The 57671-nt window shown below is 38.1% G+C and carries 63 protein-coding genes (1 of these 63 running past the window's edge); 4 read left to right on the top strand and 59 right to left on the bottom strand.

Annotated features, from left to right (window positions below; all coding sequences use genetic code 11):
- Nucleotides 1–166: 166 nt before the first annotated feature.
- The 4 genes from V7068_RS01980 to V7068_RS01995 form a co-directional block, all read right to left on the bottom strand.
- Nucleotides 167–712 carry a YppG family protein gene (locus V7068_RS01980; RefSeq protein ID WP_499710748.1) on the bottom strand — a complete coding sequence of 182 codons (546 nt, stop codon included), beginning with the start codon at nt 710–712 and terminating at the stop codon, nt 167–169.
- A 71-nt stretch (nt 713–783) separates the two neighbouring features.
- A complete protein-coding gene (locus V7068_RS01985; RefSeq protein ID WP_499710750.1) occupies nt 784–1182 on the bottom strand; it encodes a YppE family protein in 399 nt (132 codons plus the stop codon).
- A gap of 141 nt (nt 1183–1323) precedes the next feature.
- A complete protein-coding gene (locus V7068_RS01990; protein WP_252290409.1) occupies nt 1324–1587 on the bottom strand; it encodes a hypothetical protein in 264 nt (87 codons plus the stop codon).
- Nucleotides 1588–1708: 121 nt separating this feature from the next.
- Entirely contained in the window at nt 1709–2635 is a 927-nt protein-coding gene (locus V7068_RS01995) for a DUF2515 family protein (protein ID WP_499710751.1), read from the bottom strand.
- Nucleotides 2636–2862: 227 nt separating this feature from the next.
- Between V7068_RS01995 and recU the strand changes: the two genes are divergently transcribed.
- Nucleotides 2863–3474: a Holliday junction resolvase RecU gene (gene recU, locus V7068_RS02000; protein WP_119115313.1), complete on the top strand. Its 612-nt coding sequence runs from the start codon at nt 2863–2865 to the stop codon at nt 3472–3474.
- A gap of 30 nt (nt 3475–3504) precedes the next feature.
- A complete protein-coding gene (locus V7068_RS02005; protein WP_499710752.1) occupies nt 3505–6243 on the top strand; it encodes a transglycosylase domain-containing protein in 2739 nt (912 codons plus the stop codon).
- A gap of 22 nt (nt 6244–6265) precedes the next feature.
- Here V7068_RS02005 and V7068_RS02010 read toward each other — a convergent pair whose 3' ends face one another.
- The 17 genes from V7068_RS02010 to V7068_RS02090 form a co-directional block, all read right to left on the bottom strand.
- Complete coding sequence (locus V7068_RS02010) at nt 6266–6796, bottom strand: YpoC family protein (protein ID WP_499710753.1); 531 nt, start codon at nt 6794–6796, stop codon at nt 6266–6268.
- A complete protein-coding gene (gene nth, locus V7068_RS02015) occupies nt 6793–7449 on the bottom strand; it encodes an endonuclease III (RefSeq protein ID WP_252290417.1) in 657 nt (218 codons plus the stop codon). The genes V7068_RS02010 and nth overlap by 4 nt, the downstream gene beginning before the upstream one ends.
- 14 nt (nt 7450–7463) lie before the next feature.
- Entirely contained in the window at nt 7464–8159 is a 696-nt protein-coding gene (locus tag V7068_RS02020; protein WP_499710755.1) for a DnaD domain protein, read from the bottom strand.
- 229 nt (nt 8160–8388) lie between these two features.
- Entirely contained in the window at nt 8389–9573 is a 1185-nt protein-coding gene (locus tag V7068_RS02025; protein ID WP_499710756.1) for a pyridoxal phosphate-dependent aminotransferase, read from the bottom strand.
- Between the two features lie 20 nt (nt 9574–9593).
- On the bottom strand, nt 9594–10070 hold the full coding sequence (locus V7068_RS02030) for a cell wall elongation regulator TseB-like domain-containing protein (RefSeq protein WP_499710757.1): 477 nt from the start codon (nt 10068–10070) through the stop codon (nt 9594–9596).
- Between the two features lie 14 nt (nt 10071–10084).
- Complete coding sequence (locus tag V7068_RS02035; protein ID WP_499710758.1) at nt 10085–10255, bottom strand: YpmA family protein; 171 nt, start codon at nt 10253–10255, stop codon at nt 10085–10087.
- A gap of 370 nt (nt 10256–10625) precedes the next feature.
- Entirely contained in the window at nt 10626–13409 is a 2784-nt protein-coding gene (dinG, locus tag V7068_RS02040) for an ATP-dependent DNA helicase DinG (RefSeq protein ID WP_499710759.1), read from the bottom strand.
- Nucleotides 13410–13577: 168 nt separating this feature from the next.
- The gene (gene panD, locus V7068_RS02045) at nt 13578–13961 is read right to left on the bottom strand and encodes an aspartate 1-decarboxylase (RefSeq protein WP_127761153.1); all 384 of its coding nucleotides are present in this window, start codon (nt 13959–13961) and stop codon (nt 13578–13580) included.
- A 26-nt stretch (nt 13962–13987) separates the two neighbouring features.
- Nucleotides 13988–14833 (bottom strand): pantoate--beta-alanine ligase, encoded by an 846-nt coding sequence (panC, locus tag V7068_RS02050; protein WP_499710760.1) that lies wholly within the window; start codon nt 14831–14833, stop codon nt 13988–13990.
- Nucleotides 14830–15666, bottom strand: coding sequence for a 3-methyl-2-oxobutanoate hydroxymethyltransferase (gene panB, locus V7068_RS02055; RefSeq protein WP_499710762.1), 837 nt, complete (start codon nt 15664–15666; stop codon nt 14830–14832). Before panB ends, panC begins: the two co-directional genes overlap by 4 nt.
- A 419-nt stretch (nt 15667–16085) precedes the next feature.
- On the bottom strand, nt 16086–17063 hold the full coding sequence (locus V7068_RS02060) for a biotin--[acetyl-CoA-carboxylase] ligase (RefSeq protein ID WP_499710763.1): 978 nt from the start codon (nt 17061–17063) through the stop codon (nt 16086–16088).
- Nucleotides 17048–18241 (bottom strand): CCA tRNA nucleotidyltransferase, encoded by a 1194-nt coding sequence (locus tag V7068_RS02065; protein ID WP_499710874.1) that lies wholly within the window; start codon nt 18239–18241, stop codon nt 17048–17050. The genes V7068_RS02060 and V7068_RS02065 overlap by 16 nt, the downstream gene beginning before the upstream one ends.
- Before the next feature lie 15 nt (nt 18242–18256).
- Nucleotides 18257–19384, bottom strand: coding sequence for an N-acetyl-alpha-D-glucosaminyl L-malate synthase BshA (gene bshA, locus V7068_RS02070; RefSeq protein ID WP_499710764.1), 1128 nt, complete (start codon nt 19382–19384; stop codon nt 18257–18259).
- Between the two features lies 1 nt (nt 19385).
- Nucleotides 19386–20090 carry a bacillithiol biosynthesis deacetylase BshB1 gene (gene bshB1 / locus V7068_RS02075; RefSeq protein ID WP_499710765.1) on the bottom strand — a complete coding sequence of 235 codons (705 nt, stop codon included), beginning with the start codon at nt 20088–20090 and terminating at the stop codon, nt 19386–19388.
- 14 nt (nt 20091–20104) lie between these two features.
- Nucleotides 20105–20500 carry a methylglyoxal synthase gene (locus V7068_RS02080; RefSeq protein WP_499710766.1) on the bottom strand — a complete coding sequence of 132 codons (396 nt, stop codon included), beginning with the start codon at nt 20498–20500 and terminating at the stop codon, nt 20105–20107.
- Between the two features lie 21 nt (nt 20501–20521).
- Nucleotides 20522–21322, bottom strand: a complete 801-nt coding sequence (dapB, locus tag V7068_RS02085; RefSeq protein ID WP_499710767.1) for a 4-hydroxy-tetrahydrodipicolinate reductase — start codon at nt 21320–21322, stop codon at nt 20522–20524.
- 16 nt (nt 21323–21338) lie between these two features.
- Entirely contained in the window at nt 21339–21671 is a 333-nt protein-coding gene (locus V7068_RS02090; RefSeq protein WP_119115330.1) for a nucleotide pyrophosphohydrolase, read from the bottom strand.
- A gap of 221 nt (nt 21672–21892) precedes the next feature.
- Here V7068_RS02090 and V7068_RS02095 point away from each other — a divergent pair, with 221 nt between their 5' ends.
- The gene (locus V7068_RS02095) at nt 21893–22765 is read left to right on the top strand and encodes a YitT family protein (protein WP_499710769.1); all 873 of its coding nucleotides are present in this window, start codon (nt 21893–21895) and stop codon (nt 22763–22765) included.
- 164 nt (nt 22766–22929) lie between these two features.
- Here the strand turns inward: V7068_RS02095 and V7068_RS02100 are convergent, their stop codons facing one another.
- The 29 genes from V7068_RS02100 to V7068_RS02240 all read right to left on the bottom strand — a co-directional run bounded on the left by V7068_RS02100 (nt 22930) and on the right by V7068_RS02240 (nt 50432).
- On the bottom strand, nt 22930–23604 hold the full coding sequence (locus V7068_RS02100; protein WP_499710770.1) for a zinc metallopeptidase: 675 nt from the start codon (nt 23602–23604) through the stop codon (nt 22930–22932).
- Nucleotides 23605–23681: 77 nt separating this feature from the next.
- Nucleotides 23682–24479: a sporulation protein YpjB gene (ypjB, locus tag V7068_RS02105; RefSeq protein ID WP_402920789.1), complete on the bottom strand. Its 798-nt coding sequence runs from the start codon at nt 24477–24479 to the stop codon at nt 23682–23684.
- 119 nt (nt 24480–24598) lie between these two features.
- Complete coding sequence (gene lhaT / locus V7068_RS02110) at nt 24599–25189, bottom strand: lipoprotein heptaprenylglyceryl N-acetyltransferase LhaT (protein WP_499710772.1); 591 nt, start codon at nt 25187–25189, stop codon at nt 24599–24601.
- Between the two features lie 134 nt (nt 25190–25323).
- The gene (locus V7068_RS02115) at nt 25324–26094 is read right to left on the bottom strand and encodes a menaquinol-cytochrome c reductase cytochrome b/c subunit (RefSeq protein WP_252286586.1); all 771 of its coding nucleotides are present in this window, start codon (nt 26092–26094) and stop codon (nt 25324–25326) included.
- A gap of 76 nt (nt 26095–26170) precedes the next feature.
- Nucleotides 26171–26845 carry a menaquinol-cytochrome c reductase cytochrome b subunit gene (qcrB, locus tag V7068_RS02120; RefSeq protein WP_119115336.1) on the bottom strand — a complete coding sequence of 225 codons (675 nt, stop codon included), beginning with the start codon at nt 26843–26845 and terminating at the stop codon, nt 26171–26173.
- 3 nt (nt 26846–26848) lie between these two features.
- Complete coding sequence (locus tag V7068_RS02125; protein WP_499710775.1) at nt 26849–27355, bottom strand: Rieske (2Fe-2S) protein; 507 nt, start codon at nt 27353–27355, stop codon at nt 26849–26851.
- A gap of 159 nt (nt 27356–27514) precedes the next feature.
- Nucleotides 27515–27973, bottom strand: coding sequence for a YpiF family protein (locus V7068_RS02130; protein WP_499710776.1), 459 nt, complete (start codon nt 27971–27973; stop codon nt 27515–27517).
- Between the two features lie 205 nt (nt 27974–28178).
- Entirely contained in the window at nt 28179–28730 is a 552-nt protein-coding gene (locus V7068_RS02135; protein WP_119115626.1) for a ReoY family proteolytic degradation factor, read from the bottom strand.
- 56 nt (nt 28731–28786) lie between these two features.
- A complete protein-coding gene (locus V7068_RS02140; RefSeq protein ID WP_499710777.1) occupies nt 28787–30046 on the bottom strand; it encodes a tetratricopeptide repeat protein in 1260 nt (419 codons plus the stop codon).
- Between the two features lie 622 nt (nt 30047–30668).
- Entirely contained in the window at nt 30669–31940 is a 1272-nt protein-coding gene (gene aroA / locus V7068_RS02145; RefSeq protein WP_499710875.1) for a 3-phosphoshikimate 1-carboxyvinyltransferase, read from the bottom strand.
- A gap of 37 nt (nt 31941–31977) precedes the next feature.
- Complete coding sequence (locus V7068_RS02150) at nt 31978–33081, bottom strand: prephenate dehydrogenase (RefSeq protein ID WP_499710779.1); 1104 nt, start codon at nt 33079–33081, stop codon at nt 31978–31980.
- Nucleotides 33082–33303: 222 nt separating this feature from the next.
- Entirely contained in the window at nt 33304–34401 is a 1098-nt protein-coding gene (gene hisC, locus V7068_RS02155; RefSeq protein ID WP_499710781.1) for a histidinol-phosphate transaminase, read from the bottom strand.
- A 22-nt stretch (nt 34402–34423) separates the two neighbouring features.
- On the bottom strand, nt 34424–34786 hold the full coding sequence (aroH, locus tag V7068_RS02160; protein ID WP_127761173.1) for a chorismate mutase: 363 nt from the start codon (nt 34784–34786) through the stop codon (nt 34424–34426).
- A 20-nt stretch (nt 34787–34806) separates the two neighbouring features.
- Nucleotides 34807–35892 (bottom strand): 3-dehydroquinate synthase, encoded by a 1086-nt coding sequence (gene aroB / locus V7068_RS02165; RefSeq protein ID WP_499710783.1) that lies wholly within the window; start codon nt 35890–35892, stop codon nt 34807–34809.
- 3 nt (nt 35893–35895) lie between these two features.
- The gene (aroC, locus tag V7068_RS02170; RefSeq protein WP_499710785.1) at nt 35896–37068 is read right to left on the bottom strand and encodes a chorismate synthase; all 1173 of its coding nucleotides are present in this window, start codon (nt 37066–37068) and stop codon (nt 35896–35898) included.
- A gap of 451 nt (nt 37069–37519) precedes the next feature.
- Nucleotides 37520–38296, bottom strand: a complete 777-nt coding sequence (locus V7068_RS02175) for a CheR family methyltransferase (protein WP_499710787.1) — start codon at nt 38294–38296, stop codon at nt 37520–37522.
- A 161-nt stretch (nt 38297–38457) separates the two neighbouring features.
- Nucleotides 38458–38904, bottom strand: coding sequence for a nucleoside-diphosphate kinase (ndk, locus tag V7068_RS02180; protein WP_119115347.1), 447 nt, complete (start codon nt 38902–38904; stop codon nt 38458–38460).
- A 106-nt stretch (nt 38905–39010) separates the two neighbouring features.
- Complete coding sequence (hepT, locus tag V7068_RS02185; protein ID WP_499710789.1) at nt 39011–39973, bottom strand: heptaprenyl diphosphate synthase component II; 963 nt, start codon at nt 39971–39973, stop codon at nt 39011–39013.
- A gap of 34 nt (nt 39974–40007) precedes the next feature.
- Nucleotides 40008–40715, bottom strand: coding sequence for a demethylmenaquinone methyltransferase (locus V7068_RS02190; RefSeq protein ID WP_252286596.1), 708 nt, complete (start codon nt 40713–40715; stop codon nt 40008–40010).
- A 3-nt stretch (nt 40716–40718) separates the two neighbouring features.
- A complete protein-coding gene (locus tag V7068_RS02195; RefSeq protein WP_499710790.1) occupies nt 40719–41543 on the bottom strand; it encodes a heptaprenyl diphosphate synthase component 1 in 825 nt (274 codons plus the stop codon).
- A gap of 296 nt (nt 41544–41839) precedes the next feature.
- Entirely contained in the window at nt 41840–42073 is a 234-nt protein-coding gene (gene mtrB, locus V7068_RS02200) for a trp RNA-binding attenuation protein MtrB (RefSeq protein ID WP_119115351.1), read from the bottom strand.
- Between the two features lie 21 nt (nt 42074–42094).
- Nucleotides 42095–42661: a GTP cyclohydrolase I FolE gene (folE, locus tag V7068_RS02205; protein ID WP_499710792.1), complete on the bottom strand. Its 567-nt coding sequence runs from the start codon at nt 42659–42661 to the stop codon at nt 42095–42097.
- A 338-nt stretch (nt 42662–42999) separates the two neighbouring features.
- Complete coding sequence (hbs, locus tag V7068_RS02210) at nt 43000–43272, bottom strand: non-specific DNA-binding protein Hbs (protein ID WP_127761182.1); 273 nt, start codon at nt 43270–43272, stop codon at nt 43000–43002.
- Between the two features lie 533 nt (nt 43273–43805).
- Nucleotides 43806–45284, bottom strand: a complete 1479-nt coding sequence (spoIVA, locus tag V7068_RS02215; protein ID WP_252286597.1) for a stage IV sporulation protein A — start codon at nt 45282–45284, stop codon at nt 43806–43808.
- A 493-nt stretch (nt 45285–45777) separates the two neighbouring features.
- On the bottom strand, nt 45778–46500 hold the full coding sequence (locus V7068_RS02220) for a YphF family lipoprotein (protein WP_499710876.1): 723 nt from the start codon (nt 46498–46500) through the stop codon (nt 45778–45780).
- 21 nt (nt 46501–46521) lie between these two features.
- Nucleotides 46522–46719, bottom strand: a complete 198-nt coding sequence (locus V7068_RS02225; RefSeq protein WP_402920842.1) for a DUF2768 domain-containing protein — start codon at nt 46717–46719, stop codon at nt 46522–46524.
- Nucleotides 46720–47010: 291 nt separating this feature from the next.
- Entirely contained in the window at nt 47011–48060 is a 1050-nt protein-coding gene (locus V7068_RS02230; protein WP_499710794.1) for an NAD(P)H-dependent glycerol-3-phosphate dehydrogenase, read from the bottom strand.
- Between the two features lie 17 nt (nt 48061–48077).
- A complete protein-coding gene (der, locus tag V7068_RS02235) occupies nt 48078–49388 on the bottom strand; it encodes a ribosome biogenesis GTPase Der (protein WP_127761186.1) in 1311 nt (436 codons plus the stop codon).
- Between the two features lie 435 nt (nt 49389–49823).
- Entirely contained in the window at nt 49824–50432 is a 609-nt protein-coding gene (locus V7068_RS02240; RefSeq protein WP_127761187.1) for a YphA family membrane protein, read from the bottom strand.
- A 136-nt stretch (nt 50433–50568) separates the two neighbouring features.
- Between V7068_RS02240 and V7068_RS02245 the strand changes: the two genes are divergently transcribed.
- A complete protein-coding gene (locus tag V7068_RS02245; protein WP_375348837.1) occupies nt 50569–50703 on the top strand; it encodes a YpzI family protein in 135 nt (44 codons plus the stop codon).
- A gap of 20 nt (nt 50704–50723) precedes the next feature.
- Here V7068_RS02245 and V7068_RS02250 read toward each other — a convergent pair whose 3' ends face one another.
- From V7068_RS02250 to prsW, 9 genes are all read right to left on the bottom strand, one after another.
- Nucleotides 50724–50864, bottom strand: coding sequence for a hypothetical protein (locus V7068_RS02250; RefSeq protein WP_499710796.1), 141 nt, complete (start codon nt 50862–50864; stop codon nt 50724–50726).
- Nucleotides 50854–51900, bottom strand: coding sequence for a type 2 isopentenyl-diphosphate Delta-isomerase (gene fni, locus V7068_RS02255; RefSeq protein ID WP_499710797.1), 1047 nt, complete (start codon nt 51898–51900; stop codon nt 50854–50856). Before fni ends, V7068_RS02250 begins: the two co-directional genes overlap by 11 nt.
- A gap of 16 nt (nt 51901–51916) precedes the next feature.
- Nucleotides 51917–53044 (bottom strand): 30S ribosomal protein S1, encoded by a 1128-nt coding sequence (gene rpsA, locus V7068_RS02260; RefSeq protein WP_499710799.1) that lies wholly within the window; start codon nt 53042–53044, stop codon nt 51917–51919.
- A 184-nt stretch (nt 53045–53228) separates the two neighbouring features.
- The gene (locus tag V7068_RS02265) at nt 53229–53810 is read right to left on the bottom strand and encodes a lysophospholipid acyltransferase family protein (protein ID WP_499710878.1); all 582 of its coding nucleotides are present in this window, start codon (nt 53808–53810) and stop codon (nt 53229–53231) included.
- A 2-nt stretch (nt 53811–53812) separates the two neighbouring features.
- Nucleotides 53813–54487 carry a (d)CMP kinase gene (gene cmk, locus V7068_RS02270; RefSeq protein ID WP_499710801.1) on the bottom strand — a complete coding sequence of 225 codons (675 nt, stop codon included), beginning with the start codon at nt 54485–54487 and terminating at the stop codon, nt 53813–53815.
- A 367-nt stretch (nt 54488–54854) separates the two neighbouring features.
- Nucleotides 54855–55040, bottom strand: a complete 186-nt coding sequence (locus tag V7068_RS02275) for a YpfB family protein (RefSeq protein ID WP_127761192.1) — start codon at nt 55038–55040, stop codon at nt 54855–54857.
- Between the two features lie 113 nt (nt 55041–55153).
- On the bottom strand, nt 55154–56506 hold the full coding sequence (gene ypeB / locus V7068_RS02280; RefSeq protein WP_499710803.1) for a germination protein YpeB: 1353 nt from the start codon (nt 56504–56506) through the stop codon (nt 55154–55156).
- 14 nt (nt 56507–56520) lie between these two features.
- Complete coding sequence (gene sleB / locus V7068_RS02285; protein ID WP_499710880.1) at nt 56521–57336, bottom strand: spore cortex-lytic enzyme; 816 nt, start codon at nt 57334–57336, stop codon at nt 56521–56523.
- 224 nt (nt 57337–57560) lie between these two features.
- Nucleotides 57561–57671 carry the final stretch of a glutamic-type intramembrane protease PrsW gene (prsW, locus tag V7068_RS02290; protein ID WP_499710805.1) on the bottom strand. Its footprint extends 564 nt past the window's final position, so the window shows 111 of its 675 coding nt (coding positions 565–675); the start codon falls outside the window, past its right edge; its stop codon occupies nt 57561–57563.

Raw genomic sequence — 57671 nt, forward strand, 5'->3', positions numbered from 1 at the left:
CATAAACCTCTGCCTTTTTCAAAGATAAGAAAATATAAAATTTGCGATACGTCTTAATATTTAGCTTCAGGTGCCATCGGCTCAAGAACCGCACCAATACAAAGAACATATCTGCCAGCCGCTTATCTTATGCTTGCCGCCGCTAAACGAGTGCCTTACACTTTTCTTATGTTATTTTAAATAAACTTCCTACCCCTTTAAATACCGATGACATTTGCGTAAATGTATTAACCATTTGCCCCGCTGTATTCATCATTTTAGTAATATCCACGGAACCATCCTGTGTTTTAAATTGATTAAGCACAGACTGAAAACCCGAAGGCTGGGCCTTTTGCATAAATTGCTGTTTAGGATAAGGATTGGAGAACGCTTGGTACGGCGGACGCTTTATTTGTGGCTGCAATGGATTATCAAACGGATTAAATGATTGCGATTTCGGAGAATAAGACGACATTGTTGCTCCCTGCGGAGTCTGAGCCCCTCCAATATTCATCGGCTGCTGTGGATATGGTTGAAAAGAATACGGTTCTTGTTGGATGCCACTCTGTTGATACGGCTGCATCACACTATCACCCGCTACATGAAATGGATACGATAGCATCGGTTGAGCATGGTACTGCATCCCTTCAGAATACCCTCCCCAATAATTCGGCATCGATTGCGAATAATAACCGGGATTTGGATGTCCTTGATGATAATTCGCTCTCATCATCTTGAAAGAAACCTCCTCCATTTCCTGACATTCTCTTCTATACTATATGTGAAGAAACAACAGATAGTGAGTTAAAGTGAGGAGTCTCCTTTACCTTTTTGTGTCAATATACGCACGCTTTCCATCTTAACATTTTGTAGAATAAATAACACTGACTGCACATGACTCTTAAATCGTTTATAACTTGTTTTCGGAAAAAAAGCTTGAACAGATACATCTGTAAGGTTCTGAGCAGTCTGTTCGATTTGTTGCGGAAATAAGTGCTTAAACTCCGCTTCTTTCATCCATTGTTTTACTCTTTGCTCCCATTGTTCACAGGCAAGCTGTACTCGATCTGCAAACGGCTTAACTTCATGATAGAAATCCTTCTCTTCCCCATCCTTTCGAACCTCTTCGTAGATTGCATCTGCTTCTTTTGCCAATACAATTAATTGCTCTGTTAAATCTATAACTTTTTGGTACTCATCCATACGTTCCCCTACTTTACTTTTTTCTAATTAGCACTGTTAAATATCTTATAAATTCAATAACATCAATAAACACAGCCTTCTAAATTATAATAGAGAACGGCTCAAAAAGAAATGCAGCTGAATTCCAGCTGCATCTTGTTATTAATAGCCTAAACTAGGCGTTACTTGTATGTTCTTAGGTACTTTCTCTAACTTTATCGAATACGCAGGACTCTGTTTTAAGGATGACTCAACTGCGTCTAATGCTTCTTGTGCTTGATTGACCATTTTATATTGCTCAGCCCATAGCTTACAGCGCTCCGTATTAACAGCAAGGCCATAGGATTTTTCTAAACCATCTAGGCTTGAATGGATATCTGCAATCATCGCCAACATCTCATCGATTGCAACGTTTTTATTTCTCATTTGTTCATCCCTCCCTGTCTTTACTAGTTAATACTATTCTCGTTTTGTTAGCTAAGACCTTCTTGCCTGACAAAACTAGAAGGAAATCGGCAAAAAAAGTGCTAAATTCTCCATTTATCAGTTACTTCGACATTATATTAACTATTGTCTCTATATGCTGCTGTTTCTTATAATACCAATCTGTTAAGCAAACGTTTTTCATCGTTTTGGGTGCACGAAACCACTTCGATTTAATCCTATTTCTTACATCCCATTGATCCGTTCCATCTATTGAATGATAAATAATGGGATATGTCTTTCGCAGCGTCGGTGTCATTGCTGTAGGAATATGATTCCCATATTGTTCATAATCATAGCGCGCCCCCGTCGGCTCTGTTGTAAGAACAAATTGATAGAAGAAAGGAAATAGGTCCGGTGCAAATAGAAGCTCATATAGTTTCTTTCCAAGATGGATGCGGGCATCTACATCGCAAAAATTCGCAACGGAAAAACCATACAGTTGCCCGAAGCAAGTTGGAAACAAAACCGTACTGTAATGAAGCCAATCTTGCAGTAAAAATAAAACAGAATGAAAAACAAACGAGCTTTTTCGAATAACTGGCCGCTCAATAACATGCTGCTCATTAATAATTAAGGCATATACGAGCCGCTTTTCATCTCGAAGCTGCCAAAACCGCTGCCACTCTTTCTCCATAAAAGTCGTCATAAAAAAATGTTTCCCTAAATGGAACAAAGGACGATTGTATTTCTTCGAATAATGGTAGAGCAATAATTGCGGGTAAGCATCTTGAAAAATTCTCCAATTAGCTTCTTCATACGTTAAAAATAATTGGCGTCGATAGCGTTCTGTCAAAATATGCGGCAACCAGTTCCCTGCAAGATCACACATATTCCACCCTGCATTTCTAGACACTACGCCAGCCAATAAGGACCATCTAATTTCCGGATGTTTGCTAAAAAAATGCTCATAGGCCTTTGTTCTTGAGATATTATCTCTATTCCCTTTTTCCGTTAAACCTTTTATTGTGTTAAGAAGTTGCTGATTCATCTACATACCACCTATTTATGTTTTGATAGACTATGTGAGATACTATGATTAATGAAAAGAATCAAACAACGACATTACCGTCATTACATAACCATTTACGGTAAATTGTGACAATTTTATAGTTTTTTCGTAACTATTCTCTATCGTTTTGAGAAATGATTCGTTTTATTCACCTTTTTTTCACTTTTTTTGCTATCATACGATTAGGTGAAAAAGGAGGAAGAACGTTGGCCTTTCATTATCCCAATGGGCGTAAATTTATGCCGCAACCAGCTAAAATAAAACCCTCACACTCAAAAGAAATGAGCTATAGTAATCGAGGAAAAACATTGGAGGACGATTTAAACGAAACCAATCAATACTACTTAACAAATGGAATTGCTGTTATTCACAAAAAACCAACGCCGATTCAAATCGTTGATGTCCATTACCCTAAAAGAAGTGCCGCAATTATTAAAGAGGCCTACTTTAAACAGGCATCAACAACTGATTATAATGGTGTATATAAAGGAAAATATATTGATTTTGAAGCGAAGGAAACAAAGAGCACGGCTTCCTTTCCATTAAAAAACTTTCACGACCATCAGATTAAGCATATGCAGGCTGTTACGGCACAAGGAGGAATTGCCTTTGTCATTATGCGCTTTTCAATAACAGATACGATTTACCTTATGCCTGCAAAGGAGTTGTTTGTTTATTGGGAAAGAATGCATGCCGGAGGGCGTAAATCCATTACAATCCAAGAGGTGGAGACAACCTCAACAAAGATTCCTCTTGGCTTTCAACCAAGAATTGACTATATTAAAGTAATAGATTTACTTATTAAAGAAAATTTTTAGTATGTTTGTTTAGAAAGGCAGGTTAGCATCATGGATGAAAAATATACAACGCGAGGCGAACGACGTCGTAAACAAGCGGAAAAACAGAAAAAGGAATCCAAAGGCCCTAAACAGCCTAAAACGTTGCTCAAACGAATTTTTCTGACTCTCGTAACAATTGGAATTGTCGTTCTACTCGCTGGATTAGGAACTTTAGCTTATTTTATTAGCGATGCTCCAAAATTAGATGAAAGCTTGTTAAAAGATCCCGTTTCTTCAAAAATTAGAGATGTAGACGGCGAATTATTAGCCGAAGTCGGTAAAGAAAAGCGCGATTACGTCAATTATGAAGACATTCCAGATCTCGTTGAAAACGCCTTTTTAGCAACGGAGGATAGTCGATTTTATAAACATAACGGGGTCGATTTTCTTCGTTTCACTAGCGCTGTTATGGCTAATATCACTAGCGGATTCGGTTCACAAGGCGGTAGTACGATTACCCAGCAAGTCGTCAAACGTTCTTATCTAACACCAGATAAAACGATTAAACGAAAAGTACAAGAAATGTGGTTATCTATTCAACTTGAACGTAAATATACAAAAGAAGAAATACTAGAAATGTATGTCAATAAAATCTGGTTCGCTAATAGTGCAAATGGGATTTTAACGGCTGCTAAAACGTATTATGGGAAAGATTTAGATGAATTAGAACTACATGAAGCGGCAATGCTTGTGGGTCTTCCTCAAAGCCCAAGTCGCTATGAACCATACGGACATCCAGATCGAGCAAAAGAACGCCGCAATGTAGTATTACATTTAATGAATAAACATGGATACATTTCAGACGAAGAAATGAAAAACGCTCAAAGCAAGAGCATTGAAGAAGGACTAAAACCAAAAGATACAAGTCAAGTGGACACAACGCCTTATGATGCCTTTGTCGATTTAGTAATTGAGGAAGTACAAGAAATGGGCGACTACAACATCTTTACAGATGGACTTGAAATCTATACAACGATTGATAAAGATGCTCAAGAATATGTCTTTAATCTATTAAATAGCAATGATATCATCAGCTATCCCAACGAAACTCTTCAAGCTGGTATTACGCTGCTCGACACACAAACAGGCGAAATACGAGCTATAGGCGGCGGACGCAATACAACCGTAAAACGCGGTTGGAACTATGCAACAGATACGAAACGTTCTCCAGGTTCAACAATTAAGCCGGTTATTGATTACGGTCCAGCGGTTGAATATTTAAACTGGTCTACGTATCATCAAATTACTGATGAACCCTACGCGTATAGCGATGGCACACCGCTTAAAAACGCATCTGGCCGTCATTACGGTACGATGACCGTTCGTGAAGCACTAGGTCGTTCATTGAATATTCCTGCTGTAAAAACATTACAAGAAGTAGGGTTAGACAATGCTAAACAATTTACTACAAATCTAGGCATCTCCTTCCCCAAAGAAGGAATTGTTGAATCATCTGCACTCGGTGGCGGAATGGAAGTTTCTACATTGGAATTAGCCGGTGCTTACAGCGCCTTCGGAAATAACGGTATCTATAATAAGCCGCATACGATTAAAAAAATCGTTTTACGTGATAAAACAGAAATTAAAAATAAAACCATATCAGAGCCGGTTATGAAAGACTCAACAGCCTTTATCGTTTCAAATATGCTGCAGAGTGTTCTTTCAGAAAGCTATGGTACTGGTCAACTTGCGAATGTTCCAGGTCTTCCAATAGCCGGTAAAACAGGGTCAACCAACTTTACTCCAGCTGAACGAGCGGAACATAATATTCCATCTTCCGCTGTAAAAGACAGTTGGATGGCCGGGTATACAACAAATTATACGCTCACGGTTTGGGCTGGATATAATAATAGTTCGAAGGAGGATTTTGATTATCTCGGAGAATCCTCTCAAAGAATACCAAAGTATATTTTCAAAAACATCATGCAATACATGTCGAATGGAAAACAAACCGAAGACTTTAAACAGCCAAGCAGTGTCGTAAAAGTAGGCATTATTAAAGGGTCAAATCCCGCTGTAAAGGCTAACCAATACACACCTAGCGATCAAATAACTTATGAGTACTATGTACAAGGACACGAACCAAAACAAGTCACAACAGAGTATACTAAAGAAACAGAAGAAGAAAAGGAAAAAGAAAAAGAAAAAGAATCCAATGCACCAACAGGTGTATCCGCAACCTATAATGCTGAAAGTAACGCTATTAATGTATCATGGGGCTATCCAAAGCCAGAAGACGCACCTCAATTTGAGGTAAAAGTATCTGTCGATGGTGGAGCTGCAACCGTTCTTTCGTCAACAAAGGACATGGGCTTAACGATGAATGCTCCTACACCTGGTAGTACGTATACATTCTCAGTTGTTGCTACTGTGAATGGTCAATCTAGTAAACCTGTTTCAGCTTCCGTTTCAATACCTGATGGTACGGAAGAAGAAGAGCTAATTGACGAAGACCCTGAACTGGAGGATGGTTCAGAAGAAAATCCTGAAGAAACGAACCCTGAACAAGAACAGCCAAATGATGGCACACCACCAGGCCAAGAGAATAACAATCCAGAAACTAACCCAGACAATCCAGAGCAAAATAATGGGAATGGGAATGGTAACGATAATGGAAATGATAATGGCAATAGTAACGGGAATGGCAATGGTTCCAATAATAATCCAGGAAATCGAGAAGATGAAGAAGAAGATGGTGCAGTAGAAGAAGAAACAACAGATCCCGGTGAAACGGACCAAAGCCAATAATCAAATAAAAAATCGCCTAGGCTCACTGCCTTAGGCGATTTTTTATTTGATTCTTTACATAGTGCTTTTCTAATTCACGAAACAATTCGCTCAGTTGAATAAAAGCATGATAACGTGCTGGACCTTGCATAATAAAGGTTAAACGTTCTACTGCATTCACTGGTTTAATATCAAGTGTATCGACGTGTAATGGCCAATCCTGCAGATACACAGGCTTACCATGCACCCAAAACAACATCATAAATAAAAGAGAGATTCCCTCTTTCATCGGTTCCATAGCCCGTTTAGCTTGCCGTTCCGTAAAGTAGGTACGACAAGACTCCTCTATTTCTTTCCACTTCCCCAAAAGATCAGGGATATGTTTATGAACATGTTCCCACGGTTTATATGCCTCTATTCCAGTAAAAAAAGCAATGTCATAAGGAAATATTATACACCTATCAATTTTTTCCCACTTTTGTATATCCTGAACAGGCACAATAATTTCTGTTTCAGAAAAAAACAAAGAACATTGCAATTCTATTGGAACACGTAACCGATTCGTTCCACTCATGGAGCTATAACCTTCTTCATTCGTTTCTTTCCTTCTCGACATAAGTCAAGCAACGGGCATGTCTCACATTGTGGTGATTGTGCTTTGCAATGATAACGGCCAAAAAAAATAAGTCGATGATGCGTAATCGACCATTCTTCACGTGGAATTTTTTTCATTAACGTTTTTTCTACTTCCAATACGCTATCCTTCCAGCGACAAATACCAAGACGCTTGGACACTCTTTCAACATGAGTATCCACAGCCATAGCTGGAATACCAAATGCAACAGAAACAACGACATTGGCTGTTTTACGGCCTACACCAGGTAAGTTCGTTAATTCATCGCGATCCTGCGGCACCTCTCTTCCATAATCCTCAATTAACATTTTAGAGAGCTTTTGAATATTTTTTGCTTTATTCCGATATAGTCCAATAGAGCGAATATCATTTTCCAGCTCTTCAAGTGGCACACTCAAATAATCTTCCGGTGTTTTATATTTTTGAAATAAATTCTTCGTTACTTTATTGACGAGCGCATCTGTACATTGCGCTGATAAAGCAACCGCAATGACCAATTCAAACGGATTTGAATGATTGAGCTCACAATGGGCATCTGGATACATATCGGCCATAACATCCAAACAATGACGAATTTGAGCTTTCGTTAACATAGGTACTCTCCTTTTTATTGTTCAAGCCAATTATAAAACGGTATATCTTTTACAGAAGATGTTTGCTCTTGTGTGCGATCTCGTTTTTGGTAGGCTCTAAATTTCTGTGTTTGTTTACGTACTTGTTCTAGTGTTTTGATTCCATTCTTCTTCCATTCAAATAAAATTCGATCAATATAGCGGAAGTTTATTTTCCCTGAAATGACCGCTTCTCTTAAAGCGGCTTTAATAATATCCGGCTCATGACCATCATCTATCCACATAGCCAATGTTTCACATTCAAATGGAGATAGAGGCCGGCCAAATTCTTGTTCTACAATCGTATACAGGCTCTCGCTTGATTGTTGCGCTTCAAGCGCTTCCTCTTTTTTTAATGTTAATAAAAAGCTGGTCAGCATTTTTTCATATAACGGCTCTAAAGTATATTTCTCATTTCCAAATTCCTGACTCTTCTCTACTTCTATTCCAATACAGCCTTTTTGTATTAAGCTTTGAATTAAAAACAGACATTCCGATTCCTGAAATGTCATAACTTCTGATAATTGAGAAGGAGTTGGAAAGGAATTCCCTTTTTCTGTGAAGTTTTGAAGTTGAAGTAAAAGGACGAGTTCCTGTTCATTTAACCCCATGATTTTATAATGAGTTAATAAGTAAGTTGGAATGGTAAGCGTTCCTTGCTTAAACCACGCTTGCAGTTGATCTTTTATCATATATTTGAACACCTCCATTTCAGTATAACATGAATCACAGCATTCGAATAAGCGGATAATTTTAACGAGAAAAGCCGAGCGCAGTTCATTTTTTATAAGACCTTGCTAAATAACATTGACTCATATGATTTTTAGCTTCTGCGTGTGAAATTACTGCTTCACACTCCTTTAATAAAGCAAAAAAAGCTTGCAGGTTTGTTACAGCCTGCAAGCTTTTCAATAGGTATTATTATGCTAATTTATTTGTAACAAATGTATGAATTCTTTCAACGGCTTTTTCCAACTGCTCAAGAGATGTTGCATAAGATAAACGAATGTTATCAGGCGCACCGAAACCTGAACCAGGAATAACAGCAACAAGCGCTTCTTCTAGTAACGCTTTTACGAAATCATCAACATTGCTATATCCAGTTAATGTAGCTGCTTCTTTTACGTTCGGGAATAAGTAGAACGCACCTTGAGGCTTAATACATGTTATGCCTGGAATTTCTACTAATTTAGCATGAATTGTATTTAGACGACTTTCAAATGCTTGACGCATTTCTTCAACTGGTGCTTGTGTGCCTTCATAAGCGGCAATTGCTCCGTATTGAGCTGTTGTTGTAGGATTAGATGTGCTATGGCTCGCTAAATTTGTCATCGCTTTAATGATTGCTTCATTCCCTACAGCGTATCCAATTCTCCAGCCCGTCATTGAATGAGATTTAGATACCCCATTAATGATGATTGTTTGTTCTTTTAATTGTGGTGAAAGCTGTGCAATTGATACATGTTGTGCACCACCGTAAACCAATTTCTCATAAATTTCATCAGATACGATTAGAATATCGTGTGCTAAACATACTTCTCCTAGCGCTTGTAACTCTTCTTTCGTATAAAGCATACCAGTTGGGTTACTTGGTGAATTAATGATAATCGCTTTTGTACGGTCTGTGATAGCTGCTTCTAACTGCTCTTTTGTAATTTTGTATTGATTTTCCTCTTTTCCTTCTACATATACAGGTGTTCCTTCTGCTAATTTAATTTGTTCAGGATAGCTTACCCAATATGGAGTCGGAACGATCACTTCATCGCCTTCATCCAGAATCGCTTGGAATAATGTATATAGAGCATGCTTCGCACCAGTACCAACGATTATTTCAGATGGTGTATAGTCTAAGCCTTGATCTTTCTTTAATTTAGCAATAATTACTTCTTTTAACTTTGGTAAACCAGCAGATGGCGTATACTTTGTTTGTCCCTCATTCATTGATTGAACCGCTGCTTCAATAATATGAGCTGGTGTATTATAATCTGGTTCCCCTGCTCCTAGTCCAATAATATCTAATCCCTGAGCTTTTAGTTCTTTTGCTTTTGCTGTAATAGCCAATGTAGTAGATGGTGTTAACGCTTGAACTCGTTTTGCTAATTTCATAATTAAAAAAATCCTCCATTCTATATACTGCGATAATATTTAAGCCATTCACCTGTTTTAAAATCGTAATAATCGTAGTTATAGCTATTGGACTCGTCTAAATACGTCACTTCCCAAAGTGGCACATTTTTTTCCATTCCAAGCTTAACAGATACAATCTCAGCAGGATTACGGTTTTTCTTAACCTTTGAAAGTATGTCTTCTTTAGACTTACCATTGCGGGCATGTTCAACGACAACTTTTTGTTCATCGTTTTCGGGAATCCACACGATTTGCTTATCTCCACCGCTTGTTGTACCAACGACCACTGAATAAGACTCGTGTCCATTATACAGGTAAAATTCATCCATCTTTTCTATTCCCGCTTTTTCTTCTGCTGTTGCAAGCGCAATGTCTGCCGCCTCATTTTTCGGTTGTAATGCTCTAATATAGGCACCTGCCACGAAGACGAGAAAACAAACAACAAGAACAGAAGAAATGATTAACCATTTTTTCAATCTCTTCCCTCTTTCTATGTACGATAAATGGTAAAGATAGCTTGTTTTTGATCTTCTGAATCCAATGCCAACCCAAACATTAAATCTTGTTTTTTCAAATTTCGATTCAATGCATCGACAATTTTATATAAATCAGGTGAAGTTTGCACCTTGACCGTTGAAATCACTTCAATTTTGCTCTTCATGAAAGTCCATCCTCCAATCACCTGAAAATTGTCAATAATTACTGTCAGATTAAGGGGTTTGACATCACTTCATTTCACATTATATCAGTTTCATCGTTCATTTTCTTTATTATTTTATAAAAATTTTAACTATTTTCACAAAGGCTTTTTTTACATAATATTGTGGATAACACACCTTTCGGCTCAGCTAAAAAGCCTGTGAGACCATGGTCAAAAATCAACAATGTCATATAATAGAGCCTTCACAAACACTGATATCCATACATGTCGAACCTTTATCTTGCGTCTTTGTTGAAGGCTCTACTCCAAAAAAACCGTTAATCCACCCTATTATGAAACGTATTCTTTTCAAGAACATGGAACAATTGTCTTATACCCATTCTTCAATCACCGTCGCCATTTCATTGATCGATACTTCCTGCCACTCCACAGGCGGAAGTGCGCGTTGAAATTCCACTCCATATTTGGCCGTCAGAACACGTCGATCAAGCACGACCAATACACCACGATCGCTGGACGTACGAATGAGTCGACCAAATCCTTGTCGAAACCTTAACAACGCTTCAGGTAAAGAATAGCTAGAAAAAGCGTTCTTTCCTTTTTTAGCTAACAACTGACATCTAGCTTCCGTTATAGGTTCATCCGGTGGCGAAAACGGCAAGCGAACAATCATTAAGCAAGATAAGTCTTCACCTGGAATATCGACTCCTTCCCATAAACTTGTCGTCCCAAATAAAACGGCTTTATCAAATGTTTGAAAGTTTCTAAGCAGCCTCATCTTACTTCCACCTGAAATCCCTTGAGCAAATAACGTATAATCATCCAATAAACCACATTCTTTAATCGTATAATAAGCAGCGCGTAACATTTCATGCGACGTAAACAGCACCATCGTTCGACCTTGTGCCGCTTGAACACCAGCAATAATGTAATTTGCTGATGCTTCTGCAAATTCTTCAATCGACAATGTTTGAATATCAGGTATATCGCGCGGAACAAGTACTTTTACTTGTTCTTTATAATGAAACGGCGAAGGAAAGCTTGCGGTATAGATGTCTTTTTTCTCGATACCTAACTGTGTTTTAAAAAACTGAAACGATTGCTTAACAGAAAGGGTCGCCGATGTCATAATCACACTTTTTTGTTGACCAAAATATGCATTCCACAATTCTTCGCTTCCTAGTACAGGCTGAGCAGATAAAACAACTCCATTTGGCATAGATGTATTCATACAATCCAGCCAGTAAATATAATCCTCTCTAGGCTGAATAAAAAATTCAAAAAGGATGTCTTTCGTTTCAATAAAATGCCCAAGAATCACTTCACAATCATTTACATAAAATAACGCATTTTTTCCTAAGGATGCTTCATGCTGTTTTAGAACATCCAATTTTTCTCCTAACAGGCGTACAACGGACTGAAGCAGATCATATAATCGTTCCGCTAACAACGTTGCTCGCTGCCAATGAATGCGTTCTTCTATTTTGAAAGCAAGCCGCTTAGGAACGATTCCTTTTACTAACTTATTAGTCTGGTTCGCAATGATAGCAAATAATTGCTCGAACTCATAGGCAAAATCAGTCAGTTTTCCATCTAAATTTTCTTTAGCTCTTTCTACTTCTAGCCCATGATTAGCAACGATTCGTTCCAAGCGATACAAAAGCTGTTTTTGCTCAGACGTGCCAAGACGGTTCAAAAATGTTTTGACAAATATATAATCAAGGCGACGTCCAAATTGTTTAGAAGCTGCCTGTTCTAAATGATGAGCTTCATCTAAGATGATATAGCCTTGTTTTGACAAAATAGCATCGTCTGTTATTAAATCTGTCATTAAAAAAGCATGATTGGTAATAATCAAATCTGCTCTTGCCGCCGTCCGTTTTGCTTTCTCAAAAAAATCCATCTCTATCCATGGTTTTTTTAACCCTGGATAGACGAAATGATCACTTTGCAGTCGATTCCATACGAGCTGCCCGCCGCTCGATAAGTTTAATTCATCCCGATCACCTGTCTCAGTTTCTGTTAGCCAAACGATAATCTGCATCTTGGTTAACGCACTTTCATAATGATCATCTTTTTCCCGAAGAGCTCGCTCAAACTTTGCTAAACTCAAATAATTGCTTCGTCCTTTCAGAAGAACAGCTTGAAAGTCAAAGGGGAGGATTTCCTTTAACTTCGGTATTTCCTTTTGCAATAGCTGATCCTGAAGCTGTAATGTATAAGTAGAAATAACGACAGGCTGTTGTTTTTTTTTCGCAAAATAAACCGCCGGCAGTAAGTATCCTAACGATTTACCAATCCCTGTACCGGCTTCAATAATAGCATCCTGCTCGCTTTCAAAAGAACCATAAATGACATCCATCATTTGCAACTGCCCGAATCGGCTCTCAAACTCAGGAAATGCTGCTTTTAACATCTTTATTTTCATCTGTCGATCAGTTGGATACTCATTTTCTTGATAGTTATCTTCTAATCCTTGCTTGCCCTTTTTAAAAGCAAGTCCTCGATAGGTAACAAGATTTGGCTCATGCACTTCAGCCTTAGATAGCTTGATAGCCATACAGTCATTAATGAGCTCCGACACTTCACTTTGTAATGAAAAAGACAATCGATAAAGCTGCTTTAACGTCATTAAAGGCAAACTTAGCAGCTTTTCTTTAAATGATAACAGCAATAAAGCCGTTGCATACGCATCGCTATCAGCTTGATGGGGCCGTAAATGCTCAATACGATCTTCCTTTGCTAACTGATGAAGCTTGTAACCATCCGAAGTCGGTTTTAATATTTTTGCTAACTCAACTGTATCTAATGTAGACCCGTAAAATGGCTCATGCCCGCATCGAGTCAACTCTTCTTGTAAAAACGATAAGTCAAACAAGACATTATGAGCAACAAAACAAGCGCCTTCCAATAAGCTCACAATGTGTTCCGCCACCTCTTCAAAAATAGGAGCATCCTTTACTGTCTCATTGCTAATTCCGGTTAACTCTTCAATAAACAAAGAAATCTCTTGTTCTGGATGAATATAGGTTGAAAATTCCTCAACAATTTGATCCTCTTCGATCACTACTGCCGCAAACTGGATAATTCGATCTCCTTTTTTCGAAGAATTTCCTGTTGTTTCTAAATCGACCACTACATATCGTTGTGTCATGTTTTGTACACCTCAAACTTACTTTCCTTGTTTCCCTCACTTTTTTATACCACAAAGAAGAAATAAAGTGAAACTTCTATATAATACTAGAAACTTCACAATTCGTTCAATCTTGATAACAAGAAAAACCGACCTCAAGCGTTTCATAGCTTTCAGCCGGTTCGTTTCTTACATAATTGTTGCTGCTGGTTCATGGGAAATTAATTCAACAATTTCATTATGCTCATTCATAATCGCTACTTTTGGTTTGTGATTAGGAAGATTCTCTTCCGCTACCATAACGTAGGAAATAATAATTACAACATCTTCTGGCTGGACAAGTCTTGCTGCTGCACCATTTAAACAAACAACGCCGCTTCCTCTTTCCCCGGCAATCACATACGTTTCTAGACGCGCTCCATTATTATTGTTGACGATCGCTACTTTTTCATTAGGTAAAATACCAACCGCATCAAGGATATCCTCATCAATTGTAATGCTACCTACATAATTTAAATTCGCCTCTGTTACACGAGCACGATGGATTTTGGCATTCATCATTGTACGAAACATGGAAACTCCCCCTATTTTCTAAGCTTTTATATTGTTAGTGTAAGATTATCAATGAGTCTAACATTTGCAAACTTCACAGCCATTGCAATAATGATATGCCCTGAAAGAGTTTCCATTGGTTGCAATTCTGGATATCGGTATACTTCAACATAGTCAATGGTACCATTCGTATGCGTGTTAATATGATTCTCTACAATCTGCGCCACTTGATTTGGGTCTCTCTCGCCGGCTTCAATTGCTTTTTTCGCTTGCAATAAACCTTGATACAGCTCTTTCGCCTCTTGGCGCTCTGTTTCACTTAAAAAAACATTTCGTGAACTTTTAGCTAAGCCATCTTCCTCTCGAACGATATCAACCGGTACAAGTTCTACTGGAAAATTAAAGTCCTCAATCAACCCGCTTACAACTGCCACCTGCTGAGCATCTTTCAGCCCAAAATACGCTTTATCTGGGCCAATGATATTAAAAAATTTCGTTAAAACCGTCGCAACACCATCAAAGTGTCCCGGACGTTTTGTCCCGCATAAGCAATCTGTACGACTTTCTACTTGTACAGTAACAGATGGCTTTGAGCCGTACATTTCTTCTACTTGAGGGTAGAAGATATAATCCACGCCTGCATTTCTAGCAATATTCTCATCTCGTTCAATATCACGTGGATATGTCTCAAAATCTTCATTGGGCCCAAACTGTAATGGATTTACAAAAATACTTAATACAACGATATCATTTTCCTTGCGTGCACGCTCCATCAGGCTCACATGACCTTCGTGTAAAAACCCCATCGTTGGAACATATCCGATACTTTTTCCGTTTCGTTTCTCAGCCTGTAAAGCTTGCTTTAATTCTGCTATAGTAGTGATAATCTTCATTTGACTCCTCCGTATAAAGCCATCAGTTCCTCTTCTTTCATCGTAAAAGTATGGTGTTGTGTTGGAAACTCACCCGTTTTCACTTCGCTTACATACTGTGAAATGGCTTGGTTCATTAATTCATTGGCATTTCCGTATACTTTTACAAATTTCGCAACACGATCAACCCCATACGAAAGAATGTCATGGTACACAAGAACTTGTCCATCTGTATCCACTCCAGCACCAATTCCAATTGTTGGTACAGAAAGCGCTTCCGTCACAAGTGTACCTACTTGATGAGGAACACACTCAAACACAATAGCTAACGCTCCAGCCTCTTCACATTTCTTCGCATCTTCTAGTAGCTGCTGAGCTGCTTCTAGACTCTTTCCTTGTACTTTATAACCGCCAAGAACTCCTACAGATTGCGGCGTTAGACCAAGATGCGCTACAACAGGAATACCAGCGTTTGTCATTGCGGCAATCTTTTCTACGACCGCACCTGCGCCTTCTACTTTAACCGCATCAGCTCCGCCTTCTTGCATAATGCGTGTAGCATTTTTTAACGTTTCATCAAGAGAAAGATGATAGCTCATAAACGGCATATCCGTTACAACAAATGTATGAGGAGCTCCACGTTTCACCGCTTTTGTATGGTGAATCATATCATTGACCGTAACAGGAATTGTCGATTCATATCCTAACACAACCATTCCTAACGAATCTCCAACGAGAATCATATCGACTCCCGCTTGCTCCGCCTGCTTTGCTGATGGATAATCATAAGCCGTCAGCATCACAATCTTTTCTTTATTTTGCTTCATTTTCAAAAAATCTCCAGATAATTTCATAACGTTCCCCCTTATTTACATAGAGGAGATGAAAACATCAGTTGACTGCACTGGTGTCTAGTTTCGTTACGTAAAAAAGAGACTAGCTAAATAAAAAACCGCATGAACGAACATCGTTCCAACTACAGTTTATAGATCATTAGCTAATCTCTTTGTTAACATCAGAAGTTTCATCCCTCCGTCCCTGTCCCATTGGATCAAGGCAGATTTTCAAATTTTTTGGGCAAATAAAGGTGCAGCTCTCTCGATACTGCCCACTTGCATTATAACAAGCTCCGTCAAAAATTTCTATTATAATTTTTCACATTTCGTCAAAAATCGTTCACGCACTCCGATGAATAATCTTGTTAATGAAACAATTAGGGACTCCTTTCAACAAGAAGTCCCAATTAACAACACTATATACAATCGTCCATTCGTTAAATATGAATATCCGCTGAATAAATAGAATGAACCTTGCCATTTTGATCTTCTAGAAGTAATACACCAGCATCTGTAATGCCCAATGCCTTTCCAACAATCGTCTCATTCACAGTCGTTGCCTTAATTTCTTGACCAAGGCTAATCGCATAACTTTCCCATAACTCTTTAATTGGGGAGAAACCTTCTGCTAGATAAAGCTCATACAACGCTTCTAAACGTACAAGCACTTCTTGAATGACTTTTGCACGTGAAATGTTTTGTCCGCCAGCTATCGCAAGAGACGTAGCAATCTCTTGCAGTTCCTCAGGGAAATCCGTTTGTTTTTGGTTAATATTCATCCCGATTCCAATAATAACAGAATGAATCCGATCGGATTCTGCTTGTAATTCGGTTAAAATACCTGTTACTTTTTTACGATTAATTAAAATATCATTCGGCCATTTAATTTGAGGCTTTAGCTCTGTGGTATTTTCAATCGCTTGAGCAACAGCAACAGCGGCAAGCAATGTTAGTTGAGGGGCTTCATGAAAAGGTATCGATGGCCGTAAAATTAAACTCATCCATACTCCCGTATATTTAGGTGAATACCACGGACGCATCAATCTCCCTTTTCCACCTCTTTGCTCTTCAGCCACAACAAGCGTTCCTTCAGGAGCCCCCTCATTTGACAGCGTATGAGCAATTTTTTGTGTTGTCTCTACGCTTTCTTCATAATGAACTTTTTTCCCAAGTGTTTTCGTTTGTAGACCGAGTTGAATCTCATTGGCTGTCACTTTTTCAGGTGTTGTAATAATTCGATATCCTTTATTTCGGACCGCTTCGACAACATAGCCTTCTGTTCGCAAATCTTCAATATGCTTCCAAACAGCGGTTCTTGAACATCCGATATAGTCTGCAATCTGTTGACCTGAAATAAATGTTCCATTGGCATTTGAAAAGGCTTCTATTAGCTTCGTTCTTACATCAGATTGCACTGTACTAGCCACTCCTTTATTTTCTGTTTATCGTTTTCTACTTCTCTTTTTAATACCGCTGTTACAATCATTTGTAAATATTCTTTTAACCATGGACCAGGGTTCACGTTACGCCAAGCTAATAAATCAGCACCGCCAACCGTGAGCTCCGACATGTCTTTAATGACTAAATCAGCGTACTTTTTCCGTACCAAATCCTCTGCATCAGACACGCTGTCTCCATGAACGACCGCTCTAACTTTAGCGGCCTGAACTCCTTCACTTAATCCAATTTCAAACAAATCATATACATGTTCTACAAAGGATGAAGGTTTATCCGCAAAGAAAACGACTCTTTGAATTGCTTTAATTTGCTTTACGGGCAGCCTCCAATCACGTAAAAATGACGAAACATCTTCTACATGCCCTTGAATCAGTAACAGCGCCCAAATTTCACTAACACTAAGTGTATCAATTGGCAGTGCTGTCAGTTGTTTAAGCGTGTCTTTTTGATTATGTAAACGTGGTATATATTTATATAACTCACTTTGCACTAAAAGCTGTAAGCCTTGAACACGATACGGTCCTGCCAAAAGCTTTTCAAATTCAGCATGGACACGCTCGATAGCAATATGCTTTAGCAGTGCCCCATTTTCCTGAAGGGAATGCAATGTTTCTGAATCTAATGTAAAGCCAAGTTGACTTACAAATCGAATCGCTCGCATCATCCGTAAAGCATCTTCATGAAATCGTTCATAAGAATTGCCAACGGTAACAATTCGCTTATCCATAATTGCTTTTTGACCGCCAAATGGATCAATAATATTACCATTTTTATCCATAGCCATGCTATTCATTGTAAAATCACGACGCATTAAATCTTCCGTTAATGATCGGACAAATCTTACCTCATCTGGTCTGCGAAAATCACTATAACCACTTTCTGTTCGAAAAGTAGTAATTTCATATGAACCATGTTTCTCGATAACAAGAACTGTCCCATGTTCAATACCAACATCTACAGTGCGTGGAAAGATTGCTTTAATCTCTCCTGGCGTTGCTGATGTAGCAATATCGACATCGTGAATCGCTCGGCCAATAATCTGGTCACGAACTGAACCGCCGACGAAATAGGCCTCATATCCTGCTTGTTCGATTCTTTCAACAATCGGCACAGCCTGTATAAATAATGAATCCATCAATGTGAGTCCTCCTTATCGAACGAGAAGTTGTCGATAAATCGCTTCATATTGAGCGGTAATAAAAGCTGAGCCGAATGTTTCATGAACTCGTCTAAAAGCTGCATTCGAGAAGTGTTGATGGAGATGATTATCACGTAGCAATTTAACTGCATGGGCTGCTGCCGTTTCTACATCTCCTACTTCACATAAAAAGCCCGTTTCACCATCCACAATAACTTCCGGAATACCGCCAATATTTGTACCAATGCCAGGAACACCGCAAGCCATTGCTTCCAATAACACTAGACCAAAGCTTTCTTTTTCTGATAATAGAAGAATTAAATCACTTATCGAATAAAGTTCAGCTAAATTATCCTGTTTTCCTAGAAATAATACTCGCTCCTCTATACCAAGATCTCGAACGAGTTTTAACACGACGGTCACTTCTGGTCCATCCCCAACGAGTAAAAGCTTAGCAGGTACTTGCCCAGCAGTTAATTGAAAAGTGCGCACTACATCGGTTACCCTTTTCACCGTCCGAAAATTCGAAACATGAATGATAACTTTTTCATGCTCTTCAATGCCATATTCCGTGCGTAAATAACTGGAATCTACCTTATGATAATCGCGCTCATCAATAAAATTATAAACTGTCCTAATTTCCTTATCAGGAGCAATTAGTTCCTTTGTTTGTTCAACAAGAGAAGAAGAAACAGCGGTGACAACATCAGATTGTTCAATACCATATTTAATTAAATTGGTGAGCGAAGGATCCTCTCCAAGGACAGTAATATCGGTACCATGAAGAGTCGTCACAATTTTCACATCGGTTTTAACCATCTGTTTGGCTAAAATCGCACAAACGGCATGTGGAATCGCATAATGCACATGCAGAATGTCAAGATTCTCCCGTTGTATTACTTCGGCCATTTTACTAGCAAGCGCTAAATCATAAGGGGGATACTGAAACACGGAGTAAGAATTCACTTCTACCTGATGATAATATACATTGTGATACATTTTATTTAGACGAAATGGAAGACTTGTCGAGATAAAATGAATTTCATGTCCTTTTTCAGCAAGCAGTTTACCAAGCTCAGTAGCAATAACCCCTGACCCACCTACAGTTGGGTAACACGTAATCCCAATTTTCAACTTCATATTATTCTCCTAATAAATCGACATTAATCAGCAACGGCTTTTTCGACATAAAACCTTCTGCATATGTTACTCCCACTTCTTTTCCAAACATCCGCTCACGTGCTTCTACTGTTTCGATATAGCCATTTACAAGCGGCGTATCTACCGTTGCGTCACTTTTAACAAATTGACTTTCATATGCTTTAAGACTATCTATTTTTGTTTGCATAAATGCTGAAATATCCATAACAAAATCTGGCTTATGAAAACCATTAATCATATAAAAATAGACATTTTGTACACGGTGCGCACCCAATCCGATATTCTCCATATATTTACGAACACCTGCAGAAAAGACAGCTTCTTCTACTAAACGGCTTGCATTCCCATGATCCGGATGTCGATCCACTGTATATGGCGCAAATACGAGAGTCGGCTTATACGTACGAATCACTGTAATAATTTCTTGGATATACTCTTCTTTCATATACAATCCACGATCAGGTAAATTCAATGACATTCGCTCAACACCTAAAATCTTAGCTGCCTGATTTGCCTCTTCGATTCTTCGTTCTACCGTTCCATTAGAAGACATTTCTGCTTTTGTTAAATCACAAATCATAATCTTCTTTCCCATTTGCGCATATTTCGCAAGCGTACCACCCATGCCGATTTCAACATCATCAGCATGAGCGCCAAAAGCTAATATATCTATTGTTTCATTCATATAGTTCACCTTAATTATCCTCTTAGTTTACGCCAATCCATAAAGCCATCTTTTAAGCCTCTTATAAGCACTTCTGCTGTTCCCATATTTGTAGCAAGCGGAACTTGATAAACATCCGCAAGACGAATAAGAGCTGTTACATCTGGTTCATGCGGCTGTGGCGTAAGTGGATCTCGGAAAAACAAAACTACATCCATTTCATCTTTTGCAATCATCGCACCAATCTCCTGATCACCACCGAGGGGACCCGAATGAAAGCGATGAACAGGTAATGAGACTTCTTCCATAATTCTTTTTCCTGTTGTCCCTGTAGCAAATAACTCATGTTGCGCAAAAATATCTTTATAGGCTGTTACGAATCCAATCATATCTTCTTTCTTCTTATCATGGGCAATTAAAGCGATTCTCATAAATTCCCGCTCCTCTGTATATTACTCGATAATATTTTCTAAACCATAGACAAGCACATCAAGATTCATAATCGTCTCAACAGAAAGCTTTACACCTGACATAAATGAACCGCGGTTAAAAGAATCATGACGAACCGTTAATAATTCACCAGCGCTTCCAAATAACACTTGTTGATGTGCAACAAGACCAGGCAAGCGAACGCTATGAATACGCATCCCTTCCACATCTGCACCGCGTGCTCCTGGAATCGTTTCTTTTTCACTTGGATGTCCTTGAACTTTTGCTTCACGAACAGAAGAAATTAAATCCGCTGTTTTAGCTGCTGTTCCTGATGGAGCATCCAACTTTTGATCATGATGCATTTCAATAATCTCTACATCTTTAAAATACTTAGCAGCCATTTGCGAAAATTTCATCATAAGAATAGCACCGATTGCAAAGTTAGGCGCAATGATACAGCCTAACCCTTTTTCCTTCGTTAAGGCATCAAGCTTAGCTAAATCCTCTTTTGTAAAACCAGTCGTTCCAACGACGGGACGAATGCCATATTGCAAAGCTGTTTCCGTATGATACATCCCTACTTCTGGCGTTGTTAAATCAACTAGTACATCTGCCTCCACTTTTGAAAAACATTCTTTTATATCAGAAAAAATCGGCGCATCAATTCCTTGAAAGCCTTCTACATCGGAAAGATTTCCCCCATTATGTTTGCGATCAATAACGGCTACAAGATCAAAATGTTCCGTATTATGTACTAATTTCACTGCTTCCAAGCCCATTCTCCCGCGTGGACCTGCTACGATTACTTTAATATTTGCCATGTTGTTTCTACCCCTTCTAGTCTTCTAATTTTGTCCATCTGTCTTTGTCACGTGTTGCAAATTTATGCATGACTTGATCGTGTGACTTTTGTAAGTCTATGCCTAATGAATTGGCGAAGCAAATAATCACAAATAGCATGTCCGCTAATTCATTATCAATCGTATTAGCCTCTTCTGTCGCTTTCTTCGGCTTTTCTCCATAATAATGATTAACTTCTCTTGCTAATTCACCAAGTTCTTCCGATAAACGCGCTAGCATCGCTAACGGACTAAAATATCCTTCCTTAAATTGACTAATATATTGGTCAACTTCAGCTTGCATTTCTTGCATCGTTTTTTGCTTGTCCATCTTGTCACCCATTCTTCCAACAATTTGTACAATCAGCTATGTTAAATGGCTCTGTTAATTAACAATAGCTGCAATTTAAAATCTACTCTCATTATGTTAGCTAAAACTGACGCTAATGACAACATTTTCAGCACGGGTCACCACAGGAAACTTCATAAGAAACGAGTCATTTGATTAAAATGACTGTATTGAACGTATATTAAGCGTTGGAGGTACTTAATATGAACCATAGCTTACAAACCAAGAATATTGTATTCATCCTGTTAGGAGCAGCCATTTTTGCATTTGGCCTAGTTCACTTTAATATGCAAAATAATTTAGCAGAAGGTGGATTCACCGGTCTCACTCTGATTATATATCAATTAACTGGATTCAAACCTTCTTATTCAAACTTGCTTTTAAATATTCCTCTTTTTATTATTGGGTGGAAGTATTTAGGCAGAACTTCTTTTTATTATACCATTATTGGTACGGTCGGCTTATCTTTCTGGCTGTGGATTTTCGAACGCTACCAAATTCCGATGGCTCTTGGAGACGATTTAATGCTTGTCTCACTATTTGCCGGGGTGTCTATCGGGGTTGGACTCGGCATTATTTTTCGTTACGGAGGAACAACAGGAGGAGTGGACATTATTGCCCGTTTTGCAAACCGCTATTTCGGGATTGGCATTGGACGAGCCATGTTTATGTTTGATGCGATGGTAATCGGTTTATCTATCCTGACTTATTTAAGTTATCGAGAAGCAATGTATACACTTGTGGCTGTTTTTATTGGAGCACGGGTCATTGATTTTATTCAAGAAGGAGCCTACTCTGCACGTGGAGCCATAATTATCTCGGAAAAAAACGTGGAAATTTCTAAACAAATAATGAAAGAGATGGATCGAGGGGTAACCGTCTTGAACGGATATGGTTCGTTCACAAAACAGGAGCGAGAAGTTCTCTATTGCGTGGTCAGTAAAAATGAACTGTTTCGCCTGAAAAACGTTATTACTTCTATTGATCCACATGCCTTTGTTTCTGTTAGTGAAGTGCATGATGTACTAGGAGAAGGGTTCACATTAGATGAAAATAAAAACCCGCTTCACTCATAAAAAAACACGAAAGTGTAAGCTAGAAGGTGGAGCCGTTCTTGGACTTCACCTTTCAAGTAGATTGGGCATAGAGGAGCTATGCTCTTACACTAGACATTAAGACTTACGGAAATGCTTTTGTACATAACAAAAAAAAGATTCCGAATTAGGAATCCCTTCTTTGATTAATCTTCGCTTCTCATACCTGTATATACTAAAATTAAACGAACTAATTCTAGTACAGCTACCAAGGCAGCTGCTACATACGTCATAGCGGCAGCATTTAAAACTTTTTTCGTTTCACGCTCTTCATCATTGCGAATAACTCCTAAAGCGACGACTTGGTCCATTGCTCGTGAAGAGGCGTTAAATTCTACCGGAAGCGTCACAATTTGAAACAATACAGCTGCTGCCATAAAGATAATACCAGCAAGCAGCAAGCCTGACATACTTGCAAGCATTCCAATTAAAATCAGAATCCACGATATATTTGACCCGAAATTCGCAACCGGTACTAATGCATGGCGAATACGAAGAAATGCATAACCTTCTTGATCTTGAATCGCATGGCCAACCTCATGAGCAGCAACTGCCACACCAGCCACAGAATGTCCATGATAGTTATCTGTTGACAAACGAACCGTTTTATCACGTGGATCATAGTGATCAGATAACATACCCGGCGTTTCCTCTACGCGTACATGATAAAGGCCGTTTTGATCGAGGATTGCCCGTGCTGTTTCAGCCCCCGTCATTCCTGAAGCTGAAGCAACTTGTGAATACTTCTTATACGTACTTTTAACTTTCATTTGTGCATAAATCGGGATTAAAATAATAATCGCCAAATAAACGAAAAACATAGCGTCCTCCTCATAATGTAGTTATTGTTATTGTATGAAACGAAGGATTTCATGTCAAATATAGTGTTCCTATATACCTAGTATTCATCATCTTGTTTCTTTCGTGTTTTAATTTCATTTTTACCAGCAGTATATTTTTTCCACCCAACATAAGAAAGTGTACTAATAATAATACTTCCTGTTGTTATAATAACCCACCACAGAGATGGATCTGCTTCATCCTCTTCCATATTTTCAAAAATTGATTCTAAATCATAGCGAAGTGCGTCTAATTCACGCTGAGCTTGTTGATCAGTCATCAAGTCTGTACGCGTTTGATTAAGAAAATGAATGCGTGTATCCAATTGCTGAATCGTTTCCGATGATAAATCCACCTTCAAGCTCGGATAAATCATATCGTATTGAGCAAATAATGTAGACAGTTCTTCTTCAACCTTATCGGCATTTTGTTGAAGAGCTGCTTCTTTTGTTTGACTAAATGTATCCATCATCGAAGATTCCATGTTCGTCCACAGTGGTTGGTGAGTCGATTTAACAGCATCAATGACTAAACGGAACTTAGTTACGGCGTTAACCTTCTCACTATCAGTAATCTCCTCATCCTGAACCGCTCCTAACGCCTCGTTATGAGCCACTGTTATAATACGTAATTCATCCATATCAAAAATCGATTCTTCTGCCGTTAACTGTAAAAATACATCTGAAAAATGCGTTAACATGGCTTCTGAATCTTCATATCGCTTTAGTTTTGTCATTTCAAGCGCCTTATCAGACAGAGCATCTAATTGCTCTAAACTTGAAGAGGTTTGTCCAAAAGCAGGATGTTGGATCACAATTAATAATGCGATGATGCATAATAAGATTTTTTTAAGCATACTCCTTGTCCCTCCTCATATCTCTACTACACGATATGAATAAGAAAACAAGAGTAGACCAAATTTTTATATTAGATCTATAACAAGTACAGACGTCCTATGCTGGAATCTAACAGATCTTAAATCCTAAGGGCCAAGCGATCTTTACGATAGCCAAAATACCAGCCAATAAAAATAGAAAATAAACTGAGCCAAAATGTAAAATAGCCAATAGCATCCATATACTGCATTAAATCCCCATAACGCGGCATCATTTTAAACACATAATCAATTATCTCATTATGAATCGTCCAAATGGCGGCGACAACGAGATGCCAAAGCTTGATGCGATAAAAAGGAGCATATAACACACCTTGAACCGCCATCCCTAAATGAGAGGCAATTAACATATAGCCTTCCCATGGCAACCATCCTGTTGTTATAAGCGTTAATATATTCATCACAACAGCCCATATTCCATACTTAAACAATGTTATAATCGCTAAAGCCTCCATAAGGCCCCAATTTGTTTTAAGTACAAAAGCAAACAAGACAAAGACAAAAAATAAACTAGCTGTTGGGCTGTCTGGTACAAAGGCCAAGAAGATATCAGGAGTTTCTGCTAATTGATTCCCATACCATATATACCCATAGATTGTTCCAAAAATATTAACTAGTAATAGCAGCAGAAGGATTTGCTTGCTAGCCAGTATACTATACATCCAATTCATATAAGTTCCCTCTTTCAAAGTCTCATATTCTCATCTTACCCTTTCTTCCCCTATAAATCCAAGTTTTTCATTCTCCCTGCTTCTTTTCAATACAACATAAAAAACTGATAACAAAAGTCATCAGTTTTTTCACTTTATTTTGCCGTCAAACTCGAAACGAACTCAGCTAATTTCTCCAATTCTTCATCGCTTCCTTTAAACATTCCAGCTGGCATCCCACCTTGACCTTTAACCGCAATATTTGCGATTTCTTCAGGTGTTAAACCAGTATCTACTAAACTCGGTGCAGCTGCCCCACCCGTTAATTCAGCTCCATGACAACTAATACAGCCATTGGCATCAAGTAATTGATAACCTTCACTTTCTTTATCAAACTCCGCTCCTTCTACAATAGCTCCTTGCTTTTTAGACGCTTCCCAGTCATGGTGAGCCGCTGACTCCCAAGTTAAATACACAATTCCCGATAGTGCCAGCAGCATAAACCCTACCGCAAATGGACGTTTAGCCGGTCTTCGCTCTGGACCACGATCGATAAATGGTGCAAGTAATAACGCCCCGAAGGCTAAACCAGGAATTACAAGCGCTCCAATAATATTGTAAGGGCCTGACGCATACGTGTATTTCAATAATTGATAAAGAAATAAAAAGTACCAGTCAGGTAATGGAATATATGCTGTGTCCGTCGGGTCCGCAATTCTCTCTAACGGAGATGGATGTGCGACTGTTAAACATAAATAACCGACAAGAAAAACCGCTCCTACCATCCATTCTTTTAAAAGGAAATTTGGCCAAAATGCTTCTGTTTTTCCTGGATATTCGGAATAGTCTTTCGGAATATTCGGTTTACGACCCGTTGCAGGAATTCGAGAATCTCCAACGAATTTCATCCCTTTCCCACGGTGCATAAATAATCCCCCTCCTTCATGAAAAGGTTTTTATAATTCTGATTAATCTGATTTTTAAAACGGTTTCATTCACACTTTACAGTGGACCAGAAATTCCTTGTTTACGAATCATCAAAAAGTGAGCAGCTAATAAAGCAAAAAGAGCGGCTGGTAAGAAGAACACATGAATGGCGAAGAATCGAGTCAATGTTTGTGCCCCAACAATCGTCGCATCTCCAGCTATTAACGTTTTCATAGCCGGGCCAATCAATGGCACAGAATCTACAATTGTTAATGTTACTTTTGTCGCAAATAATGCTTTCATATCCCATGGCAATAAATAACCTGTTAAACCTAAAGCTAACATAATAAAAAAGATTAAAACGCCTACTATCCAATTTAATTCACGTGGTTTTTTATAAGCTCCTTGGAAAAATACACGAAGAGTATGTAGGAACATCATAACAATGACTAAACTCGCTCCCCAGTGGTGCATTCCACGGACAATTTGGCCAAAAGCCACTTCATTTTGTAAATAATAAACCGATTCCCATGCATTTTTAATGTCAGGCACATAGTACATCGTTAAAAACATACCTGAAAGGATTTGAATAACGGTAATAAAGAAGGTTAAGCCCCCAAAACAATAAACGAATGCTGAAAAATGATGGGCAGGATTCACATGCTCTGGAACCTCATGGTCAGCTATATCCCGCCATAGCGGCGTAATATCTAAACGTTCGTCAACCCAATCATAAATTTTTGTTAACAATGTTTACGCCTCCCCATGTGGTTTTAGTTGACCTAAATAAAGAATTCCATCTTTCTCTTTTGTTGTAAAAACATCCAGCGGACTAATCGGTGGTGTTCCTTTCACATTCATTCCGTCTTTTGTATACCGCCCATAATGACAAGGACAGAAAAATTGGTCTGGATGTTCTTTGTCACCGCCCCAGTCTACTGTACATCCTAAATGTTTACAGATAGGCGATAAGGCTACAATCTTGCCATCCTTGGTTTTATACACCCAAGCTGTGTTTGTTACCTCTGATTCATACCAGCCATCAACTTGGGTAAAGCTGAAGTCCACTCGTGTTGGTTCGGTACTAAGATCTTTAATTTTTTGTTTTGTGGCAACAAAGTCTGATTCACCGCCTCCCGCAAGAACGGGATCAACCGCAAATCGAACCATTGGCATTAACATACCCGCTGCCATAAAACCACCTACACCAGTTAGTGTGTAATTAAGGAATTGACGACGCGAAACATTACGCTTGCTCATGCATTTTCCCCCCTTATTACTAAATCGAGTCAAATAGACCCATTCATAGTAACACTATAAAACTAGGACAATTCCATGATATATCAATAATTTACCAAGGTCAATATTTGGGAATTCCAAAATATACCAAATGTTTTATAAAAAGCAAAAAAACGCCTCTTAATCCGCCTTTTTCCATTCATTCATAAATAAGGAGATGATTTGTTCTACTTGTTGTTTCATTACCTCTCTAGCCTGTTCCATTGGCAAAGATTCTAAGTTAATAGCTGGAATCCAAACGAGCGAACTAGACAGATGGTTCTCCTCTTTTTTCCAGTTAATATCGGATGTTAAGAAAAAAATGTGGTTAAATTCGGCTTGCTTTAATTTCCTTTCCCAAATTTGTAATCCTTCAACCTTTTTTTCGTCATCCATTACATAATGAAACGTCGGAATTAATAAAATACGACCTTTAAATTTTTTTTCAATTTCCATACTTAAAATGGATAGAAATTCACTCATAGATGATAATTGTTTCATTCGATCATCAAAGGAAATTGGAATAAGCGGCACTAACACCGTATCCACATATTCTTTAGCTGTTATATATAATTCGACATCTGTTGCATTCCATTTCATACCGGTCCAACACTCCCAATTTTTGTATAATCAACTCCTTTTTATTGTATCATCTTTCGTTTCAATAGAATATCTTTACTATATATCCTTATTATTTACGAAAAACCAATTTTTATCATTAAACTCCAATAATATTCCACAATGTTATTGACACAAAGCGATATAATAAAAAAGACCTTTCCGATAAACGGAAAGGCGTTCATTATCATTTTAAGTCAACTTTTAAAGAATGGAGTTTTTTCGTTAAACTCTTAAACGCTTCTTCATCATGCTGATCAAGTGCTTCATCAATCTTTTTAAGGAGGCGCTCCCTTTGGAAAGAGACTATACTGTTTTCTAAAAATTGTTCAACTAGCTGTTGATCTTTTTCATTAGCAATTTTAGATTTAGGCATATAAGGATTTTCTTCTAACACTGCCGCATATTGATGAGAGGAGTAGGCAGACTTAAAATTAAGTTGAATAAAAATTTCTTCATCACGGTTTAGTCGAATATCATGAAAAGATTTTTCAGCATCCGTAGTCATAATATTAGCTTTATAAAATCTAAATGGTACTTCATCGACACAATGAGTCGACATAATCAATCCACGCGGACAGTATTGAGCACTTTCAACAAAATGCACTTTCTTCATCAATTGATCATGACTCATCAAATAATTTAAAATCCACACACATTCCCTACGCTTCAATTGATAATGATTTAAAAACCAGCGAATAAAATCCTTCTTCTCGTTCACAGAAACAGGGGCAGCCATCATGAATTCCCTCCTCTGTCTTGATATTTTTTTCATTTCGGCTTCGTATCTTCTCCCTAGTTCTCATGAAGTCTCTCTAAGATTTGTACATATTCATCATTAGCAGGATTGCTTTGAAGTAATGCAGTAAATACTTCTCTGGCTGTAGTACGGTCTCCTTCTTCTACTAAAAAGAAACCATAATCCTCTAAGAAATCTTCATTGTGCTTAAATGCATTATATGCTTTATGATAACTATTTAATGCCTTTTCATATTGTTCTAATTTTTGATAGCTGACAGCTTCAATCCAATCAAATTGAGGGTCATCTTCGCCATATCTTCGTACTTCTTTCATACATTCAAGCGCATCTTCATACTTTTCTTGGTGCATATACAATTTTAATAAAGTAAGAGTCGCTTCTAAATAACCTGGGTCAAGCGCTAACGCTTCTTTGAAGAATTCTTCCGCTTCTTCGTCTAATCCTTTTTTCAAAGCAAGCTTGCCGCCAAAGAAATATAGTTCTTTATTATACTCGTCTGCTCGAATTCCTTCTTTTACTGTCTTTAGTGCCTCGTCAACATTTTCAAGATGTTCATAAGCACGAGCTAAATATAAATACATCGAGTGATATTCACGATCTAGCTCCTTCAATTCGACAAATTTCTGGATGGCTGTTTGATACATTCCCGCTTGATAAGCAGTCAGCGCATACTCAAATAACGTATTAATTTCCAAATGATTTTCGAGTGCCTTCTCAAAGTATGGAAGTGCCTCTTCGAACTTTCCTGCCCCACTTAATGCCTCAGCAAGACGTTGATTTAGATTCACTCCACCAATTTCCTCTTCATGTTCTAATACCTTTATGTATGCTGAAATGGCTTCTTGATTTCTTCCTTGCTGATAATATAACTCTCCCAGGGCAAAATCAATAATACTCTCACTAGGCAATAAATCTTTCGCTTGAAGCAACTTTCTTTCACTTACTTCATCCATTCCCTGCAACTGATACAAATCGGCTTCCAAAAGAAGAGCACTTGGATACATCTCATCATCGGAGCTTATTTGTTCAAGCATTAGCATTGCCTCGTCTTCTTGATCACTGTCAATTAAAATCTCAGCAATCGAAATAAGCAATTCTCCTTCTCCTGGATATAATTGAAGCAAATGTTCATACAATCTCTTCGCTTCATCCAAGAACCCTAATTGAGAAATTCCTTCAGCTAATGATAATATATTCTCCGCTGATTCCATTGTTGTTATTCGATTTATATGTGAAGTTGCTTCCGTTAATTCCCCTTTTTTTAAGAGTTGTAACACTTTATCTACTGAACTCATACATATTTCCTTCCTTTATCGCTCATTAATCAAACCGTCCTTAGTTTATCACATACATATCGTTTATTTCCATTATCGGTTGCTGGCCTCCTTACGAGTACACACAACTTTTTGCTTTAGCTCATCTCGTATGAAACCGCACTTTCGTACGCTGTTCAGCATCGCTTACTTAAAAAAAGGATTAAAATAACATTCTCCACCTAATACTCATTCTCCTTTTTCTATTAAAAGTGATTTTTTTACAAATTTTCCAGTCAGATAAAGAACACCCACCATAAACATGTATTTTACAGTGGGTGTTAAAAATTGAGATTCTATCATTTATTATATAACCTTGTTGAATTTTGGCTTATTTTAACTAAGATTGCTGTACTATACAGTACATTCCCTTACACTAGCATGTAAAATATCGGCAATATCCGATACGTTTTCTACATTTTTCGCCATTTGAACCATATTTCCGGCTTTCTTGATTGGATGCACATACTTTTTGTGCTAGTTGTTATATCATATAAAGAAACAGGGACATAAAAACCCCTCCCAATTGATTTCAGCAAATCAATTAGGAAGGGCATCTACAGCTATCCTATATGAAGGACATGGCTCAAGTCGTACACCATCTTTAAACCAACTGTCCTAAATGCTCGAAAAACTCTGGATAGGATACATTAATTGCAGCAGGGTCATGCAATTCAATTTTTCCTTTAGCAATTAAACCAGCAACAGCAAGCATCATGCCGATTCGATGGTCACCATGACTCGTTACCTCTCCACCGTGAAGCGGTGTACCGCCTTGAATAATTAAACCATCATCCGTCGGTTTCACATCCGCCCCTAATATCGATAACTCATGAGCAACCGTGTCAATACGATTCGTTTCTTTCACTTTCAATTCAGCTGCATCTTGTATAACGGTCGTACCTTCAGCTTGTGTTGCTAAAAGAGCGATAATAGGGATTTCATCAATTAAACGTGGGATTAACTCTCCACTTACCGTCGTGCCTTTAAGCTTCGAACTGCGAACGGTAATCGTACCGATTGGTTCACCTTTTGATGGAAGCTCTTCAACCGTAATATCCGCCCCCATCTTTTGCATAACTTCAATAATTCCTACTCGTGTCGGATTAAGTCCGACATTTTTCAACACTACTTCGCTATTTGGGGTAATAGCGGCAGCGACCATGAAGAAAGCAGCAGATGAAATATCTCCCGGCACATAAATTTCAGTACCCGTGAGCACTTGGTTACCTTGCACTTTAATCTCTTGACCTTCTTTTACCACTTGTCCGCCAAACTGACGAATCATTCGCTCTGTATGGTCACGCGTTTCTTCCGGCTCAATAACGACAGTTTCTCCTTCAGCCTGCAAGCCTGCTAACAAAATAGCAGATTTTACTTGAGCACTAGCAACTGGAAGCTTATAGCGAATTGGTTTTAAACTTCCTCCACGAATGTGAAGCGGAGTGAATTCCCCATTATTTCTACCATCAATAGCAGCGCCCATTTCTCGAAGCGGTTCAACAACTCGCTTCATTGTTCGCTTAGCAATTGAATGATCACCTGCTAATACAGCGGAGAAGTTTTGTCCAGCTAAAATCCCCATCATCAATCGTATTGTAGTTCCAGAATTACCAACATCGAGAACTTCACTTGGTTCCGTTAATCCCTTAAACCCTTTTCCAATCACACGAACCTGCTTGCCCGTCTGTTCAATCGTAATTCCCATCTTTTGAAAACAAGCGATTGTGCTTAAGCAGTCTGCACCAGGAAGAAAGTTTGTAACAATTGTTTCTCCATTAGCAAGGGCTCCAAACATAATGGAACGATGCGAGACAGATTTGTCGCCCGGAACGGCAATTTCTCCACGTAATGATTGTATGTCTGTTTGCAATATTTTTGTATTCACGCAATCACCCTTTACTTTTTAAAAATTACGCCAAAATCGTTTCATAAGTCGTATAGTTTCCAATAGCTTCTGCTGCTTTTAAGCGATCCTCTTCATTTTGGAAGCTAATAACGAGGACTCCATAAATCTCTTCCCGCGTCTCGATAATGCGAATATTCGTAATACTAATCCCTTTTTGGGCCAGCAAGCCAGTAATTTCAGCGAGACTCCCTGGTGTATCTGGAATATCGACATATAAATCATAATAGGAAGGAATGGCGCCTTTTGCATGAACTGGCATATCATCGCGAAATACCTTTGCCTCAGCAAAAAAGCGATAAATTTCTCCACTATCTCGATTTGCGACAAGCTCTTTAATATGTTCCATTTCCATGATCCAATCGTCCATTAAATCTAAAAGAACATCGCGATTATGTAAAAGAATATCACGCCACATTTCTGGACTGCTTGAAGCAATCCTTGTGATATCGCGAAAACCTCCGGCTGCTAATCGCGCAACAAGCTCATTTTCTTCGCTGTATGTTTGCGCTTGCTTAACAAGTCCCGCGGCAACAATGTGAGGAAAATGACTAATGACACCTGTTAACCAATCATGCGTATGAGGACTAACAACTAAAAAGTTCGCTCTTGTCCCTTTTAACCATTCCTTCAATTGATTAATTTCCTTCGTATGGTGGTCATCTGAAGGTGTTAATAAATAAAAAGCATTTTCAAATAAATGGGGTTTAGCCGCCCCAGCCCCACTTTTATGTGACCCTGCCATCGGATGACCGCCAATAAAAGTAATGCCTCGATTCATTAAATGCTTTGCCGCTTCCACTACAGTACTTTTTGTACTGCCCGCATCTGTTACAATCACATCATCTTTCAGCTTCATATCCGCTAATTGTATAACAATTTTTTCTGTTTGATCAACCGGAACAGCAAGTAAGATTAAGTCCGCCTCAAGAACACCTTCTGCAATAGAATCAACAGAATCATCTACAATGCCTAGTAATTTAGCGAGCTGAATATTATTTTCATTCACATCGTAACCAACAATATGAACACTTTCATGAGCTTGACGAATAGCCATTGCTAACGACCCGCCGATTAGGCCAAGACCAATTATAAAAACCTTACCATTCACGTTGCTTCCCTCCGCTTTTTATACTGCCCGTTCAAATGCCCCTTGTTTAGAAATCCTGGACATTCGACGATAGTATAAATATCATAACGACTAGTGGCTCATCTACTCGAGAACCACTTCGTCGCTTTTTTCTATATATTTGGCTATATTGTAAAAATGATTAAGTTCGATTAACAAAATGATTTACAATAACCATCTATTAGACTTGGAGGCTTCCCTTAGTTATTTCTCTGAAGCGGCACGCAAAAACCCTTTAATAGCTTCAATCATACCTGCATTTTCTTCTTGAGAACCAACCGTTACACGCAAGCTAGTTGGGAAACCAAATGATTTACCAGAACGAGCAATAAAACCACGCTCAAGCAAGTATTGGAAAATCTCATCCGCATCTTGTTTAAAATGGATGAAAATGAAATTTCCTTGTGAAGGATAATACGATAGATTTTCCTGTTCACAGAATTGGTAATATTGATCCATACCTTTTCGATTTGCCACACGACACGTTTCGATAAATTCTTGGTCAGAAAGAGCCGCAACAGCCGCTATTTGCCCTAATGTATTAACATTAAATGGCTCACGTGCAGGCTCTAATCTTTGAATAATCTCTTCACAAGCAATTCCATACCCTACGCGAAGACTTGCCAAACCATAAGCTTTTGAAAAAGTACGTAGCACAATAATATTTTTATATGTATTATGCCAATGATTTGTTCGTGGATAATCCTCTGCCACAACATACTCAGAATATGCTTCGTCTAACACAACAAGTACATCTTCAGGTACTTGTTCTAAGAAAGAACGCAGCTTTTGTTCTGGAATATACTTTCCTGTTGGATTATTCGGTGTACATACCCAAACGACAGCCGTATTTTCATCAATAGCTGCAAGCATAGCATCTAAATCATGGTCGCCATCCGCATGAGGTACTTCACGCACTTCCGCCCCTTCAAGAGTTGCATTATGACGATACTGTGAGAATGTTCCTGTAGCAGCTACTGTATTTTTCCCCGGTCCAAGTAAGCTTCGTGAAATAATTTGGATATTTTCATCTGATCCATTTCCAAAAATAAGCTCTGTTTCTTTAACTCCAGTATGCTTAGCAACCTCTGAACGAAGCACGGTTGCATAGCCATCTGGATAAATGGCAAAGGAATTATTAAATGATTGAATACTTTTCTTTACTTGTTCTGAACAACCAAAAGGGTTTTCATTAGAAGCTAATTTCACAATTTTTTCAAGTCCGTATTGACGTTTTACTTCATCTGTTGATTTACCAGGTTGGTAAGGCTTTAAAGAAAGCACTGCCTTATTCCATTTCATTACGCTCACCTCTATAAATAAATTATTCCGCTAAATCTGGTCGCAACACTTTTGCACCAGCTTGATAAATATGTTGAATCTCTCGTTGAGATTTCGTCGTATTGACATGAAGCATTACTCGAATACAAGATGTTAAGGCCCCTTCGACTGCAATTTCAGCCATACAAGTAACGGGAACATATCTCCAGCCTTCTATATTTCGTAACGCCTTTGCTGGGAAGACAGAGCTAATATCATCCGTTGCAGAAAAAAATACAGAAGCAACCATCTCAGGGTCAATATCATTTGCCGCAATCATCTCAGCCATTAACTCTTCAACCGCAGCCATTACTTCGGTTTCTGTATCATGTTCGACCGTCGTTGCACCTCTTATCCCTCTAATCACTATTTCTCCGTCCTCTCCCATTATCTTTCGATGAAATTCGCCATTTCATTTAATAGGTCTTCATCTGCCATTTCCGTTAATACCGGTGCACCAACCTGTTCTAAAAGAACGAATGTCGCTGAATTGGTAACAGATTTTTTGTCAGTTTTCATGAGCTGTAATAACGGCTCCATCTTCAGATGCTTCGGAATCGTTGTTCGATACCCCAACGCTTGAACCCACTCCACAAAAGAATTGTAATCAAATACAAGCCGTTGCTTTTTCTGGCTAAGTTTAAGCGCGTATACCATCCCAATTAACACCGATTCACCATGTGTAAACTTACCATACCCCATCGAAGCCTCTACTGCATGCCCGAGAGTGTGTCCAAAATTTAAATAGGCACGTACGCCATTTTCTTTCTCATCTTCTTCCACAACCGCTGCTTTAATTTCAATTCCTCTTTTAATCATCTTGAAGAATTGTTCATCGGTAATCTTCGTCAAATCTTGAATATTTGTCATTAACCAATGATGGAAATCTGTATCTGCAATTAAGGAATGCTTAATCACTTCCGCAAAACCTGATCGTAATTCCTGCTCAGGTAATGTTGCAAGAAAGTTCAAATCATAAATGACTGCTTCCGGTTGAAAGAAAGCGCCAATCATATTTTTACCAAGGGGATGATTAATCGCTACTTTCCCACCGACAGCACTATCATGAGCAAGCAATGTCGTTGGCACTTGAATAAACGGAATGCCTCTCATAAATGTAGCTGCAACAAAACCAGCAAGGTCACCTACAGCACCGCCCCCAAGAGCGATAATTAATGACTTTCGATTGAGTTGCTGTGATAGGCAATAACTTTGACATTCATAATACACATCAAATGTTTTCGCATATTCCCCTTGTGGGACAATATGTGTAAACACTTGTTTACCCGTAGCCGACAGCACTGCTTGAACAGCTTCTAAGTGAAGTGTTGCCACTTTTTCATCTGTAATAATTAAAATTTTATTGGCTTTCGATACATGACTCTCGATGAAGTGCGGCAATGTATCGATTGCGTGTTTCCCAATAAATACTGGGTATTGCTTAGAGGATGTTTTAACCGTAATCGATTCCATGAATTAAAACTCCTTCACTTCTTCTCGATACGCTTTCAAATAATCTGCTAACTGATCAAAACGATCGGAAGGGAATTGATCTACAATCGCTGCTGCTAATTCCCATGCAACGACAGCTTCAGCCACTACTGCTGCTGCTGGCACGGCACAGCTATCTGAACGTTCAACGCTTGCTTCAAATACTTCTTTCGTATCAATATCTACGCTTTTTAATGGCTTATACAGTGTTGGAATCGGCTTCATCACACCGCGGACAACAATTGGCATTCCTGTAGTCATTCCACCTTCAAAGCCGCCTAAACGGTTTGTTTTACGGTAGTAGCCTTTTTCCTTATCCCATGCAATTTCATCATGCACTTCACTGCCGAAGCGATGCGCTGCCTCAAAGCCTAAACCAATTTCGACACCTTTAAAGGCGTTAATCCCGACGATAGCTGCTGCAAGCTTTGCATCTAGTTTTCGATCATAATGTACATAGCTTCCAACACCAACAGGCATTCCTTCCACAATCACTTCTACGATTCCACCAATAGAATCGCCTTTTTTCTTCGCATCATCAATTGCATCCATCATTTGTTGTTCTACTTCCTTATCAAAACAACGAACAGGCGATGCTTCTGTTACTTCTTGCAATTGTTGAATACTTTCATAAGGTGCTGAATTTGCCTTTATACCTCCAATTTCTACTACATGTGAAGCTACTTCAATTCCAAGCAAAGATAATAATTTTTTAGCAACCGCTCCCGCTGCTACCCGAACTGTTGTTTCACGAGCTGATGAACGTTCTAATACATTTCGTAAATCGCGATGGCCATATTTAATTCCACCATTCAGATCGGCATGACCTGGTCGTGGACGAGTAATTTTTCGTTTAATTTCTTCGGCTTCTTCTTCTGTAAGCCCTTCACTGCCCATAATTTTTGTCCAATGCTTCCAGTCATCGTTTTCAACGACTAAAGCAATTGGTGATCCAAGCGTATAGCCATGTCTCACTCCAGACGAAATAAACGCTGTGTCCTTTTCAATTTGCATTCTGCGGCCACGGCCATGTCCTTTTTGGCGACGCGCCAATTGTTCATTAATATCAACATTTTCAATCGGCATTCCTGCCGGCAATCCTTCAATAATTGTCGTCAGTTGTGGACCGTGTGATTCCCCAGCTGTTAAATATCTCATTTGATTTGCCCCCTTTTAGCACTTTAAAGGATGTATGTATCAATATACCACAATTTTAAGAAAAGTGGGAATATGAAAGAAACAAAATGACTTTTTGTTTTACGTCCTTATATTATTTTACACGTTATCGACTTTTTTCGATATATTTTAATCACGAACTCTCCTATCTTTTACGGAATATTAAGTCAATTACCTTCAAATGAACTGCTTCTAGCTTACCCTTCCTACCGTTATTTAACAAAAAGATTTATTTAAACATCACTGTTAATTGCTAACTCATTTGATTAACGCTATTGCTTTAATATAACGAGGGATAAAGCACGAGTACTAGAAGTCGATTAGCAGTTTCTATATATATGACATGTTGATTTGCAGGAGATCATACATGATTGTTTAACAATGCCTTAAACAAAAAGGGCCCTCCGTTTAAAACGGATATAGCCCTTTATCATTAAATCTTTTTATAAAAGAATGTATCAAGCGTTTCTAATTGATAGTTAATCGGATTAAAAATCTGCTCTGTACTTCCAACAAAAAACACGCCATCTTTCTTCAAAGCCGTACTAAATTCCTCATACAGCGTGTTCTTTGCTTCTTCTGTAAAATAAATAAGTACATTACGGCAAACGATTAAATCGTATCCCGTATCAAATCGGTCCGCAAGCAAATTATGTTTTTTAAACGTTACTGTTCGTTTAATTTCATCTGCTACTTTATAAAAGCCGCTGCCTTCTTGTGTAAAATATTTTTGCTTCATATTAGCAGGAACCTCTGCCAAGGAACGTTCAGGGTACAAACCTAGCTTAGCTCGTGCAATCACATTTTCATCAATATCGGTCGCTAAAATATCAATCTGATGAAGCGGCATAAAATTAGATAAAATCATCGCAATTGTATAAGGCTCTTCTCCTGTCGAACAAGCCGCACTCCAAATTTTCAACTTCTTCGAAGAAGTTAAAAGTGAAGGCAGAATTTTCTTTTCTAATACTTCCCATCGCTTTTGATTTCGATAAAATTGAGACACATTAATCGTCATTCGATCTAAAAATTCATTCAATGCTTCATGATTAGACTGAATCACTCGAAAATATTCTTGAAATGACTTACATCCCTTTTTTTCGTAAAGAGAAGTAAGCCTTCGCTTCATTTGCCCTTCCTTATATAAAGAAAGATCAACCCCTGTTAGTTTTTTTATATTTTGAGTAAATTCTTCGTATCCTTGAGGCATCGCTCCGACCCCTTCATCTATTTTTATATATACTATTCATTGTTTATATCGGCTTAAAGATACAAATCTTTACTATTTTAAATATAATCAAGTGCCAAAAGACATAAAAAAACAGGTTTTTCGTTTAGAACGAAAAACCTGCTTGATTGCCATACATTGAATTAGTATACCCACTCGCTGATTAATTTAGAGTATTCTACTACTTCTTCTTCTTTGAAGAATAAACCAATTTCACGTACTGCGCTTTCTGGTGAATCAGAACCGTGAATAATGTTTTTACCAACAGTTGCTGCAAAATCACCACGGATTGTTGCTGGAGCAGCATCTTTAGGGTTTGTAGCACCCATCATTTGACGAGCTGTTGCGATAACGTTTTCACCTTCCCATACCATTGCAAATACTGGGCCTGATGTAATGAAATCAACTAGTTCGCCGAAGAAAGGACGCTCTTTATGCTCACCGTAATGTTGCTCAGCTAATTCTTGAGAAATTTGCATTAATTTAGCTCCCACAAGTTGGAAGCCTTTCTTTTCAAAACGAGAAACGATTTCTCCGATTAGATTACGTTGTACGCCATCAGGCTTTACCATTAAAAATGTTCTTTCCATTATAGTCACTCCTACTATGTATCAAAATTATTTGCCTTTTTCAGGCAATCACCTAGAAATCTTATCATCATTTGTTAAGTTTCGCAACTCTAAGTATAAAAAACCTCTAGAACTTTCTTTTTCCAATGTTTTGCGCAATTTGAGACAGTGTTTTTCGAGCTTTATTAGAAGGTAACCCTTCTAATTCTCTAAAAGCCTTTTCCAAATATTGATCACTGATCTCTGTGGCTTGTTCGATGGCTCCAGATGCTTTAATAGCCTGAATAATTGCCCCCATATCTTCCTTCGTCATTTCCTCATGCACCGTTTTGATGATTTCCTTTAAAGCAGGATTTTTCATCGCAATTAATACAGGTAATGTAATATTTCCTTGAAGCAAGTCACTGCCTGCAGGTTTTCCAAGCTCTGCTTCTGAAGCGGTAAAGTCTAAGATGTCATCCATGATTTGATAACTCATCCCGACATAATAACCGAATCTAAACAGACTTCTTTGTATCCTTTCATCGGCCCCCGTAGCAATAGCTCCTAATTGACAACTAGAGGCAATCAATAAGGCTGTTTTCCGTTTAATTCTTCTAAAATAAATCCGCCAATTTTGTTCAAAATTAAATTTGTCCTTAATTTGTTCAATTTCCCCTAGACATAGTTCAACCATAGTATTCGCTAAAATCTGATGTGCCCGTGGATTGTTAATCTCGCTCATCATTTCAAGTGCCCGCGCAAAAATATAATCACCCGTATACATAGCAACACGATTGTCCCATTTAGACTTAATCGTCGCAGATCCACGACGTAAATCGGCATCGTCGACAACATCGTCATGCACTAATGAAGCGGTATGAATCAACTCCAGCGTCGCTGCTACATGCTTTACAACATGGATATCATAATCGCCAAACCTTGCAGCTAGCAATACAAAAACAGGCCGAATTCGCTTCCCTCCCGATTGCAGCAAGTGAAGGGAGGCCTCTGTCAAAACACTTGAATCGGCATGAATAGCAGCTTCCAATTCTTTTTCAACTAATTGTAAATCAGAATTTAAAAACGAATACTTCAATTTATATTTCATACATTCCACCCAGCTTTGTTCATTGCTAACATGCTCAATTTGGTTTAATCCCGAAATGAGTTGCCGCTACTCCGCCGGTATGAGCCTTATAACTTACTTGCTCAAAACCAGCTTGCTTGAACATGTTTTCAAGCTCTTTCATCCCTGGGAAATCTCGGGCTGATTCTTGCAACCATGAATATTCATTATAACTTTTAGCGAATATTTTCCCAAACACCGGCATAATAAAACGGAAATAAAAAGAGAATAATTGCTTGAAGCCAAATAAAGTTGGATGAGATGTTTCCAGACATACCCCCATACCCCCTGGCTTTAATACTCTATTCATTTCTTTTAAAACTTGCATATAATCCGGTACATTTCGAAGTCCAAAACCGATGGTCACGTAATCAAAACTATTATCAGGAAATGGAAGATCCATCGCATTCCCATGCAATAATGTGACTTGATCAAGTTTACGTTTTTGTACTTTTTCTTTACCAATCTTCAGCATATTTTTACTAAAATCTAAGCCATATACTTCCCCTGTTTCTCCAACCGCTTCAGCAAGTGCAATCGTCCAATCTGCTGTTCCGCAGCAAAGATCAAGCGCCTTAGCCCCTTTAGGAACCTTCATCTTATTCATTGTCACTTTTCGCCACTTAACATGTTGTTGAAAGCTAATGACTGAATTCATCGTGTCATAATTCCCATAAATTTTCTCAAATACATGATGAACTTTTTGCTCTTTAGACTGTTCCATCGCTCACCCTTCTTTCACATATGAATTTACTTTAAGCTCTGTAAACGATAACATGTCATCCATCCGCTGATGAAGTTCCACATTAGCTAAAGAAAGTTCACCCTTTGACTGTTTGACAGACTGTATCGCATACTCAATACAAGAATCCATCGTATTTTCCACTTGTAACAGTTGTTCTTTAGAAAGTTCTATTTCCATTGCTATATGAGGGAATAAAATGAGACGTATCCCTTCTACAAGAAGAGATTGTCCTGTTTCCCGATACTGCTCTTTTTCTCGATACAATCGTTTTAATAACAGCAGATTCTCTGCTCCATCCATCCAAACAGGTTTTTGATAATATTCCGCTATTTTATAAATTAACGAAGCTTCTACTGCCCGGAAGCTATTGAGCAAAGCAGGGATGTTATTTAGCGTATATTGATACAAAAGAATTTTATGATCATTGATTTTTTTGACAGCGCTCGATAGCGCACGAATCATATTAATATTTCCCACTTCCGCCAGCACTTGATAATACAGACCACTGTAATAATCCCCAGCAAGAACTGTTAATTGACGATTCTTAAGTAAACCCGGACTCCCCATTACATTTGTATTCGATACCTTTTCATGCGTATCTAGTGCAATTTGAACGAGCATCGTCGACAGCATATAATGATTCCGTTCATTGTCTGAAATCTCCAATTCGTTAAACAAGCCCCACAGTAACAGCAGCTTATCTTCATCAACAAATGGCTCTTCTATATATTTTTGTAAATAAGAATGATGGGCTTTTGTTTCGATTAATTGCCGTAATTCCTTTACATCATTTATTATGTTTAACAATTGAGATCACCCTGCATCCCCGAATGATAATTTTAAATGCATTCCCGCCTCTGCCCTAATAAGCCAGCAAGGAGTATTCTACAAAGTAAAGCGCATAGCCTATGAAAGGAAATCGTTCATCCTGTTCTTTACTAAAGGCCGACGCAAAAATTCATTACTCGTCTAATCTGTACATTTTGTATAAAACACACACCATTATACCATAAAAACAATCAGATGGAATGCCTCTATACTGTAATAACTAAACTTTCGTCACGAATCAAACGATAAATGGTGTATAAGTACTCAGGATTAAATTATCCTTTTTTAGACTCACTCTCTACTTCTCCATAAGCTGTATAAATTTTAGCAGCCCCTCTAACTTTAATCGCTGAAGTATGCTCCGTAAATTGAGCAATCATCACTTCTCCAGAATCTAATTTTTCAGAATGATGAAATTTAGTATCGGTCCCTCTTGTTAACCCGATGACATTTACACTATCTTCTAACGCTTTAATAACTACAAATTCATTAATCGTTTTATTTTCCATACTTTTATCCTCTCCACTTTATCACTCTTTAATAAAGGCTAATACTTCCGTTCGTATTCGATAGTCTTCTGCAAATACTCCTCTTACAGCAGATGTAACCGTTTTCGAACCAGGCTTTTTCACCCCGCGCATTGTCATACACATATGTTCCGCTTCAATAACGACCATTGCGCCGTGTGGTTCAAGTTTATCCATAATCGCGTCAACAACTGTTGCTGTAATTCGCTCTTGAAGTTGCGGACGTCTGCACACCGCTTCTACAGCACGCGCTAATTTACTCAATCCTGTCACTCGTCCATTTCTCGGAATGTATGCAACATGGGCTTTTCCGTAAAAAGGAACTAAATGATGCTCACATACTGAGTAAAAAGGAATATCTTTCACAAGCACAAGTTCCTCATGATCTTCTCCAAAAACCGTTTCGAAACATTCTTTCGGATCCTGTTTTAAACCCGAGAAAATTTCTTCATACATTCGCGCTACTCGCTGCGGAGTATCAAGTAAACCTTCTCGCTCCGGATCTTCCCCAACTGCTTCCAAAATCATCTTCACTGCTTCTTCAATTTTGGCATGATTCACATTTGCCATTACTTTTCCTCCTAATACGCCCATGAATTTTTTATATGATTAGCATTTATCAATTGGCTGCATAGAATTCCTTTCGACACTGCTGACAAGTTTAAATCCATCGTATAAGTACAACCCTGTTCCTCTGACTAAACAGAAGGTCAAAGGTAAACTGTGTACTGCGTACGTAAATAGAAAATCTGAAGGTAGCCTACAGATTATAAACGAAAACTAACAAATAGGTTTATACTTTCTTTTACACCATCTTTTATCTTATCATACATAGAAAATAAGAAGCAAAAAAAGGGACCGCGTTTGCACGCGGTCCCTTTTCACGGTAAGCACCCGTATGTATAATTTTACTTTACAGCATCTTTCAGTGCCTTACCAGGTTTGAAAGCTGGCACTTTACTAGCTGCAATTTCAATTTCTTCACCCGTTTGTGGATTACGACCTTTACGAGCCGCACGTTCACGTACTTCAAAGTTTCCAAAACCGATTAGTTGAACTTTATCTCCATTTTTTAAAGCTTCTAAGATTGTATCAAAAACAGCATCAACAGCTTTTGTAGCATCTTTCTTAGAAATTTCAGTTGCTGCTACAACTTCATTAATTAGTTCTGTTTTGTTCATGCCATTCACCTCCTCCCAAAAAAGGATCTTTATAAAAAATCATTATTACCACGACATAATAGTGATTTGTTACCCGTTCTAAATAGATTATATATTCCCTTAAAGCTCAAACTGCTTACTAGGGGATTCTTGGTTAAACTCCATAAAATTATTTATGCTAACTATTTAAAACTAGCCGAAATCGCTGTTATAACGCGTTTTCTGTATGTAGATTATCACAAATCCTATTTGCTTAGCAAGGAAATTCAAAAAATAATGGGAATCTTTTCATGAGTATAATCTTTTATGGAAAAAAAGAGTGAAAATCTGATTAAATTCACGTTTTTTCTACAATAAATGCACTTATCTTTTAAATATATCACTTTATAAATATATATTCGATTTCTAGATGACTTTTTTAATAAAAAGCTTCTGTTGTATGGCGCTGTTGATTTATGGCTCATTTGTGTAGGACCATGCTATTAAATAAAGCAAGAAAAAAGACCATTCCCTAAGGAGTGGCCTAACACACTGCATGAAACGAAGTGGATGGACTATAAAATAATAGCAATTAAACCACCCGATCCTTCATTAATGATCCGTTCAAGGGTCTCTTTTAATTTATAACGGGCATTTTCAGGCATCATTGCCAGCTTTGCCTGAATTCCTTCGCGGACAATGGAGCTTAAGTTCCGACCAAAAATTTCAGAATTCCAAATGGACAATGGATTTTCTTCAAAATCCTGCATTAAATAACGAACTAACTCCTCACTCTGTTTCTCTGTACCGATAATTGGAGCAAACTCCGATTCGACATCTACTTTAATCATATGAATAGATGGTGCTACTGCCTTTAACCGTACACCAAATCGAGAACCTTGGCGAATAATTTCCGGCTCATCAAGACTCATATCATGCAATGAAGGGGCCGCTACTCCATAACCCGTATGCTTTACCATTTTAAGGGCTTCTGCGACTTGGTCATATTCTGCTTTCGCATGAGCAAATTCCTGCATTAAAGCTAGCAAATGATCTTTTCCTCTAATCTCAACTCCGACAATTTCCTTCAAAATATCATCGTATAATTCCTCTGGAGCATATAAATCAATTTCGGCTACTCCCTGCCCCATCTCAATTCCTGCTAAGGCCGCATGATCAATGAATTCAAATTCATTAAAATGGCCAACAACACGGTCTACATCGCGAAGTCTTTTAATATCCTTCACCGTTTCTTTAACGGCTTCTTGATAGCTTTCACGCAGCCAATGATTTTCCTTTAAGACCATTACCCAGCTAGGCAAATTGACATTCACTTCGAGCACAGGAAATTCATATAATGCTTCACGTAAAACATTTAATACATCTGATTCACGCATGCTCTCGACGCTCATGGCAAGTACAGGAATATCATATTTTTCTTGAAGCGACTCTCTGAGTAAATCAGTGTCTGGGTGATGTGGTTGTACAGAGTTGATAATCATAATAAATGGCTTACCAACTTCCTTCAGCTCCTCAATGACCCGTTCCTCTGCCTCTAAATAATCGCTACGTGGAATTTCACCAATCGTTCCATCTGTCGTCACAACAACACCTAGTGTAGAATGATCTTGAATAACTTTACGTGTACCAATTTCCGCTGCCTCGTGAAATGGAATTGGCTCCTCATACCACGGCGTATGAATCATTCTTGGCCCATTCTCATCCTCATAACCTTTAGCCCCTGGTACGGTATATCCTACGCAATCGACAAGACGGATATTAACGTCAAGACCCTCAGCAACATGAATAGAAGCAGCCTGATTCGGAACAAATTTTGGCTCTGTTGTCATAATCGTCTTTCCAGCTGCACTTTGAGGTAATTCATCCTGTGCTCTAGCACGATCTGCTTCTGTCGCTATATTAGGAAGGACGACAAGTTCCATAAACTTTTTAATAAATGTCGATTTTCCGGTCCTCACAGCTCCAACAATTCCTAAATAAATATCACCGCCTGTACGCTCAGCAATATCTTTAAAAATATCCACCTTTTCCAAGGTATCCCCTCCCGAAATTAGCGTTTTGGGATCTCATTTATCCACTTTCATTTATATTGGATAGTCCATATCTATGATGTTGTCCTAAAAAATTATTCCGGTTATTTTGAACTTCTTCTCCCTTCCCCCTGCATGTATATAAGAATTGTTATTTTAATAGTTAAGAAGAATGAAAATAACCCTTCCCCTACAATATATTTTGCAGAAAAAAGGTTATGACAAATTTGTATGAAAAAATGTGAGCATAATGATAGCAAAGAACGAAAGCGCAAACGACTTGATTAACCCCAACAGCTGTTTGCGAACCCAGAAAAATCAATTCGCTCTTTCACTTCAGCAGATGAGCAAACCAAAATCTCAAGGACTAAGCTGCTTATGCTGGGTATCAAAACGATGATTCACAATTCAATAATTTTATAATCTCCTAAATGAGATTGGAACACAGTTTATACTTACTGTCTTAAGTATGATCAAACCGAAAGCTTGTCTACAGCTATTGTTCAAGAAATACCGGTTTTGTTCGTTCGTGATTTACCGTGTAAGCAAGAGAGTACGCTGGGACAAAATCACTTGTTTTCACTAAAATTTCACGAATGTCATCCCCTTGCTTAACCTCTCCTTCATACTGCTGCAATGCCTCATATAAATCAGGGGTATAATCGACATAAATCTCTCCTTCTCCATCAACAATAAGAGAAAGTTCTTTTTGTGAAAAGGGACTTGTCACAGTAGGTGCTTCTTTCAACCCTAACTTTTCATAATCTAACGTAAAAACGTGGTTCGCTAACCGTTCTTTAAACGGAGGATAACCATTTGCTTGTCGATATGCATTTAAGCGCAAAGTTAAGTCTTGTATTTTTTGAGCGACACGAACATCTAATAATTTCACAGTCGGGTCGTTTTCTACATTCACTAATACATATTGAAAAAAGCCACCAGACTCATAAGCATTTTCGGGAAACTCTGCCATATACTTTGGCGAAAGTTTTGAAAAATCTATCACATACTTATGATAAATCGGTGTTGTCGCGTCTTTCGTGTCAATCGGCAAAATGCCCTGTTCAGCTTCTTGAAATTGATCAACTGCACTTTGGACCATGTCAATCTGCGCTTTATAAGGAACTTGATTTTTTAATTTTTCTGCTTGGGGGTACAAACATCCTCCTAAAAGAAAGGAAATACTAATTACTACTATCCATTGTACAAAAATTCTCATCCTCATCTCATCGCCTCGCAATCAACCAGTAGGTCCACTCACTACTACTACAAAAATAATAAAACCAGCTAAAAGCATACATGTATAAGCAATGACTGCTGTAAGTCCCTTCCAAATACCTTTTAACTTATAACGACTGACATAAATAAATAAAAGGGAAATAAACATAAAACCCATTCCAGCAAATGAAATCCACATTTTTTGCAATCCAGGCGTCATCCAAATACCACCCCTTTTCCTATTTTATTATACCATATACTGTAAAATAATTGGATAAATGAGTCATCTTCCTGTATGAAATAAACCAAAAATCAAAGTTTTATCCACCATCACTTAGCAAAAAAAACAGAAGATATTTAAAATATCTTCTGTCATTTGACTAAATGCCCCATACCGAGGTCAAATTACTAGTTTATTATCGTTGCATTGTATGCATATAAACAAAAAGTGGTCTCCTCAAATGCCCATTTTCAGAAAATTCTTTTATTTATATACTAAAACAATGTATGACTATTGTTGTCTGCTGTCTAAAATATTAAATAATTCTTCCATCTCACTCGTTTTCATACGTGTCATCAATTGATCAACAGCGCCCTTTAGATCTTGTCCATTGAAAAGCACGCCATAAAGAGCTTCTGTAATCGGCATATTTACTTCATATTTCTTCGCTAGCTGATAAGCAGCTTTAGTCGTCCTGACACCTTCAACAACCATTCCCATATTGTCGAGCACATCTTGAAGATTTTGCCCTTTTCCGAGCATGTTCCCCGCTCTCCAGTTACGCGAATGAACGCTTGTACATGTCACAATTAAATCACCGATACCCGTCAGTCCAGAAAATGTCAAAGGGTTCGCTCCCATTGCGGTTCCAAGCCTTGAAATTTCAGCAAGACCACGCGTAATCAAAGCAGCCTTGGCATTATCTCCATAACCAAGTCCATCTGTAATCCCGGCAGCTAATGCAATAATATTTTTTAACGCTCCGCCAATCTCGACCCCAATCAAGTCAGGATTTGTATAAACCCGAAAATGGTGGTTCATAAATAAATCTTGTACTTTCTCAGCTGCTTTCATATTTTTCGAAGAAACGGTAACCGTTGTCGGATGTCGTAAGCTGACTTCTTCTGCATGACTTGGTCCGGAAAGTACAACGACATCTTTCAGCCAGGTTGGCGAAGCATTTTCTTCAATCATTTCAGAAATACGCAATAACGTATCGGGCTCAATCCCTTTACTCACATGCACAACTGTAAGCGGCTGTTTCGCCAAAACAGCAATGTTCCCCAGCACTTCACGATACGCCTTCGTCGGAACAGCCAAAATAATGGTCTCTATTCCCTCTAATGCTTCCTCTAAAGAAAAATAGCCTTTTATCGCTTCGGGAAGTTGGATACCTGGTAAATATTTTTCATTTATATGGAACTGATTAATTTCATCAATCTGCTTCTGATTATGTCCCCATAACCTAACTTCATGCTGATTATCAGCCAAAACCATAGCTAAAGCTGTTCCCCAACTTCCAGCCCCAATCACCGCAATACTTTCTTTCACTTTCACCATTGTAAGCATCGCCCTTTCTATTTTCTTTGGCGTCCAAAAATTCGAATCGGTGTACCTTCAAAATCAAAGGCCTCACGAATCCGATTTTCTAAAAATCTCTCATAAGAGAAATGCAATAGTTCGGGATCATTGACAAATACAACAAATGTCGGTGGTTTAATGGCCACTTGAGTCGTGTAATAAATTTTTAAACGACTGCCATTATGTGTCGGTGTTGGATTCATCGCCACCGCGTCCATAATTACTTCATTTAACACATTCGTTTGAACACGGAGAGCATGATTTTCACTTACTCGATCAATAATCGGGACTAATGTATGGGTTCTTTTTTTCGTTAATGCTGATAAATAAACAATCGGAGCATAATCCAAGAACAAGAAATGAGCACGAATATTTTCTTCAAACTCCTTCATCGTCTTCTCATCTTTTTCAATCGCATCCCATTTGTTCACAACAATAATGACAGCTCTTCCAGATTCATGCGCATAACCAGCGATTTTCTTATCTTGCTCACGAATCCCTTCCTCTGCATTCAATACAACAAGAACAACATCGGAGCGTTCAATTGCTCTTAATGCACGCAAAACACTATATTTCTCCGTGCTTTCGTACACTTTCCCTTTTTTTCGCATCCCTGCTGTATCAATAATGACGTATTCTTTCCCATTATATGTATAAGGAGAATCAATCGCATCCCGTGTCGTTCCTTCAATATCACTAACAATAACACGCTCTTCTCCTAACAAGGCATTTACAAGAGAAGATTTCCCAACATTTGGACGACCAATTAAACTGAATTTAATTACGTCTTCTCCGTATTCTTCTCCAGTATATTTCGGGAAATATTCCGCCACTTTATCGAGTAAATCCCCTAAACCTAAGCCGTGTGATCCAGAAATCGGATACGGATCGCCAAAACCTAATGAATAGAAATCCCAAATTTGCTCTCGCATCTCCGGATTATCGACTTTATTCACTGCCAGCACGACAGGTTTTTTTGATTTATATAAAATCTTCGCTACTTCTTCATCAGCAGCTGTAACACCTTCACGCCCATTCGTCATAAAAATAATTACATCTGCTTCATCAATAGCAATTTCAGCCTGCTGACGAATTTGTTCGAGGAATGGCTCATCGCCAATATCAATTCCTCCTGTATCAATAATGTTAAAATCATATGTCAGCCACTCACCTGAACTGTAGATTCGATCCCTTGTAACACCTGGAATATCTTCTACAATCGAGACGCGCTCGCCAACAATTCTATTGAAAATTGTTGATTTTCCTACATTTGGACGACCAACAATTGCAACAACCGGTTTCGGCATTGCTTTTCACCCTTTCTCATCTGTATCTCTGTATAAAGCGAAACTGTATTCATTAGGAAACGCCCATTAAGTGTTAGTTGAACCAATCAGACCTTTACAAGCAGTTGTTCCTCAATCCCTCTTCGTCTTAACTAGGGACTGACTGCTTATTAATGGACAATCAAACGATGAAATTCATATATGTCTTGCAAACAACTTCTTTACATAACATCCTTAACTTCCATGGACTATATCCAATGAAAAAACGACTCAAAACGAAGACAGCTTGCCAATTGACAAGCCTGCAAGCAGAAGCTAAAGAATAACTATATTTAAGTTTGTTCTATATCATCTAATTTAAGCCTTTTATCCACTAACTATCCTATAGTATCAAATTTTTCAATAATCAACAATGATTGTCTATCTAAAAGGCGAAGATGAACGGTTTTTCGTACCTTATCCTTGCTTTTCTTTTAACAAAAATCTATTTTGAGAATGTGTATATAACCATGTAGTTATATACTCTAAACATACCCAAGCTAATTGGATAACTAATACGAAAGCAACACCGTCATGCCAAGCAAAGGAAAGAGCAGCGTAAGGCAAGGACTGATACTGTAGTAAACCTGCAAAAAGACAATCACCAAATAACATGCCTAATACTAGAACAGCGATGCGCAATTCCCACTCTTTTATGACTAATAACACTAAGTAATTGAGGAAAATCCCCTGTAAATATATCGGTTTTATAATGACCCAAATTGGATCAAGCAGAACAAATAAATGAAAACTTGCATAGGCTAACGCCATAATAAAGCAACTGATTATGATCTCGATGGTTTTCCACAAATAAAGCCTGCGTATCGCTATACATAGAACAATAAACATATACAATCCACTTAATTGAACAGTGAACGTGTATACGGTTAAATGATAGCGAGTTAACAAAAGGACAGCTAAGAGGTGAAATAATAAAGCAAATCGAAAAGGCACCGCTTTTGGAACAAAAAACATCACACATACCCAAACCATCCACATAATCCAATAAAAAAATAAACCATCCAACGGCGAGCACCTCCCTGCATACCATTATGGCTCGTTTTCCAATCGGATAAACCTTAAATCAAGCTAATTTCTATCCGTTATCTTTAAGGAATAAAAAAACAAGATTTAGTTATCTTACAAAGAGGAGGTGTTTTACGTGGGTAAAGATCGCCAAGAGAAAAAATTAAAACAAAGCCGCCGCGTTGAATCTGACCGTGATCAATCGCTGCACTATTCCGGTTCAACTAGTTTAGAAAGTCCAGAGGAATCTAGGAAAAGAAATGAACATTAATAAAATGTAGAGCTCCTTAGTCATTCTATCAAGCGTTGAAAAGCTAGAAAGTGAAGTTCTAATACAAGTTTCACTTTATCGGACTGAATCAAAGCAGCTTGAGAGGCTGGACAAAGTAAAGAAGCAAAGATTAAGCTCTTTGCTTCTTTATCACTTTGCATATATTGAGCAGTCAACTCCTCTTTGAGTTAACCAATGATACGTTTTCCCTGAAATCACTAATTTCACTTGTTGCAATTCTTCAATTGTAGCGGCTCCAAGAGCAGTCATCATATATGTTAGCTCTTCTTGTAGATTCATAATCTCTGTAATTAAGCCACAAACCCCTTGTTCTTTATACACTTTCAAAAAATAACCCGCTAATCCTACACTGTTTGCTCCGAGCGCCATACTTTTAACTATTTCTAATGAAGTTTGCACCCCTCCAGAAGCAATAACAAAGAGATCTTTTGATAAAGAGACAGCTTCTACAATCGATGCTGCAGTAGGAATTCCCCAATCATTAAAATAGTTCAACATTTTCGTTCGTCGTTCATTCTCAATTTTAGCAAAATTTGTGCCTCCAAAACCTCCAACATCAACAATTGACACTCCAACTGAGGCAAGTTGTGCAATTGTTTCTTTACTCATTCCAAAGCCAACTTCTTTCACAATAACAGGGACATGAAGTCTTTTACTAATCTCTTCAATATTTGCAAGTGACTTGGAGAAATCTCGATCTCCTTCAGGCATCGTTAACTCTTGAATCACATTAAGGTGAAGTTGCAAAGCATCCGCTTCTAACATATCACAAGCTCGTAAAGCCTGTTCAACTGTCGCCTCAACCCCGACGTTTCCAATAATAATCCCCTTCGGATTTTCTTTTCTAACAATAGCATAGGATGCCAATTGACTAGCATCACGAATCGCAGACATTTGCGAACCAACTGCCATAGCGATATTCGTTTCTTTTGCCACTATCGCTAAATCTCGATTAATATCTTCCGTTGTTTTCCCTCCGCCTCCAGTCATTGCATTGATAAAAATGGGCGAACTTAATTCAAGTTCGCCCATTTTCGTAGCAAGATTCACTTGCTCAAGTGCAATGTTTGGTAAACTTTGGTGAACAAACGAAATATCATCAAATCCTGTTAAGCCTAATTGACCTGTTTGTAATGCATACTGGATATGATCTAATTTTCGTTTAGCTCTTTCCAAGGCCATCACCATCTACTTATTTTAATTTCTTCAGTTGATCTCCAATCATCTCTCCTAGTTGAAATCCTTTTGATTCCTCAGGTAATTCATAATCGGAAATAGTCTGCGTTTTCGGTGTTTCTAATTCTTTAATACTTAACGATAAACGTTGTTCTGCTTCATTCACATCAAGAACTTTCACTTGAACTGTTTGCCCTTCTTTTAATACTTCTTGAGGTGTAGCAATATGTTTAAAGGAGATTTGAGAGATATGAACAAGTCCTTCTACTCCAGGAAAAATTTCGACAAAAGCTCCGAATGAAACTAAACGCTTTACAACACCAGAATGAATAGAATCTTTCGGTGCTTTCTCAGCAACACCTTGCCATGGCCCTGGAAGCGTTTCTTTAATAGATAGAGAAATTCTTTCATTATCACGGTCTACTGAAAGAACTTTAACTTGTACTTTATCTCCTTCAGTAACAACATCTGTCGCCTTATCAACATGCTGATGCGAAAGCTGCGAAATATGAACTAAGCCGTCTACACCACCAATATCCACAAATGCACCAAAGTTTGTGATACGTTGAACTGTTCCTTCTAATACTTGCCCGCTATGAATCGTATCTAAGATTGTCAGCTTTTGCTTTGCCTTTTCTTCTTGAACAACAGCACGATGAGAAAGAATTAAACGATTTTTTTCTTTTTCCAGTTCAACAATTTTAAATGTTAATGTTTTGTTTTTATAATCCGTGAAATCTTCAACGAAATAATCTTCTACAAGCGATGCAGGAACAAAACCTCTAACGCCTAAATCAACAACAAGGCCGCCCTTCACAACATCTTTTACTTCTGCTTCAAACACTTCGCCGCTTTCAAATTTCTTTTCAAGATCATCCCAAGCCTTTAGCGCATCGACTTTTCTTTTTGAAAGAATAAGAGCTTCTTCTTCTACTTTAGTCACTTCAAGTTCAAGCTTATCTCCTACGGAAACAGCGTCAGACGCCTTTTCAATATGAAGACTAGAAAGCTCACTAATCGGAATAATTCCTTGCGTTTGACTATCTTCAACATTAACAAGCACTTGTTTCTCTTCGACTTTTGTAACAATCGCTTTTACTTGATCCCCTACTTGGTACTTAACTTGATTCATCTCTTCTGTCATTACTAACTCCTCCTTAACCCATGACTGCTCAGCAGATTTTCTATTATTTATTGGTTATATTGTTCTTTCATTGTTTCTAAAAAAAGTAAACAACTATATACAATCTTTATAATCTATTAACTAAGGAAAAAATATCCTTTTTTATAAATTCCAACAAAACCAGAAAATTGTCAAGTAAGAAGAATTATTTGTATGCAGAAATTAATTTTCTGATTTCATCCATAATTATTTCTGTCGCTTCTTCTGCAGATAGTTTTTGTTCACGGTATTGACTAAAATCAACTGGCTTTCCATAAACAACCTTTAACTTTCGAAACGGCTTATATGGCCCAATAATAGCACAAGGTACAACGACAGCATTCGTACGCAAAGCAAAGAATCCAGCTCCTGCAAGCCCTTTCCCCAGCTCTCCTGTTTTACTTCTCGTCCCCTCAGGAAACAATCCTAGCACTTCTCCATCTTTTAAAATCTTTAAACCCATTTTAAGCGCACCTTTATCGCTCAGCCCCCTTTTGACAGGGAAAGCATTGATATTTGGTAAAAGCTGCTTTAAAATCGGTGCATGAAACAATTCTTCCTTTGCCATAAAATGAATATCTCTTGGAGAGGTAATCCCAACAACCGGCGGATCCAAATTGTCAATGTGATTCGCACAAATGAGTACGCCGCCATCCTTTGGAAAGCTTTCTCTTCCAACCGTTTGAATTCGAAATATAGGTGTTAAAATAATTTTTACAACGTTTCTCGCAAATCTATACAAATTCACGCTCATCGTGTCCTTTCTTGAACTAAAGACATGATTCGATCCACTACTTGTTGAATGCTGAGCGAAGTTGTATCAATTTCAATGGCATCTTCTGCTTTTCTTAAGGGTGATACTTCACGTTCGGAATCTAATTTGTCTCGCATAGCAATTTCTTTTTTTAATTGTTCAATATCTGACTGAAACCCTTTTTTAATATTTTCTTGATGTCGACGCTCAGCACGCTCTTCTACGGAAGCTATCATAAAAATTTTGACTTCTGCGTCCGGCAAGACATGTGTACCAATATCTCGACCATCCATTACAACGCCGCCACTTTCTGCAAACAACTGCTGTCTGCGGACCATTTCTTCACGAATAAGTCGATGCTTCGCTACTTCTGAAACAGAATTTGTTACGTCATGCGTTCGAATGTCTGATGTGACATTTTGGCCATCAACAAAAACGAGTTGTCCATGTTCGCTTGGCTGCAATTCGATTTCCGTTTCCATTAATAGCGTAAACAAATCCTCTTCGTTCATAATCGATACCGCTTGTTGTAATGCCTTGTACGTTAGAGCTCGATACATCGCACCTGTATCTACATATATGTAATGACACGCTTCTGCAACAATTTTTGCAATTGTACTTTTTCCAGCTGCTGCTGGTCCATCAATTGCAATTGATATTTTCTTGTTCATTAATGCCTCCTGTAATCCTGACAATCCTGCTGATTCATTTATTACCTTTTCATTTTATCACAAAAAGCGGAAAAATCATTAATAAAAGCCGCTGCATTCTTAATTAAAACACATGATTTATCCCCGCAAACGAACTATTATAACCACGAGAACCTATTATGGTATTTGTTTGTATGCGACTTAAGCAGCTGTTATCTACTCAGCAAAATCACGAAAAAAATTAATATATTTCTATTTATCAGCCCTGGTATATGACACCGTTGATTTTGAGTTCATTGCGTGTNNCCCCCCCGAGCATTTCATGAATCAAGCTTAAAACGATTCCAAAATCATATGATTAACATTAGTGTTTCACATAGCCCATTTACTACTCTGAAACACCTTCAAATGTTTCAATAATTTTTGTGTAATTATTACTATTTACTCCTTCATATTGAGAGAGCTTAGTTAATGGAATCATATTATCTTCTAAGCTTAGCAATACTTGAACTAAGCCTAAAAATAGAGCTTGAATAATAATTAACTTTACAATAATTCTTTCCACTGCTTTCATCGGAAACATCTCCTTCACTGGTTTACTACCAGTATGGAAAGAACTGCTATGTTTCATTCACCGTTTAACCAATAGAAAAGGAGAGGCACCTCAGCACCTCTCCTTTTCTTCATTTACAACATATTTTCATACACAGGCTCTGAATTTTTCAATTTTTCTACCTTTTCTTCTTGACCATCCTTTGCATTAATGAAAATACGATATGTGTCATTATCAATGACTCCAAGAAATTCATAGCAAAGCACTTCTTCACCAATATCATTAATAATAATTGCTTTTCTTTGCTCCATAATCTTAACTTGTGAATTAATGTGCTCTTTCGCTTCATCCGCAGAAATTTTAGCATCATCAATACTTCGTAACTTATGAGCTTGTAAATACTCATCAGCTGAAAAACCGATAATAGAACCATCATCCAAAGCAACCTTCACTTTTACCGAATCCGGATACACTCGCACCCCATCTACAGATGCCACAAAAGTAAATAAACCAATTTGATTGTACTGTGAGCTCTCAAATAAATCGAGTGAATCAAACTGATGATCCTTTAAAAAATTGCTCGCTTTTGTATAGGCTTGATTTAAATCTAATTTCGCTTGTTTGACCGCTCGATTGTTTAAATACCAGATTGGATAACCACCTTTTTTTGTGATATCCATATTGACTTCAACATCTGTCGCTTTTTCTAACAAGCTGACACTATAAAAGCCATAGTCCGACCCTTTTCCGTTTTCTTCAACCCTTACTTCTAAATCCCCTTCAAAATTCGCATACTTTTTCGCAATGGCAATAGCTTCTTTTTTGGAGATTTTTTTCCCTTCTACATGCTGATAAATATCATCCTTTTCGTTTGTTGATAGAAGGGTTGGATTTTGGGCATTTGCCTCTGTATACCCCGACACTTTCTTTTCAACCGTCTTAAATCCATCAATAATCGTATTATCCATCGTTTCGTCATTTGATGCTAGAGCAAGCTCTACATCCATCCAACGAAGGTTATTTTTGATCACGGCATATTGAACTTTTCTTAACTCATCTTGTATCTCACTTGACTGACTATATAGTGATTTAAGATTTTCATACTCTTTGTCGGTTAACGGCTCTTTCTCCAAATCTCTTACGGCCGTCCGATAGCTAAAATCACCGATATCATATAAAAACTCTTCTGTTTTATTAAACGGCATCAACGCAAGAGGAAGTTGCCCAACATCGTTTTGCGCTTCCGATGTGATTCTCCATACGTCTATTAAGGCTGGACTTAATGATTTACGAGAATTCATCGCAAGTGTTGTACCAATTTTATCATGCAATAAATCCAATTGATAATTCAAATCATGAAACGCACGTTGATAATTGTTTTCAGCATGAACAAGCACGGCATTTTTTTCTTTATGCTCTTGATACCCCCAAAACCCTGTTCCAACAACAGCAACTGCTAATAAACCAATCAATATATTCCTAATCAATCTATCTCACCTCTTTACTTACAGAAAATATGTTTGCCGATTTTTTTAATTTGAGGCCTTGACCAAATCCATCCGCTTGTTGCCGTGTCAGGATTAAAGTAATACTCGGCATTTCCAGTTGGATCCCACCCATTAATAGCATCAATAACTGCTTCCTTTGCTTGCTCATTCGGCGTTAACCAAATTTGACCGTCTGCTACAGCCGTAAAGGCGCGCGGTTCAAAAATAACACCTGAAATAGTATTCGGGAACGATGGGCTTTGCACTCGATTTAAAATGACAGCAGCAACCGCAACCTGACCAACATACGGCTCACCGCGTGATTCACCATATACCGCATTTGCCATCAATTGAATATCATTTTGCGAAAATCCTTCCGGTAAACTAGCAGACGTTGTTGCAGTTTGTGCTGGTGCATTTTGCAAGCCTGCAGTACCTTTATTCGCGTTTGAAGTCCCATTTGAGGGAGGCGTTGTTGTTTTCTGCTTTACCTGCTTGTCAATATCCACTCCACCATAATAAGTAAATTCATTTCCTTTATTGATTTGGCCATGAACAAATTCCCGATTAAAATTAGATGCGTTTGTTAACTTGTTTTTCGTTGTAGTACCAGCTAAACCATCTACCGGTAAGCCGAAGTCCTGTTGGAAATTTCTGAGTGCCCAATACGTTCCCCAGCCATATACCCCATCAATCTTTCCATGATAATATCCAATGTTTTGCAGCCTTGCTTGAAGCTCAATTACGTCATCACCTATTGAACCACGCTGGATTACTTGACTTGAAAAGGCTTGTATCCTTGCATCAGGAATCCACACACAACTCATCATGATACATACAAAGACTATGAGCCATTTCCATTTTGACGAAATTCCTTTCATCAAAAACACTCCTCTTTTCATAAATTAACGTAACCCTATTTTCTGCTGTGGCGACATTTTTATTCCAAGTCAATAAAAAACGGAGCGGGCAAATAATGCCAACACTCCGAAATTCATCCCAAACTTAACGGGCAGTAAGCCCCTCACTGCTGGAAATTTCACTTTATTTTCTATTAATATCTAGAAGCCATTTTAGTTGCATGAAAATCTGATAAAATTCGTGCTCGTTTCACCTTCTTCAAACCAAACCACCATAAGTAAATCATAAACGGCATCATCCAGTA

This window comes from Bacillus sp. JJ634 (genome assembly GCF_036962285.1).
GTDB lineage: Bacteria > Bacillota > Bacilli > Bacillales > DSM-1321 > Peribacillus > Peribacillus asahii_A.

Coding starts and splice junctions, on each gene's coding strand:
- V7068_RS01980 (WP_499710748.1), bottom strand. CDS start 712: ATGATGAGAGCGAATTATCATCAAGGACATCCAAATCCCGGTTATTAT.
- V7068_RS01985 (WP_499710750.1), bottom strand. CDS start 1,182: ATGGATGAGTACCAAAAAGTTATAGATTTAACAGAGCAATTAATTGTA.
- V7068_RS01990 (WP_252290409.1), bottom strand. CDS start 1,587: ATGAGAAATAAAAACGTTGCAATCGATGAGATGTTGGCGATGATTGCA.
- V7068_RS01995 (WP_499710751.1), bottom strand. CDS start 2,635: ATGAATCAGCAACTTCTTAACACAATAAAAGGTTTAACGGAAAAAGGG.
- V7068_RS02005 (WP_499710752.1), top strand. CDS start 3,505: ATGGATGAAAAATATACAACGCGAGGCGAACGACGTCGTAAACAAGCG.
- V7068_RS02010 (WP_499710753.1), bottom strand. CDS start 6,796: ATGAGTGGAACGAATCGGTTACGTGTTCCAATAGAATTGCAATGTTCT.
- nth (WP_252290417.1), bottom strand. CDS start 7,449: ATGTTAACGAAAGCTCAAATTCGTCATTGTTTGGATGTTATGGCCGAT.
- V7068_RS02020 (WP_499710755.1), bottom strand. CDS start 8,159: ATGATAAAAGATCAACTGCAAGCGTGGTTTAAGCAAGGAACGCTTACC.
- V7068_RS02025 (WP_499710756.1), bottom strand. CDS start 9,573: ATGAAATTAGCAAAACGAGTTCAAGCGTTAACACCATCTACTACATTG.
- V7068_RS02035 (WP_499710758.1), bottom strand. CDS start 10,255: ATGAAGAGCAAAATTGAAGTGATTTCAACGGTCAAGGTGCAAACTTCA.
- dinG (WP_499710759.1), bottom strand. CDS start 13,409: ATGACACAACGATATGTAGTGGTCGATTTAGAAACAACAGGAAATTCT.
- panD (WP_127761153.1), bottom strand. CDS start 13,961: ATGTTTCGTACAATGATGAATGCCAAAATCCATCGTGCTCGTGTAACA.
- panC (WP_499710760.1), bottom strand. CDS start 14,833: ATGAAGATTATCACTACTATAGCAGAATTAAAGCAAGCTTTACAGGCT.
- panB (WP_499710762.1), bottom strand. CDS start 15,666: ATGAAATTATCTGGAGATTTTTTGAAAATGAAGCAAAATAAAGAAAAG.
- V7068_RS02065 (WP_499710874.1), bottom strand. CDS start 18,241: ATGGATTCATTATTTATACAGGCTGTGCCGATTGTTGAAAGAATCGAA.
- bshA (WP_499710764.1), bottom strand. CDS start 19,384: ATGAAGTTGAAAATTGGGATTACGTGTTACCCAACTGTAGGTGGGTCA.
- bshB1 (WP_499710765.1), bottom strand. CDS start 20,090: ATGAATGAAACAATAGATATATTAGCTTTTGGCGCTCATGCTGATGAT.
- V7068_RS02080 (WP_499710766.1), bottom strand. CDS start 20,500: ATGAGAATCGCTTTAATTGCCCATGATAAGAAGAAAGAAGATATGATT.
- dapB (WP_499710767.1), bottom strand. CDS start 21,322: ATGGCAAATATTAAAGTAATCGTAGCAGGTCCACGCGGGAGAATGGGC.
- V7068_RS02090 (WP_119115330.1), bottom strand. CDS start 21,671: ATGGACAAGCAAAAAACGATGCAAGAAATGCAAGCTGAAGTTGACCAA.
- V7068_RS02095 (WP_499710769.1), top strand. CDS start 21,893: ATGAACCATAGCTTACAAACCAAGAATATTGTATTCATCCTGTTAGGA.
- V7068_RS02100 (WP_499710770.1), bottom strand. CDS start 23,604: ATGTTTTTCGTTTATTTGGCGATTATTATTTTAATCCCGATTTATGCA.
- ypjB (WP_402920789.1), bottom strand. CDS start 24,479: ATGCTTAAAAAAATCTTATTATGCATCATCGCATTATTAATTGTGATC.
- lhaT (WP_499710772.1), bottom strand. CDS start 25,189: ATGAATTGGATGTATAGTATACTGGCTAGCAAGCAAATCCTTCTGCTG.
- V7068_RS02115 (WP_252286586.1), bottom strand. CDS start 26,094: ATGCACCGTGGGAAAGGGATGAAATTCGTTGGAGATTCTCGAATTCCT.
- V7068_RS02125 (WP_499710775.1), bottom strand. CDS start 27,355: ATGAGCAAGCGTAATGTTTCGCGTCGTCAATTCCTTAATTACACACTA.
- V7068_RS02130 (WP_499710776.1), bottom strand. CDS start 27,973: ATGAAATGGAATGCAACAGATGTCGAATTATATATAACAGCTAAAGAA.
- V7068_RS02135 (WP_119115626.1), bottom strand. CDS start 28,730: ATGGCTGCCCCTGTTTCTGTGAACGAGAAGAAGGATTTTATTCGCTGG.
- V7068_RS02140 (WP_499710777.1), bottom strand. CDS start 30,046: ATGAGTTCAGTAGATAAAGTGTTACAACTCTTAAAAAAAGGGGAATTA.
- hisC (WP_499710781.1), bottom strand. CDS start 34,401: ATGAAATGGAATAAGGCAGTGCTTTCTTTAAAGCCTTACCAACCTGGT.
- aroB (WP_499710783.1), bottom strand. CDS start 35,892: ATGGAATCGATTACGGTTAAAACATCCTCTAAGCAATACCCAGTATTT.
- aroC (WP_499710785.1), bottom strand. CDS start 37,068: ATGAGATATTTAACAGCTGGGGAATCACACGGTCCACAACTGACGACA.
- V7068_RS02175 (WP_499710787.1), bottom strand. CDS start 38,296: ATGCCTCAAGGATACGAAGAATTTACTCAAAATATAAAAAAACTAACA.
- ndk (WP_119115347.1), bottom strand. CDS start 38,904: ATGGAAAGAACATTTTTAATGGTAAAGCCTGATGGCGTACAACGTAAT.
- hepT (WP_499710789.1), bottom strand. CDS start 39,973: ATGAAATATAAATTGAAGTATTCGTTTTTAAATTCTGATTTACAATTA.
- V7068_RS02190 (WP_252286596.1), bottom strand. CDS start 40,715: ATGGAACAGTCTAAAGAGCAAAAAGTTCATCATGTATTTGAGAAAATT.
- mtrB (WP_119115351.1), bottom strand. CDS start 42,073: ATGGAAAATAAAACGATTAATGAATTTGTAGTTATTAAAGCGTTAGAA.
- folE (WP_499710792.1), bottom strand. CDS start 42,661: ATGGCAAATGTGAATCATGCCAAAATTGAAGAAGCAGTGAAGATGATT.
- hbs (WP_127761182.1), bottom strand. CDS start 43,272: ATGAACAAAACAGAACTAATTAATGAAGTTGTAGCAGCAACTGAAATT.
- V7068_RS02220 (WP_499710876.1), bottom strand. CDS start 46,500: ATGAGAATTTTTGTACAATGGATAGTAGTAATTAGTATTTCCTTTCTT.
- V7068_RS02225 (WP_402920842.1), bottom strand. CDS start 46,719: ATGACGCCTGGATTGCAAAAAATGTGGATTTCATTTGCTGGAATGGGT.
- V7068_RS02230 (WP_499710794.1), bottom strand. CDS start 48,060: ATGGTGAAAGTGAAAGAAAGTATTGCGGTGATTGGGGCTGGAAGTTGG.
- der (WP_127761186.1), bottom strand. CDS start 49,388: ATGCCGAAACCGGTTGTTGCAATTGTTGGTCGTCCAAATGTAGGAAAA.
- V7068_RS02250 (WP_499710796.1), bottom strand. CDS start 50,864: ATGCAAAGTGATAAAGAAGCAAAGAGCTTAATCTTTGCTTCTTTACTT.
- rpsA (WP_499710799.1), bottom strand. CDS start 53,044: ATGACAGAAGAGATGAATCAAGTTAAGTACCAAGTAGGGGATCAAGTA.
- cmk (WP_499710801.1), bottom strand. CDS start 54,487: ATGAACAAGAAAATATCAATTGCAATTGATGGACCAGCAGCAGCTGGA.
- V7068_RS02275 (WP_127761192.1), bottom strand. CDS start 55,040: ATGAAAGCAGTGGAAAGAATTATTGTAAAGTTAATTATTATTCAAGCT.
- sleB (WP_499710880.1), bottom strand. CDS start 57,336: ATGATGAGTTGTGTGTGGATTCCTGATGCAAGGATACAAGCCTTTTCA.